Here is a 56,554-nt window from a genome sequence, read left to right as displayed (position 1 = left end):
GATAGAGCGCCTTGTCTGCGCGGTCGAGCATCGCGCTGATGACGAGCGGCTCGCCCGGCTGCCACGACGCAATGCCCACGCTGATCGTGATGGCCTCGCCTTCGTCGCGCGCCGCTTGAGGCAGCAGATCCGAACTGGCGTGCTTGACCGATTCGCGAATGCGGTCGGCCACACGAAGCGCGGCGTGCTGATCGATCTCCGGCAGTACCACTGCGAACTCCTCTCCGCCCAGGCGCACCGCAAAGTCGCTCGGCAACCGAATGCAATGCTGAATCGTGGTGGCGATGCGTTGCAGCACGGCGTCGCCGAACGGATGTCCGTAGCGATCGTTCACCTGCTTGAAGAAGTCGATGTCGATCAGCAGCACCGACAGCGGAATCGCGCGTTGTTGCACGCGCTCGGCAACCAGGCGAATGCGGTTGTCGAAGTAACGGCGGTTGTAGATGTGCGTGAGCGGATCGATGAAGACCTTCTCCACCAGATCCGTGTTCGTGAGCGCGAGCGACTGATATTGGCGGGTGATTTCCCAAACGAGGGCGAGTGTCGCCACGCCGGGTGACGCCAGCGCGAGCAGACGCGCGGCATACCATTGATAAGACGCTTCGCTCGGCGCGGTCAGCGAAAGCAGCAACTGGCACAGCGAGATGGTGACGACGACCCACACGAGCAGGAACAGCTTGTGCGACAAGCGCGTAACCGCCGCGACGCGCCACCACAGCGCCAGATAGGCGACGAACAGCGCACCGAGCGCAAGCGTTTCGACGTCGATGCCACCGGCCAGATGGGGCGTGACCAGCGTACGTCCTGCGCCAACCACCGACAGCGAAACCGTCGCCCAGATGATGAGCACCGTGGCGCCGTAGCGTGCGGCTTCCGGATAGCCGGGGCGCGTATGCGGATCGCTACGCGTGCGCGAATAGCTGCGCACGCTCAACATCACATACGCGGCGAAGCTCGCCTCCGCAACGAGCCAGAGCCAGAACGGCGCGCGAGTGATGTGGGTCGAGATGCCCGCGAGCTGATTCGCGAGCAGCACGCCCTCGGTGAACATGAACAGCCCGCGCAGTAAAAATGCACAGCCGAATTGCGCGAAATAACGTTTGCCGTTGTAGAGGTACTGAACGCCGAGCAGACACGCTGTCGACAGATTGAGAATGCCGCCAGCCGAGACGAGAAAGAAGGTGAGTAACGGATTCACCGCGCCTTCGAGCGTGCGTGCAAGAAATCCCGCGAGTGTGAGCGCGGCGCACGCAGTCAGGATCGTGGTCGCGGCAACGCGATTGCCCTGTTCGGTACGGCTGATGGTACTTTTCATAGTTGTTATTCGCCATTCAACGACCTCGTGCCGGCGCACGATCGCTTTTCCTACCGTTCAATCATCGCACCCGCAAATGGCCGTCAGGTCATGGCCTGACGTTACCGTCGCGTTTCCCCGATTCTGCGCTAAATGATTGAAAACTAAGATAAACCTCGGAGAATACACGAGTTTCCCCGGGTTGGCACCCGTTTACGGGGCGGCCCTCTAAATTCGCGTTTGACCCCAGTGAACATGCGGATTTCGGACGGGTGACGCGCGGCACCGGCGGTCTCGAAACGCGTTTCGCGTGTCCCGGAAAATAATTCGGTGCGGCACATCGGTCCGCTATGCGGAACATCGGGATGACGGATTTCGGGACGCGGTAAATCTCTCGGTCTTGCCTCGTGGGCTTTCCTTCCGTCACCCCAGTAATGACGGGGGATTACAGCGCGCGCAATTAATTCGTTATCCGATTCATATGAAAAATATGCCGTGTAATTGCGTGTAAATATGCAGGATTCATCACTAAAAACATGCTACGGGTTGGCATCGACGCACTATCTGTACTAGAATAAAAAAAGCCAATCGCTGCGGTTGGCCCATAGAATCAGAAGCGTTGCCGGTGTTCCTCGTTGCGCCGGCGTTCGTTCCATCAAGCAATGAGTTCGTGCAGTAAAACATTCGCGCGCTTTCAATAAGCGTGCACCGAGAGGCCCAGGCGCCCACGGCGTCGAAAGCTCGTCTCTCATGTCGCATTCCGCGACGCCTTGTTCGTGACCGTCGTCTTCCACAGACCTTCGGATCGAACACATCACAATTCGCAAGGCAGCTAACAGTTGTCATGCTTGTTTGACCGCGTTGTCACGCGGGGTGATTGCTATTGCCTCGCGCGCAGCGCTGCCAACCCATTCAAAGGGAGCATGAACGTGGCGAAGCAGTATCGCATTCTCTATCTGGCCGGCTTCGGACTGCTCGGTGTTGCCGCCGCAGTCACTGGTCTGGTGTATTGGCTGGGCGTGGACTCGCTCGTCAAGTACCGGGGCGACCTGGTGTATTACACCCAACAGCACCTCAAGCTCGTGGCGATATCGATGGCACTGGCTATCGTGGTCGGCGTGCCCGCAGGCGTGCTGATCTCGCGGCCGATGTTCGAGAAACACGCCGAACGCGCCGTGCAGGTGTTCAACATCGGCAACACACTGCCGTCGCTCGCCGTGTTGGCGTTGTCGATGGCCGTGCTCGGTATTGGCGACCGCCCGGCGATTCTGGCGCTGTGGCTCGCGTCGCTGCTGCCCATCGTGCGTAATGCGTACGAAGGGTTGCGGCAGGTACCGCCCGCCTTGCGGGAATCGGCGCGCGGCATGGGCATGACGCCCGCGCAGGTGTTGTTTCGCGTCGACCTGCCCAACGCCATGCCGGTCATCATCGGCGGCGTTCGCACCGCGCTCGCGATCAACGTCGGCACTGCGCCGCTCGCATTCCTGATCGGCGCGGACAGTCTGGGACAACTGATTTTCCCGGGCATCTATCTGAACGACCAGACCAAGCTGCTTCTCGGCGCTGCCGGGACTGCGCTGCTCGCGCTCGTGCTCGACGGCATCGTCGCATTCACAAGCGGGCTCTGGTTCGCACGTCACGGCGCCACGACGCGCTAAGACAAAGGAGACCCACACGTATGCAAGTTTCATTATTCCGTACGCTGGCCGCCGTCATGCCGCGCTGGATGCGTCTGCTCGGTGCTGCCGCACTCGTGCTGGGCGTGATGGCGACGAGCATGGCGTCGCAAGCCGCCACGCTCACCATTGGCGGCAAGAACTTCACCGAGCAACTGATTCTCTCCGAGATGACGGCGCAGTACCTGCGCAGCAAAGGGTACGACGTCGAACTCAAGAATGGCCTGGGCAGCGTGGTCATGCGTCAGGGCATGCAGAGCAATCAGCTCGACATCGTCTGGGAGTACACGGGCACGGCGCTGATCGTCTACAACAAGATCACCGAGAAGCTCGACCCGCAGCAGACCTACGAGCGCGTGAAGGATCTCGATAGCAAGATCGGTCTCGTCTGGCTCAATCCGGCTGCGCTCAACAACACGTATGCGTTTGCCATGCCGGGCAAGCTGGCGCGCGAAGAAGGCATCGAGACCGTCTCGCAGCTCATCGAAAAATTCCGCTCGAATCCGAAGATGCAGTTCGCATTCGACATGGAGTTCGTTGGCCGCTCGGACGGCCTCGAGCCGATGGAGCAGCTCTATGACTTCCATCTCGAGCGTCGCAACATCAAGCAGATGGACCCGGGCCTCGTCTATACGGCGCTCAGGAACGAGCAGATCGACGCCGGTCTCGTCTACACGAGCGATGGCCGCAACAAAGGCTTCGACCTGAAGGTGCTGGCCGACGACAAGGGTTTCTTCCCGGCTTACGCGGCCACGCCCGTGGTGCGCAAGGAAATCCTCGACGCCAATCCCAAGCTCGCCGACGAACTCAACACGCTGTCCGCGAAGATCAACGACGAAAACATGCGCGACATGAACGCGAAGGTCGACATCGATCATCGTGCCGTATCGCGTGTGGCGAGCGACTTCCTCAAGCAGGAAGGGCTGGTGCAGTGACGGCGAAAGCACGTCATTGCTCCTGATGGTTACTGACTGAGGAGTCCCATGATTGAATTTCTGACGCATAACTGGCACCGCATTCTGGTCCTCACGGGACAGCATGCGTGGCTGGTGGCCGCTTCGGTCGGGGCGGCCATTGTGGTCGGCGTGCCGCTGGGCGTGCTGGTCACGCGTTTTCGCTGGCTCTCGGGCGCGGTGCTTGGCCTGGCCACCGTCGTGCTCACGATCCCGTCGATTGCACTGTTCGGCCTGATGATCCCGGCCCTGTCCGTCTACGGCATAGGCATCGGGCCTGCGCCGGCGGTTGCCGCCGTCTTCCTGTACTCGTTGCTGCCAATCATGCGCAACACGAGTCTCGCATTGCGACAGATCGACCCGAGCATTCGCGAAGCGGGCATCGGCATCGGTATGACGTTCTGGCAGCGCCTGCGCCTGGTGGAATTGCCGCTGGCCGTGCCGGTGGTGCTGGGCGGCGTGCGCACGGCCGTTGTGATGAATATTGGCGTGATGGCCATTGGTGCCATCGTCGGGGCCGGCGGTCTCGGGGTGTTGATTACCCAGGGGATCAGCCAGAGCGATACCCGGCAGCTTGTCGTGGGTGCGGTCATGGTGAGTCTGCTCGCCATCGTTGCCGACACCCTGTTGCACCGCCTTCAGCGCGTGCTGACACCGAAAGGAATCCGAACCGTATGATCAAACTCGACAATCTCACCAAAAGCTTCGTCCAGAAGGACGGCACGCGCGTGACCGCAGTGAACTCGGTCAGCCTCGAGGTGCCGCCGGGCGAAATCTGCGTCTTCCTCGGCCCGTCGGGGTGCGGCAAGACGACCACGCTCAAGATGATCAACCGTCTGATCAAGCCGACGTCCGGGCACATTCTGCTCAACGGCGAAGACACCGGCAAGATCAACGAAATCGAATTGCGCCGCCACATCGGCTATGTGATCCAGCAGATCGGTCTGTTCCCGAACATGACCATCGAGGAGAACATTACCGTGGTGCCGCGTCTGCTCGGCTGGGACAGGAAGCGCTGCCGCGAGCGCGCGACCGAACTCATGGGCATGGTGGCGCTCGATCCGAAGCGCTATCTGTCGCGTTACCCGCGCGAGCTCTCGGGGGGGCAGCAGCAGCGTATCGGCGTGATCCGTGCGCTGGCCGCCGATCCGCCCGTGTTGCTGATGGACGAGCCGTTCGGCGCCGTCGATCCGATCAACCGCGAGTCGATCCAGAACGAATTCCTGCAAATGCAGCGTCAGTTGGGCAAGACCGTCATCATGGTCAGCCACGATATCGACGAGGCGATCAAACTGGCGGATCGCATCGCGATCTTCCGTCAGGGCAGTCTGGTGCAGTACGCGCAGCCGGATGCCTTGCTGGCGCGCCCCGTCGACGAATTCGTGGCGAGCTTCGTGGGACATGACCGAATTCTGAAGCGTCTGCTGCTGGTGCGCGCCGAGGACGCCGCGACGCCGCAGCCGACCGTCAAGCCGCAGACCACGCTGGCCGAGGCGTACGGCATGATGGACGAACTCGACACGCGCTCGCTGGTGGTCGTCGACGAGAATGCCCGCGCGCTGGGGTACATTGCGCGGCGCGATACGCGTCACGCGCAGGGCACGTGCGGCGAGCGGGTGCGCGACTTCAAGGCATCGGCCGGTGCGAGCGACAACCTGCGCGTGCTGCTCTCGCGCATGTACGAGCACAACCTGGCGTCGCTGCCGGTGCTGGGCGACGACAATCAGTATCTCGGCGAGGTAACGCAGGACTCCATCGCGGACTATCTGAGTTCGGGCAAGTCGCGCGGCAATGGCGGTGGTACGATCATTGCCCCGTCGTTGCCGGGCGCGCCGAGCGTGGTGGCGAGTGTGCCGTTCGGGGCGTCGGTATAAGCGGTGTAGCTCGTTCGATGTACTGATGCGTTTCAGGGGCGTGAGCGCCTATGGATGCGCATGAAAGTGCATGAGTTCGCATGAATTCCGGAAGACGGCGGTGAACGACGTCCGTCTGGCGAATCCAAGGATGACGGCCCGAGGTGGCCGTCATTTTTGCGTTTGTCTATCCTCGGTCTGTCCTGAGTCTGCCCGGCGGGGCGGCCAGAGTAATCAAGCAGAGCAATCGGTAAGTCAAGGAGTTGCGGGATGACGTGGGATGCGGTGATAGCGTGGTTCGACAATGCGGCCTGGGCGCGGATGGCGGTCGGGCTGGCGATACTGATCGTGACGGCACTGCTGGTGCAGGCGGTGGCGCAATTCGTCATCGTGCGCGTGGTGCGCATCGTTGTGCAGCGCACGGCGAATCGCTGGGACGATGCGTTGCTCGCGCATCGCGTGTTTCACCGTGCGGCACGCATACTGCCGTATCTCGTGATCCAGTTCGGCATCGCGCTGGTGCCGGACTTGCCGCCCAAAGCGGTGATGGTCATCAGCAACGTGGCGCTGGCCACGACACTGCTCTACGCCACGCTGGCCATCGCTGGCGTTCTGGACGCCGCCCAAACCGTCTACGCCATGTCGGAGCACGCACGCACGCGTTCTATCAAGGGATACGTTCAGCTCGGCAAGATCGCGCTTTACGTGGTGGCGGCGATTGCGATCGTGGCCACGGTCATCGACCGTTCGCCATGGCTGCTGCTCTCCGGGCTGGGGGCGATGTCGGCGGTGCTGTTGCTGGTGTTCAAGGACACGATCATGTCGTTCGTGGCGAGCGTGCAACTGACGTCGAACGACATGCTGCGCGTGGGTGACTGGATCGAGATGCCGCAGGTCGGAGCCGATGGCGACGTAGTGGATATCGCGTTGCATACGGTCAAGGTGCAGAACTGGGACAAGACGATCACGACGATTCCGACGTGGCGACTGATTTCCGAGAGCTTCCGTAACTGGCGCGGTATGCAGCAATCGGGCGGGCGTCGCATCAAGCGCACGTTGTGCATCGATGCGGGGAGCGTCGGGTTTCTGGACGACGCCGAGATGGCGCGTCTGTCGAAGCTGCATTTGCTTGGCGACTATCTGTCCGAGAAGCAGCGCTCGTTGGCTGACGCGAATGCAGCGTTGGGGAGCGCGGCGGGGGTGCCGGCGAACACGCGGCGTCTGACGAACATCGGCACCTTCCGCGCGTATGCGCTTGCGTATCTGAAGGCGCATCCGAACATTCACGAAGGCATGACATGCATGGTGCGCTCGCTCCAGCCGTCGGCAACGGGCATTCCGGTCGAGGTGTATTGCTTCACGAACACGATCGTGTGGGCGGAATACGAACGCGTGCAGGGCGATGTGTTCGATCACCTGCTGGCTATCCTGCCGGAGTTCGACCTGCGCATGTACCAGAACCCGGCGGGCGCCGATCTGATGCGCTGGCAGGGGCAGCGCGCGGCCTAAGCAAGTTGTCGGTGTTTCGCTTCAGGAATATTCCGGAATACTTTCGCCTCTGTTTACTTTGACGAGTCGCGCTGCGACGATAACCCTCAATCCACGCGAGAGGGAGCAGGGGGTATCAAATCGGAGAGCAGGATGTACGAAAGAGAAGAGGCGCGCGCGGCGACGGATGCCGTCGGTGGAACTTCGGTTCTGGACCTGTGCGACATGGACACCGAAAAGGACACGCTTCAGTTGTGGAGCTTCGCCAACGCGGCTGACGAAGAGGCGTGGACGTGGTGAAGCGAGGAGAGGTCTGGGTCACATCCCTTGACCCCTACTGTCGGGCGCGAGATCAGAAAGACGCGGACTTGCGTCGTGGTGTCGCCTTCGGTGATGCATAAACACATGCAGACGGTGATCGTTGCACCGCTGACCTCTTCGTTGCAAGCCTCTCGCTATCGCATCCCCACAACGTTTGCCTGACGGCCGGGCACAGCGAACCTGGATCATCTCAGATCGATTGACCGGCTGAGACTGGTGCGGCGTTCGGGCACGTTGGACCGCGTGTCGTTGAGCGAGACGATGGCGCGGCTTCGCGAAACTTTCTCTGATGAACTCGGCAGCGAGGGCGACTGACCACGCAAAAGCGAAAGGGCTCCCGAAGGCGCCCTTTTCGTGACTGCTTAGTTGCCAATCGATCTATCTATCCATCGGCAACGTCAATCGTCGTTACGCTGCCGACTCGTCCAGCACCGGATAGTCGACGTAGCCGCGGGCGTCGCCGCCGTACAGCGTGTCGCGATCCAGCGCGTTGAACGGGCCGCCGCGCTTGAGACGCTCCACCAGATCGGGGTTGGCGATGAACGGCTTGCCGAACGCGATCAGATCGGCCAGGTTTTCCTTACGGGCCTTGAGCGCGAGCGCCAGGTCGTAACCGTTGTTGGCCATGAACGTGCCGTCGAAGTGGCGACGCAGCTTTTGCAGATCGAAGCCGTTTTCCACTTCACGCGGGCCGCCCGTCGCGCCTTCGACCACATGCAGATACACGAGGCCGAAACGGTTGAGCTGCTCGACGGCGTAGGTGAACACCGGCTCGGGATTGCTGTCGCCACAGTCGTTCGCCGGGCTGATCGGCGAGAGACGAATGCCCACGCGCTCGGCGCCCCATACGTCGACGACCGCTTGCGTGACTTCCAGCGTCAGACGCACACGGTTTTCGATGCTGCCGCCGTACTGATCGGTGCGATGGTTCGTCTTGTCGCGCATGAACTGGTCGAGCAGATAGCCGTTCGCCGCATGGATTTCCACGCCGTCGAAACCGGCACGCTTCGCGCACTGCGCGGCATGACGATACTGCTCGACGATGCCCGGGATTTCGGACGTTTCCAGTGCGCGCGGCACCGGATGCGGCTCGAATCCATGTTCGGTGAAGGCCTGACCGGCCGGCTGAATCGCCGACGGCGCCACCGGCAATGCGCCGCCGGGTTGCAGCGACGGATGCGAGATGCGGCCTACGTGCCACAACTGGCAGAAGATCTTGCCGCCCTTGGCGTGCAGGGTGTCAGTCACCTGCTTCCAGCCGGCGATCTGCTCTTCGGTGTAGATGCCCGGCGTGTAGGCGTAACCCTTGCCCTGCTGCGAGATGTTGGTGGCTTCACTGATGATGAGCCCGGCCGATGCCCGTTGCGCGTAGTATTCGGCGACCAGCGGGCCAGGAACGTCGCCCGCGCTGGCGCGGCTGCGCGTGAGCGGTGCCATCACGATGCGGTTGCTCAGTTCGAGCGGGCCGAGCTGGTACGACGAGAAAAGGTCGGTATCCAGCGCGGCGAGTTGGGAGCGTTGCGAGTCCGTCATTGCTGAAGGTCCTGTGGAAGTGGGGGGGATGCTGTGCTGCACAAAACTCGCACAGATTACGGCAATTTTCGTGGCCGTGCCGACGACCCCAATGTCATGACTGCCACACCGGCGTCGCAGCGGAATTCGCCGGTTTCCCTCTCCGAAATTCGGAAAACACGGCGCGTTGTTCGCCGCCGTGAAGGCCGGCGGCCATGGGTCGTACCGCTCAGGCGCCAGCCGCTACCGGACGCTTCGGTGCATGCGGCGCGATGCGCAGCACCAGGATCGCGCCGAGAATGCACACGCCACCCGAGAGCATTGACGCCATCGTGTAGTTGCCCAGCGTGGCACGCAGCGAACCGGCCACGAGCGCCGCCGTCGCGGCACCGAGCTGGTGGCCGGCCACGATCCAGCCGAACACGATCGGGGCCATCGTCTTGCCGAACACATCGGTCGTCAGACGCACCGTCGGCGGCACCGTCGCGATCCAGTCCAGACCGTAGAACAGCGCGAAGAGCGGAATGCCGAAGAAGTCGAAACCGAAGGCGTACGGCAGATAAATGAGCGACAGACCGCGCAGGCCGTAATACCAGAACAGCAGCACGCGACTGTTGTAGCGATCCGAGAGCCAGCCGGACGCCGTGGTGCCCACGAGATCGAGGATGCCCATCGCGGCCAGAATGCCCGCCCCCTTCACCTCGGAGATGCCGTAATCGCCGCACATCGCGATGAAGTGGGTGCCGATGTAGCCGTTGGTGCTCGCGCCGCAAATGAAAAAACTGAAAAACAGCAGCCAGAAGTCGCGCTTGCCGGCCGCCATGCGCAACGCCGAGAGTGCCGTCGTGAGCGGGTTGCCTTGGGCGAGTTGGACGTCGGGTGCGTCTTCCGGTGCGCCGACCGGGCGCAGGCCGACCGAACCCGGGCGCTCCGGCACGAGCACCGCCACCAGGGGCAAGACCAGCGCGGCGACCGCCGCCACGATCAGCACCACGGGGCGCCAGCCGTAGCTCTCGGTAATCGCGGCCATGATCGGCAGGAACACCATCTGACCGGTGGCCGAACTGGCGGTGAGAATCCCCATCGCCAGACCGCGATGCGTGTGGAACCAGCGGTTCGACACGGTGGCCGCCAGGGTCACGGCCGCCACGCCGGTACCGCCGCCAACCATCACGCCCCAGATCAGCACCATCTGCCAGGGAGCCGTCATCAGCGAGGAGAGTGCTGTGCCCGAAGCGAGCAACAGCAAGGCCACCATGACCGTCGGACGAATGCCGAAACGCTGCATTGCCGCCGCCGCAAACGGGCCGGTCAGGCCGTAAAGCGCCAGATTGACGGAAATCGCCAGCGAGACCGTGGCACGGCTCCAGCCGAAGTCGTGCTCGAGCGGCACCATCATGACGCTGGGCGTCGCGCGAATGCCCGCCGAGGCGAGCAGAACCAGGAAAATAACGCCGACGACGATCCACCCATAGTGGAAGCGCCCGTCGATGCGCCGTGCAAGTGCTGCCCTCATGGCGGAAATCCTTGCTGAGATTCGGTTGTGTATGCCGAACCGGGAACGTTTGCGAGACCCGGGCTGTCTACGTTGATCGTTAGGGTTGTGACAGCTCGGTAACATCAGGTTGCCATGTTATGAACCGATCGGTAACATGTCAAGTATTCCATTGCGATGGCAGGGCTTTAGCGTTCGTCGCGCCGGGCCATCGCAAGCCACAGATCAGGGAGCGTCAGAGCATGGCCAAATCGACCGCAGGACGGCACATCACGCCTGCGCCCATCGCACAGCAGCATTTGCTCGACGCGGCTGTCGCGTTGTTTCATGCCGAAGGGGTGCGCGCCGTGGGTGTGGACGCCGTCGTCAAGCGCGCCGGTGTGAACAAGATGAGTCTGTATCGTCAGTTCGCGTCGAAGGACGAGTTGATTCTGGCGTACCTCGACCATATGCAGACGGCGAGTCTCGCGCGTATCGACGAGAGCATTGCGAAACACCCCGGCGAACCGCGTGCGCAGTTGCTGCAAATCTTTGTGGATCTGTCCGAGCGGGCGAGCAAGCCCGGCTATCGCGGGTGCCCGTTCGTGAATGTGGCGGCCGAATTCCCCGATCCGGCGCACGCTGCGCGTCTGTCGGTGGTGGGCTATAAGGCAGAGGTGGTGCGACGCTTCACGACGCTTGTCACGGCTGCCGGTTTGCGGGAACCGGCGCCGCTGGTCGACGCGCTATCGCTGATTCTCGAAGGCGCCTACGCCGCGAGCCAGACCTTCGGGCCCGGCTCGCCCCCGTTGCGTATTTTGCCGACGGTCGCCCGTCAGATCATCGATGCGGCCATGGCAGGGGCGTTGGGCGAGGCCTGACGGCTTTGCGCCTTCAGGCCGCGCAGTCTCTGCGCGGCAATGAAGCGATAAATTACGCGGCAAGCCGCTGAAGGGCGACGGCTGCTGTACTGTGCGCCGGCGCATGATCCGCCGCCGCACCATTCATACGGAAAGCCGCCACCGCCTGATCGAGCGAGTGCGCCTGATCTTGCATCGAGGCGGCCGCGGCGGCGGCCTGCTCCACGAGCGCGGCGTTCTGCTGCGTGACTTCATCCATTTGCGTCACGGCGCGTCCCACCTGCTCGATGCCGTTGCTTTGCTCGGCAGACGCCGCCGAAATCTCGCCCATGATGTCGGTGACACGTCGCACCGCCTGCACGACATCGTGCATCGTCTGACCGGCCTGGGCGACGAGCACCGAGCCGTCCTGCACCCGGCCGTTCGACGATTCGATCAGTTCCTTGATTTCCTTGGCTGCGGCGGCACTGCGCTGGGCAAGCGTGCGCACTTCACCGGCGACGACGGCAAAACCGCGACCTTGCTCGCCGGCCCGCGCGGCTTCCACCGCAGCGTTGAGCGCGAGAATGTTCGTCTGGAAGGCGATGCCGTCGATCACGCTGATGATATCGACCACCTTGCCCGAGCTCTGCGAGATGCGCTCCATGGTGTCGACCACTTGATCCACCACTTGTCCGCCGCGCACGGCGATGGCCGACGCATTCTCCGCCAGTTGGCTCGCCTGACGCGCATTGTCTGCGTTCTGACGCACGGTCGACGTGAGCTGCTCCATGGACGACGCCGTTTCCTCCAGCGCCGCCGCCTGCTGCTCGGTGCGCGCCGACAGATCGGTGTTGCCTTCGGCGATTTCACGTGCGGCGAGCGTGATGGCGCGGGTGCCACTGCGAATGCGTCCGATCATTTGCTGGAGATTGCCTTGCATGCGCTGCATCGCGAAGAGCAGGCTGGCGCCGTCGCCCTCGCGCAGACGCACCTGCGTGAGCAGATCGCCGTCGGCGATGCGCGTGGCGATATCGGTGGCGTACTCGGGCTCGCCGCCCAGACTTTGCTGAACGTTACGGATGATGAGCAGCATGACGCCCGACACCGCGAGGCCGACCACGGCGAGCATCGCGCCCCAGCGCAACAGGGCGCCGATGAAGGCCGCGTTGATATCGTCGACGTAGACGCCGGTCGTCAGATACCAGTCCCAGGGCGAATAGGCGCCCACGCGGCTGATTTTCTCGACGGGTTTGTCCGAGCCCGGCTTCGGCCAGAGATAGGTGACGAACGGATCGTTGGTGCGCGCGGCGGCGACGATGTCCGAAAACATGAGCTTGCCCGACGGATCGCGGAACTGACTCATGTCGCGGCCTTCGAGCTTCGGATTGACCGAGTTCAGCACGATCACGCGCTGCGAGTTCAAGATACCGAAATAGTTTTCGCCGTCGTAGCGGATCGCACCGATCTGCTCGCGTGCGAGTTTCTGGGCGTCGGCCAGACTGATTTCGCCGCGCTCGGCCCGGGTGGCGTAGTGCTTGACCAGACTCAGACCGGAGTCGACGACGTGCGTGAGCCCCGCCCGGCGCTCGGCCAGCATGGTGTCGCGCTGGGCCCATGCGCCCCAGAGGGCCATGGCCAGCAGGCTGACCCACATCAGCGCGACGGCCGACCATAACTTCGCTTTCAAACTCAATTGCTGCATCACTTCGTCATCCCCACTCATTGCGCGCCGGTGTCGTTTGCGGCGGCCGCGCGTGACGTGTTGGCACGTCCGAGCGGTCCGGTTGTCGATTTAGTGTCAGTGCCCCTGATGAAGACACGGACCGAACGTGTGCTAACGGCAGTCTGGGAGAGGACTTGAGCGACGCATGACGCCGCGCGCACCGCCGCCGGCAGGGCGGGCGGTGCGGGGGAGGTAGGGGTAGGGAGCGGGAGGCTCCAATTACCCGTGAATCACCACCATCAGGCCACGCGCGACCGACTTGCCGACGTTGCGGATGGCGTGGGCCCGGTCGGCCGGATAGCGGGCCGTCTCGCCCGGTTTGGCGCGGCGGGCGAAGTGTTCGACCTCGATGTCCACCTGACCGTCGAACACGGTGAAGTGCTCGCGCGTGCCCGGATCGTGCGGCTCGGAGACGAGCGCCGCACCCGGTTGCAGCGTCAGTTCATACCACTCGAACTTCCCGGCCAGCTCCATCGGCCCGAGGATCTTCAACTGGTAAGCATGCTCGGCCCCGGCCAGTGTCGGCGTTTCGTGCTTGCCGAAGATGCGCACCGGCTCCGGATCGCCCGCCGGGGCCCCCAGCAACTGATCGAGCCGCACACCCAACGCGGTGGCCAGCCGCCAGGCCACGGCGATGGTCGGGTTGGCCTTGTCGCGCTCGATCTGCGAGAGCATCGACTTCGACACGCCGGACGCGCGCGAGAGCGTCTCCAGCGTCATGCCGCGCTCTTTGCGCAACTGCTGAATCATGTCGCCGACGGGCGGCGGGGCGATCGGGGACACCGCGGACGCAGCGGGAGTACTTGCCATATGAATTCCGGGATATTAGAATTTTCCAATATATTGAAACTAGTTCAATATAAAGTATAGTTTCCGATAAGCTGTATGTGAGGATGGCTGCATGGTAGCAGAGCACCTAAAGGAGATGCGCACGATGACCGCACAAACCCCGGAGGCTCGCGAGGGCTTCTACCGCCAACTGACCGAACGACTCGAAGACACGCGCCGCCAGGGCCTTTTCAAGCAGGAACGCGTGCTCATGTCGCGGCAGGGGCCGGAGGTCATGTGCGACGACGGCCGCACGCGCATCAATCTCTGCGCCAACAACTATCTGGGGCTCTCCGGCAGCGAATCGCTCGTCAAGGCGGGGCAGAAGGCGCTGGAAGACTACGGTTTCGGCCTGTCGTCGGTGCGCTTCATCTGTGGCACCCAGGGCCCGCATAAGGAACTCGAAGCCCGCATCGCGGCCTTCCTCGGCACGGAAGACGCCATCCTGTACGCCGCCGCGTTCGACGCCAATGGTGGCGTGTTCGAGCCGCTGTTCGACGAGCAGGACGCCATCATCTCCGACGCCCTGAACCACGCCTCGATCATCGACGGCGTGCGTCTTTGTAAAGCGCAACGCCTGCGCTACGCCCACAACGACATGGCCGACCTCGAACGCCAGTTGCAGGCGGCCGCTGGCGCGCGTCATCGCATCGTCGTCACCGACGGTGTGTTTTCGATGGACGGCACGATTGCGCAACTCGACCGTATCGTGGCGCTGGCCGAGCAATACGGCGCCCTCATCATGATCGACGAGTGTCACGCGAGCGGCTTCATGGGACCGACCGGGCGCGGCACGCACGAGCATCACGGCGTGCTCGGCAAGATCGACATCATCACTGGCACGCTGGGCAAGGCGCTCGGCGGCGCGATGGGCGGCTTCACGGCGGGCCGCAAGGAAGTCATCGAGACGCTGCGCCAGCGCTCGCGTCCGTATCTCTTCTCCAACAGCCTTGCACCGGCCATCGTCGGCACGTCGCTTGCCGTGTTCGACGAACTCGAACACTCGTCGGCGCGACGCGAGCAATTGCACGAGAACACCGCATTTTTCCGTCAGGAAGTGGCGGCGCTGGGCTTCACGATCAAGCCGGGCACCCATCCGATCGTCCCGGTGATGCTTTTCGACGCCATGCTCGCCCAGCGTTTCGCGCAGCGGCTCTATGAGCTGGGCGTGATCGCGACCGGCTTCTTCTACCCGGTGGTGCCGCAAGGCGAGGCGCGCGTGCGCGTGCAACTCTCCGCGGCACATACCCGCGACCATCTCACCCGCGCGCTGGCGGCGTTTGCCCAGGCCGGTAACGAACTCGGCATTCTCAAGCAAGGTTGACCATGGAACGTATCCTCATCATTGGCGCCAACGGGCAGATCGGCAGCGAACTCGTCGAAGCGCTGGCAGCGCAATACGGCCATGAGAACGTGATTGCGACGGATATCGCGCCGGGACCGTCGCGTCATCCGGTGCATTACGAGACGCTCGACGTGCTCGACGCGGCGCGTCTGGCCGCGCTGGTCGAGCGTTTCGGCATCACGCAGATCTTCCATCTGGCGGCGCTGCTCTCGGCGACGGGCGAGACCCGTCCGCTGCAAGCCTGGACGCTGAACATGAACGGTCTGCTCAACGTGCTGGAGTTGGCACGCGAGCATCAAGGCAAAGGAAAAGGCCTGCGCGTGTTCTGGCCGTCGTCGATTGCCGCCTTCGGTCCGCATACGCCGGCCGTCGAGACGCCGCAACTCGCGATCATGGACCCGACCACGATGTACGGCATCAGCAAGCAGGCCGGCGAGCGCCTGTGCGAGTACTACTTCACGAAGTTCGGGGTGGACGTGCGCAGCCTGCGCTATCCGGGCGTCATCAGCTGCAAGACGCCTCCCGGTGGCGGCACGACCGATTACGCTATCGAGATCTTTCAGGCAGCGCGTCGCGGCGAGACCTACACCTGTTTCCTGAAGGAAGACGCCACGCTGCCGATGATCCATATGCCGGATGCCGTGCGCGCCACGCTCGAACTGATGAATGCGGACGCCTCGCGACTGCGCGTGCGCTCGTCGTATAACGTGGCCGGCGTGAGCTTCGATCCGGCGACGCTGGCCGCAGCGATTGCGCACCGGGTGCCCGGCTTCAAGGTGACATACGCGCCGGACTTCCGTCAGGCAATCGCCGAGACGTGGCCGCACACGCTTGACGATACGCATGCGCGTTACGACTGGGGCTGGAAGCCGGCCTTCGGTCTGGACGCCATGGTCGACGACATGCTCGCCAACGTGCCGCTCGACTGGCACGCTCCCGCACTGGGAAACGCCGCCTGAAGGGCCGATCGAAGCAAGGGCGCAAGGTGAGACGGCCGCGGACGTCGTGAAGGCAATCCGAGCAAGGCGCGTGCGATGCGAGTCGTACGCGCCTTGTGCCATTTGGCACCGGGGTGGGCGTCCGGCTTACTTCGGGTGATGTATCGCGTAGTAAGCGAGTGCGGCGATGACCGCACAGGTGACGGCGAGGGCGCGACGGCGCCAGCGGTGGGCGGGGGTGAAGTTGATGGCGCGTTCGCGGCCTTCTTCTTTCGAATGGTAGTAGCTCATGTTGCACCTTCTCGGATCTGATGCACGGTCTTCGCCGCGGAAAGAACCCGCTTGTGCCTTTGCTGGCGCGCCCCCCGGCGCTCGACAAGCAGGTTCCCGATCGATTATGCGACCGCACAAAAACGACGGCTAATCGGTATCTATACCGATAGGTGTGGCCTTTTTGACACGGTCTGCCAACGCTCGGATCGTTTCGACGATGGCCTCGAACGGGCTCTCAAAGGGTGCCTCGCACCCCGTCGTCCCCGTGCTGGCCGCTCGCCGGGGCCTGTCGCCCGGCATTGCTCATCGAGGTGCTTCGACACGCGTGAATCTCGATTGACGAAGCGTGTCGAGATTCCACATTTCTCCGCTTGCGCGTCGCCGAACGCGCTGAAACAATGCCTGAAAACGGTGGCCACGCCGATGGCCGCTGCCATGTCGTCGTTGAGATCACGCCTGGGGAGGGTCGTGCCATGACGTCGAACACGCGCCGCACCATCGCTTGCGGCCAGCGCGGAGCCGCCATCAGGCGCACCGCATGCATTGCTGCCGCCGTCTCGCTCGTCGCGGGATTCTCCGCAGCCAATGTCCATGCGCAGGAAGCCATGCTGCGCGCCAACAATCAGGTCTGGCTCGACGTCGGTGCCCAGCAGTTGCACTACTGGGAGAACATCGCGTCCGGCAAGAGCGACGCCGAACGAGGCACGACCGCGGCGTTTTCGCTGAGCGCGTCGACCCAGCGGCAGTTGTTCGGCGTCTCCAATCTGTACTTCAGCGGTTCCGTGCGCGTGGCGCATGGCAACGTGAATTACGGCGGCTATCTCCAGGACGTCACGGGCGGCGTGATTCAGCCGGACTACCAGATGACGACGCGCTCCACCACCACGGACGTCACGCTTAAGGCCGGTAAGGCCATCCCGTTCCATCTGGGCACGTGGAATGCGCAGGTGATTCCGTACGTGAGCTACAGCTACCGGGACTGGATTCGCGATAGCAGCCGCGATCCGTACGGTTTCTACGAGCGCTATCGCCACCACGTGATCGGCGGTGGTCTGATGGGGCAGATGGAGTTGACGTCGAGGCTCGTGGCAACGGCGGATGTTCGTGCAGGCGCTATGGTTGGCGCGTCGATGACGCTGGCGGGTTCGCAGAACACGTTCGGTCTCGGCAACAAGCCAGTCGTCGTGGCGGGCTTCGGGCTCGACTACGCGGTGGCGCGCAACTTCCACGTGAACGCCACTTACGAGTGGTCGCGCTTCCAGTACGGCCGCTCCGGCGTCACGCAGGTCGGCCCCGGTGTCAGCGCGTATGAACCCGATTCGAAGACGATCAATCAGACGTGGATGATCGGCGCGGGTTACGCGTTCTGACTTGCGTCATCGCGCAAAAACGACAACGCCGCACGGCCGAATGGCTCGCGCGGCGTTGAATTCCCCGGCTGACGCGGGATGGATGACGCTCAGGTCGCGCCTTCCACGTCCTCGAGACTGAACGTCTCCGTGTGGTCGTTGTACGAGAAGATTTCGGCGTAACGTCCCCAGTTGATCGCGGTCTCGAGCGTTTCCTGCGCCAGATCGTCCGACATTGAGTCTTCCAGCTCCTGCTCGAAACGCACGCGCGGCGCGCGTTGTCCACGACGCTCCTGAAGCACCGCACGAATCTTGGCGGCGAGCGGCACGTGACGCAGCAGATGCTCGGCGAACAGCACCTTGCGCTCCTGCGTGCTCACGTCCACGAAGCGCTTGCCTGCGGCGGTGAGCAGAATGTCGCCCTCCTTGAGTTCCGCGAAGCCCAACTGGTCGAGAATTTCGGCTACCGGGAAGAGGTCGTCGACCTCCAGCAGCAGCGTTTGCGCGATGTCCGGCAAGTCGGCGCGTCCGTTGTACGGCGGCACCGCCAGCGCTTCGAGCAGACCGGCCATCAGGTTGGTCGACACTTCGTGCAGCGGGCTGGAGAGCTCCAGCGGCATCTTCTGCGTAGTGTGCGCGTTTCGGCGCGAGGTCATCAGCGCGTAAATGTCGTCCACCATCTTGCGGAACGCCGGGTCGAGACGGTTGCGACGGTGCGCGAACGGCACCTTGATCTCGGCGACCACGCGGCCCGGATTCGACGACAGCACCAGAATCCGGTCGCACATGAACACGGCTTCTTCGATGTTGTGCGTGACGATCAGGATCGACTTGATCGGCAACTGGCGCTGGCTCCACAGATCGAGCAGGTCGGTACGCAGGGTCTCGGCCGTGAGCACGTCGAGCGCGGAGAACGGCTCGTCCATGAGCAGCAGCGTGGGATTGACCACGAGCGCACGGGCGAAGCCCACGCGCTGACGCATGCCGCCCGAGAGCTCGCGCGGGTAAGCGTTCTCGAAGCCGTCCAGACCGATCAGGTCGATGGCCGCGAGCGCGCGGCGGCGGCGCTCCTTGGGCTCCACGCCGAGCGCTTCGAGCCCGGCTTCCACGTTCTGCATCACGGTCAGCCACGGGAACAGCGCGAAGGTCTGGAACACCATCGCCACGCCTTCGGGCGGGCCTTCGAGCGGCTCGCCAAGGTAGCGGATGTCACCCGAGCTGGGCTGGATCAGACCGGCGATGATGCGCAGCAGCGTCGACTTGCCCGAGCCGGAGCGGCCCAGCAGCCCGACGATCTCGCCTTCGTGCAGTTGCAGGTTCACGCCATCGAGCACCTGACGCTCGTCGCTGCCCTTGCGGAAACCGCGGCTGACGTTGGCAAGCGAGAAGATCTCTTTTCCGGCGATCGTTTGGGTATCGTTCGGCATCACGGTCCCTTCAATTCAGACGAAGCTTGTTTTCAGCAATGGCGTACATCGGGCGCCACAGCAAACGGTTGAACAGTACGACGAACAGCGCCATGACCGCGATGCCGAGCAGAATGCGCGGGTAATCGCCGGCGGCGGTCGTCTGCGCAATGTAGGCGCCCAGGCCGTGAGCGGCGACCTTGTCGTCGCCCCATTGCACGTATTCCGAGACGATCGAGGCGTTCCATGCGCCGCCCGACGCCGTGATCGCCCCCGTCACGTAATAGGGGAAGATGCCCGGCAGCATGACCTGACGCCACCATTGCCAGCCGCGAATGCGGAAGTTGGTCGCGGCTTCCTTGAAGTCGTTCGGGAAGGCGGTGGCGCCGGCGATCACGTTAAACAGGATGTACCACTGCGTGCCCAGCACAATCAGCGGCGAGAGCCAGATATCCGCGTTCAGACGGAAGTGCACGATCATCACCACGAAGATCGGGAACAGCAGGTTCGCCGGGAACGCCGCGAGGAACTGGGCGAGCGGCTGAATACGTTCGGCAAGTTTCGGACGCAACCCGATCAGCACGCCCAGCGGCACCCAGATGACCGACGCAATGGCGATGAGCACGATCACGCGAACCAGCGTGATCAGGCCGAGGCCGAACACGCGCAGGATCTCGGGTCCGCCCACTTCGGCCAGTACGAACGTGCAGATCTTCCAGGCGGCGGACACGCCCAGCACCACGAGCAGCGCGGCCCACAGCCAGTCGATCACCCGCGAGAGCGGGGACTTCGACTCGGAGTGGATCGCCGCGGGCAGCGAGATCGGCATGCGCATGAGGGCAATCGTGCGCAGCAGCTTGCCCAGCGGACGCAGCAGAAGCTGAATGGCGCGGGTGCGCTGGATCACGTTGAGCACCCACGATTCGGGCGCAGCCTGCGAGACGGTGTCTTCCAGACGGAATTTGTCCGACCACGCGACCATCGGCCGGAACAGGAACTGGTCGTAAATGACGATGACGACGACCATCGCCAGAATCACCCAGCCCACGGCGCCCAGATCGCGCTGGAGGATGGCGGTGGCGAGGTAAGCCCCGATGCCCGGCAGCGTGACGGTCTTGTCCCCCACGGTGATCGCCTCGGAGGCCACCACGAAGAACCAGCCGCCCGACATGCTCATCATCATGTTCCAGATGAGGCCCGGCATCGAGTAGGGCACGTCGAGCTTCCAGAAGCGCTGCCACGGCGAGAGGCGCAGATTGACCGCGACCTCGGCCAGATCGCGCGGCTGGGTGCGCATCGACTGGTAGAACGAAAACGTCATGTTCCACGCCTGGCTCGTGAAGATCGCGAAGATGGCGGCGCACTCGGCGCCCAGCACGCGTCCCGGGAACAGGGCGAGGAAGAAGGTGACGGTAAACGAGATATAGCCAAGCACCGGCACCGACTGGAGGATGTCGAGCATCGGCACGAGCAGCTTCTCGGCCCGACGGCTCTTGGCCGCGAGCGTGCCGTAGACCAGCGTGAAGATCAGCGAGGCGACCATCGCCGCGAGCATGCGCAGCGTGGTGCGCAGGGCATATTCGGGCAGGTTCGCCGGGTCGAGCGAGATGACTTCAGTGTGCAGATCGGCCAACGGGGCCCAGGTCTGACGAATGCCCGAGGAGCTGACCATCAGGAAACCGATGATGATCGGAAACGCAATGAAATCCCAGCGATTGGGCAGCAGGCGTCGCGCAGTGGCGGGGATGAACGGACGGGCAACGCGCGTCATCAAGACCTCGTTTGGATGAGGGTTCGGACGGATAACAGGGCTGAAGTGTCGGCATGCGGCACGGCAGCGACGGTGCGCGTGTGCATGGACGGCAGCGGATGCTACCAGATTGACCTGCAAAATGATGTTAAAGCGCGTGTCATAGATTGGCAAACCGGAGCGTTCGATAAGCGAGTGTGGTTTTTCTGCTGCACTGCGGCAGTGCGTCGTTTTATTGGGCGATACAAAGGTGAGGCCATGTCCGCGCCTGCATGAAGAGACAACGCGATCGTGCCTCGTGCGGATGACAAATCGACGGTCGGCAGCGCAGAGAACGATACGTCGATGGTGTGAACTTTACGGGCGTTGCCAAGACCAATTCCCGCGGCTTGCTTCGCGCCGTGCGGTCGTGTAGTGTGCACCGCTTGCTCGGGCCACGGCGCCTGTCGCTGCGGGCGGTTCATGCCCCCAGTGTTCGTGTTGCTTGCCGGCCCGTCTCCCTCCATTCCAAGACAAGCAAGGATGCGCCGCATGACGACGCCATTAGACGCGCGTTGCGAGCGTGCACGACAACTCAGTGCCGCCGGTCGGCTCGACGAGGCGATCGCCGAGTTGCGTCAAGTTCTCAAGCAATCCCCCGAATTTCTGCCCGCGCTCGAAGGGCTCGCTTATGTCTCGCTGCGTACCCACGCGTTCGAGTCGGCGGCCGACGCCTTCGATCGTTTGCTCGCCCTCGTGCCCAAGCCCGGCGCGCAGGCGAGCTTCGATGCCGCCATGGCCAGCCTGCAAGCGGGCCGCCCGATGCGTGCCGACGCGCTGTTCGAGGCGACGGTACAGCAATCGCCGGACGTCCTCGGCACGTTGCATACCATCGGTCTGACGTGGGCGCAGGCGGGCGATAACGCCCGTGCGCTCGCGTGGTTCGAGCGTACGGCGGCCAAGGCCCCGGCGCTGTGGCAGGCGCATTTCAACCGCGGGCGTGCCCTCGGCGCGCTCGGCCGCTTCGACGAAGAGATCGACGCTTACCGGCTCGCCAACGCCATCGCGCCCGCGCAACCCGACCCGCTCGTGAACCTTGGCGTGGCGCTGCGCGAGCGGCACGCGTTCACCGATGCCCTGCAATGCCTGCGCGAAGCCGTGAAGCTCTCGCCGGACCATGCGGGCGCGCGCACCAACCGGGCGCAGACCAATTTGCTGCTGGGCGACTTCGAGCACGGTTGGCACGACTATGAGTGGCGCTGGCAGGACGGCGGTCAGCAACGGCGCTTCCACGACCGGCTCTGGGACGGCAAGGCGCCGCTCGCGGGCAAGACGGTGTTCGTCTATAGCGAACAGGGCTTTGGCGATACGTTGCAGTTCGTGCGTTTCGTGCCGCGTCTGGTCGAGATGGGCGCGAATGTCGTACTGTCGGTGCAGGCCCCGCTCGTCACGTTGCTGGGCGGATTTGCGCGCGGCGTGACGGTGCTCGGCGAGCATATGCCGGTGCCGTCGTTCGACTGGCAACTGCCGCTGCTCAGCCTGCCGCATCTGCTGAAGATCGGGGGCAATGTGGCCGTCCATTCGCCGTATCTGCGCTCCAGCGCCGGGCGGGAGATGATCTGGCGTTCGATGCTGGGCGCGAAGCCGCAAGGGGCGTTGCGTGTGGGCTTCGTGTGGCGCACGCGTCCGTTCCCGCCGCACCGCGATGTGGCGCTCAAGCATTGGGCGCCGCTGTTCGCGACGAACGCACAGTTCTATTCGTTGCAGGTCGACGCGACCGACGACGAGCGCGCGGAACTGGCCCGCTATCGGGCCGCGCATGGCAACGTGCATGACATTGGCGCGAAGCTCAGCGATTTCGCCGAGACGGCGGCCGTCATTGCGCAGATGGATCTGGTGATTGCCGCCGATACGGCGGTGGTGCATCTGGCCGGGGCGCTGGGCAAGCCGGTCTGGGTGCTGCTGGGCTACACGCCCGACTGGCGCTGGCAGTTGACGCGCCGCGACAGCCCCTGGTATCCGTCGGTGTCGCTTTATCGTCAGCCGCAACGGGGCGATTGGGACGCCGTCATGACGCAGGCCGGGGCCGATCTCGACGCTATCGGGCAGCGCGAAACCAACGAAGCGCTCGAAGCCGGCAACGCCGGTAGGGTGGGTATGGCGCGCGCGCAGTAGTCGTCGGCGTCAAGGTCAGCGCCAACGTCAACATCGGGCATGACGTACGACGCCGTTCTGTAGAGCGCGGCGTCGATCACCTCGGTTTGCCTCAACCGGCATCGTACGGTTCGTCGTCGTCGCGCAAACGCGTGTAGATGTTCCAGCTCGCGATGAACAGCGCGGCGATGAGGGGGCCGATCACGAAGCCGGTCAGGCCGAACAGCGACATACCGCCGAGGGTGGAGATCAGCACCACCCAGTCGGGCAGTTTGGTGTCCTTGCCTACGAGAATCGGGCGCAGCACGTTGTCGACCAGACTCACGATGGTGCCGCAGAAGGCGAATAGCACCACGCCTCGCCAGATTTCCCCGGAAAGTAGCAGCCACGTGCCCACCGGCACCCACACCACGGCCGCGCCGACGGCCGGCAGCAGCGACAGGAACGCCATCACCACGGCCGCGAGCACGTAGCCCTGAATCCCCAGCACGGCGAAGATGAAGCCGCCGAGCACGCCCTGCGCCACCGCCACGGCGATGTTGCCTTTGACCGTGGCGCGCACGACCGTGGTGAATTGCAGGATCAGTTGGCTCTTGTGACGTTCGTCGAGCGGCAGGGCGCGGCGCACGATGGTGCCGAGCACGGTGCCGTCGCGCAGCAGGAAGAACAGCAGATAGAGCATCACGCCGAAGCTCACCAGCAGTTGCGCCGTGTTCTGGCCGATGCTCACCAGATAAACCGCCACCAGACGCCCGATCTGCGCGGCGCCGTCGCCGAGCTTTTGCTGGATGGCGTTGACGTCCTGCACCCCGGCCAGATCCATCACCCGGTGAACGCTTGCGGGCAGCCGGTCGAGCAGTTGCTGGAAGGCGATGGTGAGCTGCGGCAAGTCGGTGCGAAAGCGCACGAGTCCCGTGCTGATTTCCTGCGTCAGCATGCCCACCACCAGGGTGAGCGGCAAGATCACGATGAGCAGAATCAGCGTCAGTGTGGTGAGGGCGGCGAGATTTCGCCGTCCCCGCATGCGGGCGAGCACGCGACGCTGCACAGGCTGGAACAGCACGGCCAGGATCGTCCCCCAGAACAGGGCGCCGAACAGCGGCAACAGAATCCACCCGAATACGACCGTCACCACGAACAGCATGAGATGGAAGAACTTGCGCTGGTCGCTACGACTCGGCATGAGGTTTCCTCGCGAATGACGACGGCGCGGGCGGCGCGTCCCCCGTTCTTATAACAGAATCGGACGTCGCATCGGTTGCGATGTCCCTGACGTTCTTGACGTTGCCCACGCTCTCCATGATGCGCGCGACGAGTGGGTGGCCCTCGCCGCGTCGCGAGCGAATGGCGTGGATGTCTTCGTGGACGTCGTTCGGCCGCCCAAGCCAGCGCAGACCGCGCAGCAGCGAGACGTCGCCCGCCCCGGCTTCGCTCAGCGCAAACACACCCATGCCGCGCGTGGCGAACACCGCCATCAATGCGCTGTCCTCGAACTCGCCCACGACATTCGGGCGAATGCCCTGCGCCTCGAACCACTGATCGAGCCGGGCGCGCAGGGCCGAGTGGCCGGTCGGCAGCAGCACGGGCAGTTCGGTCAGGCATTGGGGGAAGGCGTCGCGCGAGACGTTGCGCACGAGCGATGCCGGCCCGTACCAGTCGACCGGCGACTCGACCAGACACTCGCTCGTCAGGCGCAAGGTCGGGTTATAGGGCGCGGGCTGGCTGGCGAGCACCAGGTCGAGCTTGTGCAGGGCGAGTTCGGCGAGCAGTTGCTCGTGCTCGCCTTCATGGCAAACGAGCCGCAACGACGGCGTGTCGAGCACCGGGGCGAGAATGGCATGCGCCGCCAGCTTGGAGATGCCGTCGGCAAGCCCGACAGCCAGCCGCGCGACGCGCCCGCTCGCCGCCTCACGGACTTCGTCGGGAATTGACTGCCCCAGGCGGAAGATTTCCTCCGCGCGACGAAAGGCCGCTTGTCCCGGTTCGGTCATGGTGACGCCGCGCCCGGCCGGTTTGAGCAACTGGTGCCCCAGCGACTTCTCCAGCTCGCGTACCTGAGCACTGATCGTCTGCACGGCCACATCGAGCCGCTGCGCGGCGCGCGCAAAGCCGCCTTCCTTGACGACCACCCAAAAATAGTAAAGATGACGGTAGTTCAACATGTTGGCGTAACTTCGGAAAAACCGAACTGAAGTGAAGTATATAGCTGGTTTTTGCGAATCATAAGTTCGACGATGATGCAGTCCTGAGCCCGCACCTCCGTTGTGTGCGGGATAACGAAATGGGGTGTCCGCCGTTCAAGGGCGGCGAACATCGCGATAACGCTACGGAAACTCTGGCGCACAAATGGACTATCTACTTGCTTTGGCGGTTGACCCGGCGGTGTGGGCGGCGCTCGTCACGCTGGTGGTCATGGAGGTCGTGCTTGGCATCGACAACCTGATCTTCATCTCGATCCTGACCAATAAATTGCCGTTGTCGATGCGCGCGCGCACGCAGCGCATGGGGATTGCGTTGGCATTGGTCATGCGTTTGGCGTTGCTCGGGACGGTCGCGTGGATCGCCAAGCTCACGACCCCGCTGTTCGAAGGGTTCGGCCACGGCTTTTCGTGGCGCGACCTGATCCTGATCGCCGGTGGACTCTTCCTCGTGTGGAAGGCGACGAAGGAGATGCATCACCATGTGGCGTCGGGCACGGACGACGAGCCGCATGGCGATGACGTTTCGGGATCGGGCACGCTCGCGACGATCACGGCGCGCGCGGCTGTCATGCAGATCCTGGTGCTCGATCTGGTGTTCTCCATCGACAGCATCGTCACGGCGGTGGGCATGACCGAACACATCCCCATCATGTTCGTTGCCGTGATTGCGGCGGTGACAGCGATGTTGTTCATGGCAGGGCCGCTCTCGCGCTTCATTGCGGCCAATCCGACGGTGGTCATGCTGGCGCTGGGCTTCCTGCTCGTGATCGGTATGACGCTGATTGCGGAAGGCTTCGGGTCGCATATCCCGAAGGGCTACATCTACGCAGCCATGGCATTCTCGGCGTTCGTCGAGGGGTTGAATATGCTCACGAGACGTGCGAAGGCGCGGCGTCAGGCAGAGAAGGCGCGCGTGCTGCACTGATCGGCGGCGTTGATGCGGGTGATGTGAGAGAAGCGGTGCCGGTGAACATCGGCGCCGCTTTTTTGTTTATCGCGGAATTTCCCGCAGAAGCTCTCATCGGCGTCTTTCTATCAAGGCTTACCTTGATGGGTGCACGCTGCATGTGTCTATGTGTCTTCAGGCACTTGAGTGTCTATTCGCGAGTCATTGAGCGCCATACGGAAGCTCTGAGGAAATATTCTAATAGGAGTCCGATTTTTCTTCCTGGATTGCCTAACCTTTATGACGGTGGACTTGCCCCTGTATCAACGCAGACCTCCCCGAACTTGAGTCGATGAGACAGTCCGTTGCCGGAACTTGCGTGGGGAGCGATATTTCAGCTCACTGTCAGGGCGTCGCCGTTTTTCCACACGGAAAATTGTCGGTTCGTCGAGTTCCATTTAATTAATTTTCATATTAATTATTTGTGAATGAATCGATGGTTGAGTCTGTCATTGATCAACGGGATCCATTCCGAGATGCTGTTTGAAGCAGGCGGCTGGTGCGCGATACGCCACATTTTGTCGATATTTCAGATTTCTTACTTCATCAATGGAGTCGTACCATGCAACTCATATTCGATACGCCACGCATTGAGGATAATGCCTGGTACCCGAGCGCAGAACTGACGGGTTTCAAGAGCGCGTCGGGCGGTGGTGTTGAAATTCAAAATGCGCTGGTGATTTCGTTTACTGCGCCCGGAAAGCCGACCAAAGGCGATGTCAACGTCGAGTCCACGCCCTGGAGAGCGTTTGACGTAACGATCGAGGAGGACGAAGTAGGTCGCGGCATTTTCGACATCAAACTCACGCTTTCCCTCGCCGACGGTGAGCCCATCAATACGAGTGCAATCACCAAGGTGCGTATTGGGGTGAACAAGTCGTCTGAAGAGGCGCCAGCGTGGTCGACCTTTGTGGGCACATTCGCTGCCGCTGTGGATGAGGACCCGCGGGTGATCGGTAAGCTGGTCATCGACTGTGCCTCGGCGCCGCGGGGTTTTGAAAATGCGCAGCCGGAAGTTCGCCTCACGCGAGGCGAGAAGAGCGAGCGCCTCCAACCGTCGTTCGGTCAGCAATCGTCGTTTGACGTGAAGGCCGGCACGTATCGCGTCAGTGCTGCGGAACTGCGCAATGCGGAGGGTACCTTGCGTGCCTCCGTTGCCCTGCAACCCGACGAAGTCGCTATCAGACGTGGCGAATCTACTGACCTGTCGGTCAGATTTGGGGACGTCGTGCGCAGCACGACGGTCGATGTGTCACTCGACTTTGCCGACATCCCGGAATTGCGTGACGAAGACATTCAACTGAGCTACCTGGAAGGCAGCACGGAAAAGCACCGTTTTGTGTTGCGCTCCGGTCAGACTCGCCGGCTGGAGATGTTGCCACTCTCGGGTTCGTTCACCTTGCGTGCGACCGATGTTCGATTGAACAACATCCATTACCGGTTCGACGACTACGTGAATACACTGGACGGACAGTATCATTCGGTGAAATTCACGCGCGATCAGGTTCGTCAGATGGATGATTCGCGTCCCGATGCAGCCAGATTCACCATCGATGTGAGCGCTGTGACACCGGTGGCCCAATGCTTTACGCTTCGCCTGGTCGATCACTCAAATCCGCCCCGACAATACCGGTTCGACGATATCCGTGTGGATAACTACAGCGCGGGACCGGCGGTGCTTGTGGCGCCAGGGGCTTACGACGTTGTTGTCGAGTCGTTTATTTTCAATAGCGTTGTTCACTACATTGACGTCCTGCCGAATCCATTGACGGTCGTGGGCAACGTGCCGGCACGCGTGGAGGCCTCCGTTGTCGCTGGCGCTAATCTGCATGTGCCGGGCTTCCCAAACTTCCTCAGCTTCGGTGGGTGCGCAAACATGTCGCCAAGCAATGTGGACGACTTTGTTGCGGCCCGGGTTTCGTCGCTGTTCAAATATTCGGGTGACGACGGCATGGGCGACGCGGGTCACTATTTACCGCCAGAGAAGGAGCCGACACCGAAGATTATTCAAATGGCGCGCGACGTGTCTGCGAAGCAGAATGATGCGCTTCCGGTGCTGCCGGTGATGATCTCGTATACGTGCAATCTGTCATTGGGTAACGTCGAGGTCATCATCAAGGACCCGGAGCGCCACAAGTTCAGCTTTGCCAACTATATTCAGGCATTACAAATGGCTCAGGCGACTCAGGATCCGGAGCATCCCGTGCCAGCGGGTTTTATCGTGAACCCGGATTATCTTGGCGAATGCCAGAAATATGGCTTTGGGCCTACCTACGCGATTCCCGTTCGGCAACCGCTTGCTTCGGCACTTGAATATCACGGTGTCGCCTTTGAGATCCCCAGCGATATCACAGATACGCTCAAAGGTTACATCAAGGCGGTGAACTGGCTTACTCGCGTCATCGCGCCGAGCGTGGTACTTGGCTGGCAGGTTAACCTCTGGGGCGTGGCGGGGTCGCAGTGGATATACAGGGACTTTGAGTACGCGGAAGTGTTTGACCCCGTTGATGGCCAGATGAAGAAAATGACGATTACGCCGGAGCGCGCCGGGGAATTGATGGCGCAGTATGCCTTGCTCGTCGGGGTGTTCGACGACATTGCGTTCACGCGGCGCGATGGAACGAGAGCCGTTGCCAAGGGTGCGGACTTCATGGCGGTCGACCGCTACGAAGCCGACGACTTCACGATTCGTTCGTACGCGAACGGCTATTGTTATTCGCCATATGAGTGGGAGCGGACCTTCGATTTCTGCGCGGTCCTCAGTCGTCATCTGCGCAAACCGGTGATGCCGTGGCAAATCCCGGCCAGCCATTTGGCCACGACGGCTGATCAGGTGGATGAGCCGCCGCGCGTGAGCGCTTCGGGCAATATTTGTGCCCAGCGTATTCGGGCACGGATCAACGGTCGCCGATATTCGAATGCCGAGCGCTCGGGGGGGCTCGGTTTCGACGAGCAACATTGGGGCAGTGGCGGCAGCTACCTGCTTGGACATCCGGAAATAGGCTCTGCTGTTGATGCGATTCATCCGCATCTGCTGAGTGTCGAGTTCAATCCCGTCTACGAGCCAACGATGGGTTCGAACGCGCGCGAACTATTCTCCCGCCACGCATGGAACTTGTCGGCACCGAAGTATCTCGACTTCCCGCGACGTGGCATTTTTTCGGTGCTGTTGGGCGGAGGCGCGACGACGGGCGTGGTCAGTGCCGTCGGGGATCCGAGCAACTGGGTTCGCACACGCCTTGCTGCGTATCGTGAGAATCCCGTGACTTTCGAGCAGGGCAAACGCCAGCCGACCGGTGTTGCTGCGCAGGCCCACGAGAATGGCTGGCGGCCCAAACCGGTCAAGGTCGGACATCGGGCCACGGTGCTGCCACACGGCAGTCGGGATGTACCCGTCGCACCGGATTTGCCGGCTGTGCAAGTGCCGCAGGCGCATCGTGCCGAGGGATTTTCCCGGCGGGCAAAACCGAACGGGCCGGCCATTGACCCCCTGAACCCTTGATCGGCAAAAAGGAAGCGGCGCCGGGTGTGAGCTGACCCCGTAACGTTGGACGATTAAGCTAAACAGCCCAGGGCTGAGTTCTGTACGGCACAGGACTCGGCCCTTTTTGCTTGCGCTTGATCCGAACAGTCTTGTGCGCTGCTCCAGACTGTCGAAGCGGGTAGACGAAAGCACTCAGACTTTAACGTTCCGAAAAAAGCTTTTCATCGACGAGGAGCGATGAGTTCGGTTTTTTCGAAGCTGGATGAATGTAAATGCAGGTTTTTTCGTTGCGTCGTGCCCGATACATTGAAGACGTTGTCTTTTACGTGACGGAGCGAAACGATGAAATGTCCTGTGTGCGGTACCCCGGATTTGCTGATGACGGAGCGTCAGGGAGTGGAGATCGATTACTGTCCGAAGTGCCGGGGCGTGTGGCTCGATCGTGGCGAGCTGGACAAGCTGATCGAGCGTACGGAGGGTGGGGCGAACGAGTCTGCACAGGCGATGCAATGGGTGCGAGGCGATGACGACTCGCGCGCGCGCCGTGATGACCGCGACGATTACGAGCATCGCAACAGACATGACGGCCACGATGACCGTCGACGTCATGACGAACGTCCGCGCAAGAAAAAATCGCTATTCGAAATGTTCGATTTCGATTGATCCGGACGCGGGCGTCTTCTCTTCTCTAGGAGAGATGCGCGTTGACCAAGGGGGCGAGCGCTGCTGCGTGCGCGAATGCCAGATCGTGATGGCCATCGGCGACCACGTGCAACGTGGCGTTCGGTAGCGCGGCCAGCAGCTTTGCCCCGACGGCGACCGGGCTGTACGGGTCGGCATCTCCCCAGAGCGGCAGTGTTGGCTGCGTCACTTTGGAAATCTCGGCTTCGAGATTCGAGTGATGCGAGGCGAACCAGTCCGGCACGTTCGGATAGGCTTTCAGGAAATCGTCGCGCCACTCGGCCGCCCCCAGGCTGACCATGTCCAGCCCGCCGGAGGTCACTGACAACACCAGATGGGTGACGAGATCCGGCTTTGCCAGCGCGGCGCGGATCGCGATGATCCCGCCCATCGATTGCGCAAGGATCTCGGTCGGCTGGTCAATGCGATTCACGACGTGCTGAACGAGCGCCTCGAAATCGGGGAGGTCAAACGAGGGCGGGACGTTCCCGAAGCCGGGATACCCCACGACCGATTTTGTTGCGTCGCCGGTGATGAGGCCGGCCAGCGGCTCCCAGAATGCGAGACTGCCGGACGCACCGGGCAGGAAGAGGCGTTGCGACGGGCGATTCATCGGGCACCAAAGCGTCGGGACATAAAAAAACGGCTTCCATTGCTGGAAGCCGTTCTCAAATATGGTGGCGAATCAGGGACTCGAACCCCGGACCTGCGGATTATGATTCTCCAGAAAATTTCACAGATATCAGATGCTTACGTGAAATTCCGTTCCGTAATCGAGACCGGATTGCGGTCCGCAAACGCTTGTCCCGTTTGGGTGCTTAGGGCTTTGCGGAACGAAAGCCAGGGTATCAGCAAGGTTTGCCAAGCAGCACTTCGGCGGGGATACGTAGCCCGTAATGTAGCCGCCGAATCATGTTCAAGCTCAAGCCGCGTGTCCCGTTAAGCACTTCGTATACGCGGTTCGCGCCGCCGATATAAGCCCCCATGTCCTGCACAGACAGTTCACCTTGCTCCATGCGGAATTTGATCGCCTCAACCGGATCAGGGAGTTCCATGGGGAAGTGCTTGGCCTCGTAGTTCTCGACCAGCGCCGACAGAATTTCAAGGCGGTCGCCGTCCGGTGTGTCTGGCGCGGGGTCGGCGTCAACCAGCGCCGCAATCGTCTTTAGTGCGATGGCGTAGTCCTGCTCAGTGTGAATCGGTCGAATATCCATCTCGTTACTCCAGTTCTACCGTTGCGGCGTCGATTTTGTCGTACTCGGCGTGAGTGTCGACAAACTTGATGTAAACCACCCCCAGCCGGTACGCGATCGCAACGATCAGCCGATAGGCGTTTCCCTTGATGTTAAACACCACCCGGTTGTGTCCCACGAAGCTGGCCGAAGCATAGCGATCTTTGATGTTCTGCGGCGACGCCCATTCGGCAGTGCGAGCTTCTTCATGCCATGCCAGCAGGGCTTGTTTGGCTGCCGGGTGCTTCTCGCAGAAGGTGGTCAGGTTTTTCTTCGCAACGATACGCATGAGCGAATCATAGTCCCATTATGGGACTTTTGCAAGCCTGCCGAAGGTCGGGGGCGTGAGCGGTCAATTCACCACTGTTATCGGCAATCGTGAAATTGCGTATCTCCCGATATCTGGAAAGAGTTCTGGTCTATCGAAACTCGGCGTAGACGTCGCGAAATCGCGGAAAAACGCGGAAGTTACTGAAACGCGAGTGCCGTGGGCGCTGACATGATGAATTCGGCCCCCAGTGAACGACTTCGAAACGGAGACGCAGTGAGAAAGACAGACGATAGCGGCACCGCGCCGCATAGTATTGGAACTACAGGAGAGGCGAACAGGCAAGGTGGCAAGAAGCACCCCGCATCGCTGCCGCCGTCATTCCCACGCACGGGCTATGTCATATGGTTTTACGCGCACGACCGGTACCTCGGTTATGCCTGGAATGAGGAGGAAGGGGACATCAGGCGAGCGCATGTGTCCGACCCTGAGCATGCGATTTACTTTCCGACGTTCGCGGAGGCGATGGTGGCGACGGAGTTCTTGTTTAGTCCGTACTACATTCTCCACTCGCCGAAGCCGGGGGAGAAGCCGCGATTGATTAGGTAATTTGATTCATGGCCCACCCGGCGCGGTGGGCCGTTCCATCGCGACATTGGCTGAGGAGTATCGCCTGTGCTTTTCGAGCTATTTATGATGACGAAACTGCTTGGGATCGTAGTAGGTCTTCGCGCGGTCCAAGCGTCCTGGCGTTCGTCCTCGCCAGCGCCTCTTCCGCGAGAGCGTCCTGAGCAGACGAGCAATGAGTGAGCGTCTCTTGAATTGAATAACGGGCATAAGTGAGGAGAAAAAAAGAGACCAAGCTCGGCGTTAGCTAATTCCGTATTCACCCTCGCATTTCACTACACGGCCGCCGACTGCCTTTCTGCGTACTCCTTTTCGCCAAGCAATTGCTTCCGAACGTCGATTTCAGACGGATAGCGTCTGACGTCGAACCGCACGAGACGCACGTCGATAGCTTTCATCACGGCGTTCTTCTTCTCGTCGCGAGTTTTCTGTCGTTGTCGGTCATGCGATGGATCGTCTAGCTCGACCGCCGCGACAACAGAAAAATCACGGCGACATATCACGTAGTCCAGCGAGAGCTGTGCCACTCGATTGAAATGCAGATGGCTCTTACCTCGCTTCGTTCTTACGATCCTCTTGAAGTCCACCTGAGCCAAGATCACGTAGCCAGGCAAGCTGTTTTCGAGGAGCCGAAAAAATGCTTGTTCGGTAGTGGTTAGCGGCTTTACTGCGTAGTACGCAGATGCATCAATTGCGCGACCAGTGCCACGGACTTTGCGTTCAGCGTGGATCGACAGTGTCGCGGCAACGATGGCTAGAAAAAATAGAGCGAGCGTCCCCCAGACCATATGAATGTCTCCATCATTAAAACTGAAGTGGGGGGAACTTTTGTAAAACTGGATAACGACGGGACACCGTCGCAGAATCTTTGCGCGTTTGATCGCTGTTGGTGGGCAACAGAACTGCTATACCCTCTTCTTGAAGGGAATGATTTCGGCGGTACTCCTAATCTCCATCGGTTGTGCCGCTTCGCTTCCTGCCTGTGGGCTGTTTCGAGAGCGCAAGTCCCATCCTCCGTAATGCTGCTTGGTCTTCGCGAGAGCTATGCCTGTAGTTGTCTAGCAGGGCAAGCTCCTCGTTAGTTAGCGTCGATTGCACAGGGACAGCGCGCTTGCCTGTCAGCACGTACAAAACGTCAATGCCGGCTTCGGCTACCGCCGAAAAGTACGTCGAACTCGCACTTGCGCACGGCGCAATGCGCGCTCTGGCAATCGACAAGCGACGGTGAACGGGCCGTTGTTGGCACTGTCCCGCTGCCGGACGTCGCCAAAGACATTGCCAAAGGCGAGTACTTCGCGGAAATGGCGATGGCGCAATCGATGGATGGTGCCCTTGTTCCGCGCATTGTATCGCTGCATCCCTACGTAAGTAATACACGTCCCACGGCCACGCCTAAAGCGACAGCCGCGGTTGCCAGCACTGCGTAATTCCGTTTCGTTCTACGTCGCTCCTCGAAGAAGCGACAACCTGTAGTCAAATCCGGCCCCCCGCCAGATTCTTTGTACCGACACCGCGTAAAGGCCGTGCTCGGATTGGGGGTTGCGATGCTTCATCAACTGTCTCTCGACCTATTCGGCGGTTTCTGTCCCGCTCGAATCAAACACCGGCGCGCGCCGCGTCCTCGCCCAATTCCGCTCCGTCCGTGGCGTCAACTGCGCCTGAAGCTGCCCCTGCGTCGCCTCATCAAAGCTGGCAAGGGCTTCATCTGGACGCGCCCCTGACGGCATCCAATTTGTTTGCAAAACCATGCGCTCGCTTATCTCGCGAATCATGGATTACGACGGCCACCTGCTCCCGGCTTGCATCCGCGCCGCGTTGGGAAAATCGCGTACGTGCAAGTGAGTTCCACAACCGCATAGGTCCCGATATGACAGCCCCCGCGACCGAACTCTTTAATCGCACCGTGACCGCGACAGACGGAACCTGCATGTGCATTGCACGCGTCGGCGGCGTCAATGCAGCCGACACCGAACGCTTCGCCCGCATGGTCGAAGCTGCTGCGCTGCTCTACGAAACGGTGCAGGTGCTTGGGGGTGCGCTTGATCTTGCTTACGAGGCGCACGAACTGGCACAACCGGCTTGCTCCAAGTTCGCGTGGCAGATCCTGAAGAACATCAACCGTGGGGGCTAACGGTGGCGAATCAATCGATGCAGATGCTGACCTGCAAGCCCGTTCGCAACGCGATGACGACCACACCGATGGGACCGTCAGCTATGCCCACCTAAGAACGGCCAGCAATTCGCCATCGCACGCATTACCCAGGTCGCACCGAGTACCGCCGACACGCCGCTAGACGTCCCACAAATGGCGGGTTTCTGGACTTTGGCATTCACGATGGTTGTCGGGCTGTACGTCGTGAGTGCACATGTGGGTGCAGTTCTCGGCTTCATACGCCGGGGACAAGCCAGCGCGCCGGACGCATTCCGGCATCACTCGTAGGAGAAAACCATGAAGGAATCGCTTGAACGTCTGAAGGCAGTCGGTGCCCGTGCAGGTATTGCCACCGCAATGATTTTCGCGCCCTTTGCAGCACATGCGGAAGGTGGTGGCGGTAACGGCGCCGTCGATCTGAGCGCGATGACCAACGCCATTAGCTTCACTAACGTAGGTTTGGCCGTCGTGGCCGTCGTGGCCGTCGGGGCAAGCTTGGCGCTTGTTTACGTAGGCGTGAAAGGCGCAAAGATCGTACTCGGGTTCATTCGCGGTTGATGGGCGGTAAGTGAGGTAGGGAAGCGATCCGGACGCTTCCCGGTAACGAACTCCGAGCCGCTCGTCTTAGTCTGCGACGCAACGGCAATGCTGATCAACGCAAACACTACAGCGGCCATCGGCAGAAACCAGCTACCCGGACGGTAGAACCATCCGATTAAGCATGTCACGCAGCAAATGGCGGCCATCACCGCGAAGAACGCAATGCGAGCGTTATCTGCGATTGGAGAAAGATCAATCATTTCTGGAGAGGCTCCTATGCAGGTGGAATTTGCAAACCTTAGCCAATTGATATTGGCATTCGGTGTGTTGTGCTTGGCTGGCTCGATCGGCGGCGCAATGGTCGGAGCCCTGCTTGTCGACGTACTCAAGAGCTATTCCGACAAACAGAGAAAGCAACCTACAAGAGAAGACGTCAGCTAGTTTTCGATTCGATCTTCAGCTTATCGAATTAGCCCAATTTCTCGTGTGAAAAGGACACGTCATGCCATCTCAAGAACTCTGGAACCTGACGTTTTTTGCGTGGGGATTGGTGTGCGGGTGGGCGGTCGTTACGGGCTTGCGAGGGTAACGATGAAAAAGGCACTGCTCGTCGTCCTAATGCTCGCGTTGCTGTCGCAGCAAACCGCGAGTTCATTCGTTCCGCCAGCGGCCGGGAACTGGCTGTTCAATCGATCCATTGCCAGCATCATGCGAGAGGTCGCGAAACGACGTGGCATTTCCGCCGCAGATCCGAGAATCGCCGCCACGGAAGCGGCAATGTCCTCGCGACTAACGGCACTAAACGTTGCGTCGACGGGAGCGGCCGTTGGATTGACCATGCTGGGTGGGCCAGTTTGGCTTACGGTGTTGGCGGGCTTGGGCATCGTCGCCGGAGGAGCGGCTTTGTCTGCGTATTTGGGCAATCAGAGTATCGAAATCGATAGTAATGGCAATGGACGCGTATCTATCAAAATACCAAAGGAAAAGGTTCATCGTGAATTACCGGGGAAAGCGGCGCGGATTTTTAGGAAGAAGTATTCCTCGTCGCGGTATCCATAGGCTCGTCGCTTGATGACCTTAATGGTGTTGTTGATTCCCTCAACGATGCTGGTGTTTAGGGGATGCCGGCAGCGAGCCAGGATGCCGTGCCAGTAGCCTTGCAGACGTTGCGCAAACAATTTGAGTGCAGCGATGCCACTGTCGCTGGCTTGGGCTATCCACTGCTCCCAAGCCTTTTGTACCCAAGCCGGTTTTCGGTAGAACCATAGTCGCTTGAGTTCGTCACGCAGCAAATAGACGCAAAGCAACGGTTGATTAGCTTGCAGTAACTCACTCAGATGCACGGATTGTTCCTGCCGAAGATTCTTCCGATTGCGCAACAGCAGCCAGCGACTTGATTTGAGGACTTTGCGTGCAGGTCGATCATCCCGGAGCCGGTTAGCCTGATCGACTCGCACCCGGTCGATCACTTCGCGTCCGTATTTGGCAACGACGTGGAATAAGTCGTAGACGATTTCTGCTTGCGGGCAGTGTGCTTTGATTTCCAGCTCGTAGGCCGTTGTCATGTCAATCGCTACGGCCTCGATACGCCCGGCAACCCCTTCGGGGAGTTGCTCAAAGAAAGCCCGAGCGGTTTCACGCGAGCGGCCGTTTCCAATCCATAGCACCTGACGACTGAGCGGCTCGACGACTACTGTGGCATAGCGATGACCTTTGTGCAGAGCAAATTCATCCATCGCCAGATACCGGATCTGCGTCCAATCCGGCTCGACAATGCTCGCTTGTAGACGCGTCTTGTCGATGGATTTAACGGTATGCCAATCCAAACCATAGAACGCCGCGACGGCTTGCACATTGGTGGACTTGAGCAGAATTTCACAGGCTTTGGCGAAACGCTCTGTGACCCGTTGGTAGCGTCTAAGCCAGTCCAACTTCTCCAGCCTCGGGCCACCACAGTGTTCGCACCAGAGCCGACGACGCGGCACATGCAGTACCACTCGGTACTCGAACAGGGGAAGATCCCGAACCCGGCGCACCGTGGTCTCGTGAATCTGTGAGCAGCGCTTGCCGCACTGCTCGCAGAGCATTACACGGCTCGATGGCCTTAAATGCAGCGACAGCGTTCGGCTGTCCTGCGAAGGCCACTCCACCCGCTCGACTCGGTAGCCCGTCCAGCAACCCAGTGCCTCCAGCGCTTTTCGATCTAGCAATTTGTCCTCCGAACACCGTCTTTATCGATGCCAGATTATCAATTGCCACGAAAACCTCCACGGTTTTCCACGATGAACCAAAAAAAACGGCCCCCATTGCTGGGAGCCGCTTTAAATATGGTGGCGAATCAGGGACTCGAACCCCGGACCTGCGGATTATGATTCCGTCGCTCTAACCGACTGAGCTAATTCGCCGTAGAAGAAAGATTATAGGTAGGCCCCTATAGACTGTCAACAGGTATTTTGCGAAACCCTCAAAATAGTGGCGTCGGCGTCGCTCATGCCGGGGCGTGCGCTTTCCCGGACGACACCACAAATAACAACGCCGGGACCCGAAGGCCCCGGCGTTGTCGTTCCATCGAACTATTTCAACGTGTCCGGCAGGTCAGCCCGTCAGTCGTTGGCGTAGATGTCGACGTCCTTCGTCTCCTTGATGAAGAGCATGCCGATCACGAAGGTAATCAGGGCAATCACGATCGGGTACCAGAGGCCGGAGTAGATATCGCCCTTGGCTGCCACGATGGCGAAGGCCGTTGCCGGGAGGAAGCCCCCGAACCAGCCGTTACCGATGTGATACGGCAGCGACATCGACGTGTAGCGAATGCGCGTTGGGAACATTTCCACCAGCATCGCCGCAATCGGCCCGTACACCATCGTCACGAAGATCACGAGAATGGCCAGCAGGATCACGACCATCGGCTTGTTCATCTGCGCCGGGTCGGCCTTCGGCGGATAACCGTCTGCCTTGAGCGTGGCCGACATATCCGTCTCGAACGCCTTGGTCTTGTCCTTCGCGTCCGCCGCCTTGCCGTCCACCGACTGAATCACCTTGTCGCCAATCTTCACCGACGCCATGGTGCCCGCCGGCGCCGCTTCGTTGTGATAGTTCAGGCCGGCACGCGACAGGTAGCTCTTCGCGATATCGCACGAACTGGTGAACTTCGAGGTGCCCACCGGGTTGAACTGGAACGAGCACTCGTTCGGATCGGCGATGACCGTGATCGGCGAACGGGCCGTTGCCGCTTCGAGCGCCGGGTTGGCGTAGTGCGTGAGCGCCTTGAAGATCGGGAAGTACAGCAGCGCCGCGAGCAGACAGCCGGCCATGATGATCGGCTTGCGACCGATCTTGTCCGACAGTGCACCGAAGAAGACGAAGAATGGGCTGCCGATCAACAGGCCCAACGCGACCATGATGTTCGCGGTATTGCCGTCGACCTTGAGCACCTGTGTCATGAAGAACAGCGAGTAGAACTGGCCCGTGTACCACACGACTGCCTGACCCGCCGTGAGGCCGACCAGCGCCAGAATCACGATCTTCAGGTTCTTCCATTCGCCGAACGATTCCTTGAGCGGCGCCTTCGAACCCTTGCCCTCAGCCTTCATGCGCTGGAACGCCGGCGATTCGCTCAGTTGCATACGAATCCACAGCGAGATCAGCAGCAGAACGATCGACAGCACGAACGGAATGCGCCAGCCCCATTCGCCGAACGCCTCTTCACCCAGCACCATGCGGGTGCCGAGAATCACGAGCAGCGAGAGGAAGAGACCCAGCGTGGCGGTCGTCTGAATCCACGACGTGTAGAAGCCACGACGACCTTGCGGCGCGTGCTCGGCAACGTATGTGGCAGCACCGCCGTATTCGCCGCCGAGGGCCAGACCCTGCAGCAAACGCATGGCGATGAAGATCACCGGTGCGGCAATCCCCCAGGACGTATAGCCCGGCAGCAGACCGACGACCAGCGTGGACAGACCCATCAGTGTGATGGTGACGAGGAACGTGTACTTGCGACCGACCAGGTCGCCAATGCGGCCGAACACGATGGCGCCGAACGGACGCACCGCGAAGCCGGCAGCAAACGACAGCAGCGTGAAGATGAAGGCTGCCGTCGGATTGATCCCGGAGAAGAAGTGACGGCTGATGAAAGCGGCCAACGAACCGGCCAGGTAAAAGTCGTACCACTCGAACACCGTGCCCAGCGACGATGCAAAGATGACCTTTCTTTCTTCTTTGGTCATCGGCGCATGGGAGGTGGCTGTCGTTGCAGTAGCCATGCGGTTGTCTCCTGTAATGTAAGCACGCCCCTGGGACGTGCCCGGGTCGTTGCAACTGATTATTGGAGGGCAACCTTACCGTCGTCTGACGCCAAACTGACTCGAACCTTACGTTATTAGGGACTTACCCTCGTTTTTGGGCCGAAATGTGCCGCATTTTGCGTATTTCCCTTACGCATGAGGGTTTTCGATAGGCACCTCGGCGAGCGGTAACGTGACGCGAATGAGGGTGCCGGTTGCTTCGGGGTGCTGCGCGTCGACGTGATCGAGCACACTTACCTCGCCACGATGAATCTGCACGATCTCGCGCACGATGGCGAGCCCCAGGCCGCTGCCGTCGCTGTCGCTGCCGAGAATGCGGTAGAAGCGCTCGAATACGCGCGGACGCTCCGACACGGGAATGCCCTGGCCGGTGTCCTCGACTTCGAGATGCACGAAGCCGTCGGAGGGTTCATGACGCAGGCGCACCGTAACCTTGCCGCCCGCCGGCGTATAACGGATCGCGTTATCGATCAGGTTGTTGAGCAACTCGCGCAGCATGACCGGCTGGCCGGACAGATGCACCGGGAAAGGCGGCTCCTCGAAGCCGAGATCGATTCGTTTGGCGAACGCGGCCTGGAACCAGTCCTGCATGGCGCTGCGCGCGAGCAGGCTGAGATTGAGCGGCGTGAAAGCGGCGGCGTCGTTCGCGCTGTTCTCGGCGCGCGCCAGCGCCAGCAACTGATTGACGAGGCGCGCCGCCTGCTCGGAGCTCACCGCGATTTGCGAGAGCGAGCGGCGCAATTCGTCGGGAGACGTTTGACGCAAGGCGAGCTCGGCCTGCATACGCAATCCGGCGAGCGGCGTCTTGAGCTGGTGGGCAGCGTCTGCAATAAAGCGTTGCTGGAGTTTCATGTTCTGCTCCAGACGTCCGAGCAGATCGTTCAACGAATTGACGAGCGGGGCGATCTCCGGCGGCGCCTGACGCGCTTCGAGGGGCGACAGATCGTCGGGGCGCCGGGCGCGAATGTGTTCCTGCAATGCATGCAGCGGTGCGAGGCCGCGCGACAGGCCGAACCATACGAGCACGATGGCCAGCGGCAGGATCACGAACTGCGGCAGGATCACGCCCTTGATGATTTCGTTGGCCAGTTGGCTGCGTTTGTCGAGCGTCTCCGCGACCTGGACGAGGGCCATGCTGCCGGGCGGCGTCATGCGTGGCAGGTCGACGTAGGTGAACGCTACGCGAATGTCGTTGCCGTTGACGGTTTCGTCGCGAAACTGCACGACCCCTGGCTGCGGCCGGTCGTCTTCATGCGGCAGTGGCAGTTCTGCGGTGCCACCCACGAGCTCGCCCTTCGCGCCGAGCACCTGATAGTAGATGTTGTCGGTCGCGTCGGCGCGCAGCAGATCGCGCGCGGGCATCGGCAGTGTGAGCGTGACTTGTCCGCGATCCGAATGCACTTGCTGGGCGAGGACGTACGTATTGGTTTCCAGCGCCCGGTCGAACGGACCGTTGGCGATCGATTTCGCGACGAGATACGTCACGGCGATACTCATCGGCCAGAGGAGCAGCAACGGCGCGAGCATCCAATCGAGAATCTCGCCGAAGAGCGAGCGCGGCGGCGGCTCCGCTTCGTGTTCCAGCGGTGCACCGAAGCCGGGCCGTACAAAGGGATCGGCGAAAGGATCGAACGGGTCGCTGGGGTCGGACGGTTCGGACGGGCCGGTGGACCGGGGCGAAGCGTCCGGATCCGAAGGCGTGGCGCGATGGGGGTGACGAAAGCTCAGACGCATCGGGCGAGAGGTCCAAAGAGGCTGGGACGGCCGGGTGTCGGCGGTGGGCGCGGTTGCGTTGCGCCTCGCGTGCGTCGTCCCGCGCCGCTTGGCGAGACAGCGTCACGCTGCGTCGGCTGCATCAGGCCGCGTTGGCAGGCGTCGCAGCCGGCTTCTCCAGACAATACCCCAGCCCGCGGATCGTGGCGATGCGTACGCCACTCGGCTCGATTTTCTTGCGCAGCCGGTGCATGTACACCTCGATGGCGTTGTTGCTGACTTCTTCGCCCCAACCACACAGATGATCGACGAGTTGCTCCTTGGAGACGAGCCGGCCGGTGCGCAGCAACAGCACTTCGAGCAGTTCGAGCTCGCGGGCGGACAGGTCGAGCATCTGCTCATTGATATAGGCGGTGCGTCCGACCTGATCAAAGCTGAGCGGGCCGTGACGGATGACCGTGGAGCCGCCGCCCGCGCCGCGCCGGGTCAGGGCGCGCACGCGCGCTTCGAGCTCGGCCAGCGCGAAAGGCTTGGCCATGTAATCGTCGGCGCCGAGGTCGAGGCCCTTCACGCGGGCGTCGACGCTGTCGGATGCCGTCAGAATCAGGACGGGCAGGTGGGAGTTGCGAGCGCGGAGCCGGCGCAGCACTTCATGACCGGGCAGGCGAGGCAGACCAAGGTCGAGAATCAGCAGGTCGAACGTTTGCGCGGAGAGGGCGGAATCGGCTTCGAGCCCTGTCTTGACGTGATCGACGGCGTAGCCCCCCTGGCGCAGCGAGCGGGTCAGGGCGTCGGCCAGAATGCTGTCATCCTCTGCGATGAGAATTCGCATGGGCGTGATAGGCTTGTGTAGGCACCGTTGCCTGACGGCAGCGGTGTGTCTCCTGTGATGTTGCGGCGCGTGGTTCGCGGCTTTTTTTGTCGTTTCGGCGCTTTCGGACAACAGGCACTTGCAAAGAGCACTGGTTTTTTATACAGTACCGGCAGTCACGCCTCACTCGAGCCGTCTCGCTCATCATATCAAAGGACGATTCATGGAAGAAAGCAAGAAAGGGTCTGCCAATCTGTCGGCCGAGAAAGGCAAGGCGCTCGCCGCCGCCCTCGCGCAGATCGAGAAGCAATTCGGCAAGGGCTCGATCATGCGTCTGGGCGACGGCGAGGTCGAAGCGGATATCCAGGTCGTCTCGACGGGCTCTCTGGGGCTGGACATCGCACTTGGCGTCGGCGGCCTGCCGCGCGGCCGTGTGATCGAAATCTACGGTCCGGAATCGTCGGGTAAGACCACGCTCACGCTGCAAGTCGTGGCGGAAATGCAGAAGATCGGCGGCACCTGCGCGTTCATCGACGCGGAACACGCGCTCGACGTCGGCTATGCCAACAAGCTGGGCGTCTCGGTGCCGGAACTGCTGATCTCGCAGCCGGACACGGGCGAGCAGGCACTGGAAATCGCCGATGCGCTGGTGCGCTCGGGTTCGATCGACCTCATCGTCATCGACTCGGTAGCGGCACTCGTGCCGAAGGCCGAAATCGAAGGTGAAATGGGTGACTCGCTGCCGGGCCTCCAAGCGCGTCTGATGTCGCAGGCGCTGCGCAAGCTGACCGGCACGATCAAGCGCACGAACTGCACGGTGATCTTCATCAACCAGATTCGTATGAAGATCGGTGTGATGTTCGGTAACCCGGAAACGACGACGGGCGGTAACGCACTGAAGTTCTACTCGTCGGTGCGCCTGGACATCCGCCGTATCGGCTCGATCAAGAAGGGCGACGAAGTGGTCGGTAACGAAACCCGCGTCAAGGTCGTGAAGAACAAGGTATCGCCGCCGTTCCGCGAAGCGATTTTCGACATCCTCTACGGTCAGGGTATTTCGCGCGAAGGCGAAATCATCGATCTGGGCGTGAACGCGAAGATCGTGGAGAAGGCCGGCGCCTGGTACAGCTACAACGGCGAGAAGATCGGTCAGGGCAAGGACAATGCGCGTGAATTCCTGCGCGAAAATCCGGACATCGCCCACGAGATCGAGAACAAGGTGCGTGCATCGCTCGGCGTCACGGCGATCAACGAAACCGGCGAGATCGAAGCCAACGACGAGGCGTAATACGCCTGTGTTGCCAGAACGGCGGCGCGAAGCCACACAAGGCCTCGCGTTGCCGTTTTTGCTTTTCGGGTCGAGGTTGTCGGTGTCCGTCTGACGTCTGTCTCTGGTCCCCATTGGGTTTCGATGGGGGGAGCTTCAATTCGGGACTGCTGTTTCTGACCCTGGGCTCCGATGCCAACCTTCGACCTTCGACCCTAGCCGCCGAAGTCAGTCGCCTTCTCCACCGATTGCCTTTGATGGCGTTACGATGAGGTCATGATCAATCGCCGTCCTCCCCGAGATCCGAACGCTGTGCCGCCCCCTCCGGGCGACGAGGCCGTTGCGGCCAAGCGATCGCGCAAGCCCGTGCTGAGTCTGAAGGGCCGTGCGTTGTCCTATCTGGCGCGTCGCGAGTACAGCCGCGCCGAACTGCGCCGCAAGCTCGTGCCCCATACAGATGCCGAGGATCCCGAAGCACTCGATCGCGTGCTCGACGCCCTCGAGCAGGAGCGCTGGCTGTCGAACGAACGGTTCGCGCAGAGTGTGGTGAACCGTCGTGCATCTCGCATGGGCACGACGCGGATCGTCGGTGAGCTCAAGCAGCACAAGGTTGATGCCGAGACCGTCGCCGCGATCTCCGAGCAATTGCGCGAAACCGAACTCGCTCGTGCTCGCGCGGTATGGCAGAAGAAGTTCGGTGAAGTGGCCACAACGCCCGAGGCGCGGGCAAAGCAAATGCGCTTTCTCGCCGCACGCGGCTTCTCGCGTACCGTTATCAGCAAAATCGTGCGAGGCGCAGACGAATTTTCGGACGATATCTAGCGAACGTTCAGTCGCTATCGTCATGGATGTACGCCCATTCATCGACGAATCGCAAATGACGTCGACCATCGTGCCACTCGCTTCAATGCTCGCGTGACATGACGTTGAATCTCGCGTGACGCGTCATCCTTCGGTTATCGCCATATGGCGTCGCACCATGCGCACGCCGCGTTCGCAGTTTTCGATAATCCGACCGGTGGGTCGGGTAATTCCCCCTTATACGACGGGCTTCTGCTGCACTGCGGTAGGCGGGGCTGCCGCCTATGCTAGAATCAAGATCTTTCTGCGTTCATGCATTGCACACTTCCGCATGCCGCTCTCTGCGCCTGCCTCTCGTACCCTGCGTCATCGCCGCACGATCGCTGTTGAAGCGTTCTCGCGCGACGACGGTCTATGGGACATCGAAGCCTGTCTGACCGATCACAAGGATCGGGATTTTGCATTGGCGACAGGCCTTCGCAAGGAGGGCACGCCGATTCACGAGCTATGGCTGCGGCTGACGATCGATGAAGATTTCGAGGTGCATGACGCCGAGGCCGTCTCCGACTGGGTGCCATATCCCGGTATTTGCGATCAGATCGGTCCGGAATACCGACAATTGATCGGACTTAACCTGCGACGGGGCTTCCGGCGCGGGGTTCGCGAGCGCCTCGGCGGCGCGGCGGGCTGTACCCATCTGACAGAGCTTTGCAACGTCCTGCCCACGGCAGCGATTCAGGCCTTCGCCGGCGTGGTGATCCACACCCCCGACACGGCGCTCAAGGCCGCCAACGATGCCGAAGACTCGGCACCTCCTTTCCAACTCGGACATTGTCACGCCCTGCGGTTTGATGGCGAGGCGGTGCGCCGGTTTTACCCGCGCTGGTTCAACGGCCGCGCAAACGATCGAGCGAACGAGCCCACGACGCCCGTCACAACAGAAGCGGTGCGCGATGGTGCCTCGACTCGCAAGCTCGAACCCAAACTTCCAACTCAGCAAGAAGGGAATCACGCATGAAGATTCATGAGTATCAAGGCAAGGAAATCCTCCGGAAATTCGGAGTCGCGGTGCCCCGCGGCATTCCGGCGTTTTCCGTGGACGAGGCCGTGAAGGCAGCCGAAGAACTCGGCGGTCCGGTTTGGGTGGTCAAGGCCCAGATTCACGCAGGCGGTCGCGGTAAGGGCGGCGGCGTGAAGGTTGCCAAGTCGATCGAGCAAGTGCGCGAATACGCCAGCCAGATCCTCGGCATGCAACTGGTCACGCACCAGACCGGCCCGGAAGGTCAAAAGGTCAACCGCCTGCTGATCGAAGAAGGCGCCGACATCAAGAACGAACTGTATGTCAGCCTCGTGGTTGACCGCGTCACGCAGAAGATCGTGATGATGGGTTCGAGCGAAGGCGGCATGGACATCGAAGAAGTCGCCGAAAAGCACCCGGAACTGATCCACCATGTCGTCATCGATCCGTCGGTCGGCCTGACCGATGCGCAAGCCGACGACCTGGCCAAGAAGATCAGCGTCCCCGACGCTTCGATCCCGCAAGCCCGCACGATCCTGCAAGGTCTGTACAAGGCTTTCTGGGAAACGGACGCTTCGCTGGCCGAAATCAACCCGCTGAACGTGAGCAGCAACGGCACGGTCACGGCTCTGGACGCCAAGTTCAACTTCGATTCGAACGCCCTGTTCCGTCACCCGGAAATCGTCGCTTACCGCGATCTGGACGAAGAAGATCCGGCTGAAGTCGAAGCCTCGAAGTTCGATCTGGCCTACATTTCGCTCGACGGCAACATCGGCTGTCTGGTCAACGGTGCCGGTCTGGCCATGGCCACGATGGACACCATCAAGCTGTTCGGCGGCGAACCGGCGAACTTCCTGGACGTGGGCGGTGGCGCCACGGCAGAGAAGGTCACGGAAGCGTTCAAGATCATGCTGAAGAACCCGAACCTGACGGCCATTCTGGTCAACATCTTCGGTGGCATCATGCGCTGCGACGTGATCGCCGAAGGCGTGATCACGGCCTCGAAGGCTGTCTCGCTCAAGGTGCCGCTGGTCGTGCGCATGAAGGGCACGAACGAAGACCTGGGCAAGAAGATGCTCGCCGAATCCGGTCTGCCGATCATCTCTGCGGACAGCATGGAAGAAGCTGCCCAGAAGGTTGTCGCGGCTGCCGCAGGCAAGTAACCAGAACAGTCGAAGCCGCCGCGGCGCGCCGCCCCGAACGGGTGAGCGAACGCCGCCAGGCAACAGGACGAAGGAAATCAAGCAATGTCGATTCTGATTAACAAAGACACCAAGGTCATCACCCAAGGTATTACGGGCAAGACCGGTCAGTTCCACACCCGCATGTGCCGCGAATACGCGAACGGCAAGAACGCGTTCGTCGCGGGCGTGAACCCGAAGAAGGCTGGCGAAGACTTCGAAGGGATTCCCATTTTCGGTTCGGTGAAGGACGCCAAGGAACAGACCGGCGCAACCGTGTCCGTGATCTACGTTCCGCCCGCAGGCGCTGCTGCCGCCATCTGGGAAGCCGTCGAGGCCGATCTGGACCTGGCGATCTGTATCACGGAAGGCATCCCCGTTCGTGACATGATCGAAGTGAAGGACCGTATGCGTCGCGAAGGTCGCAAGACCCTGCTGCTCGGACCGAACTGCCCGGGCGTGATCACGCCGGACGAGCTGAAGATCGGTATCATGCCGGGTCACATCCACAAGAAGGGTCGCATCGGCGTCGTGTCGCGCTCGGGTACCCTGACGTACGAAGCCGTGGGCCAACTGACCGCATTGGGTCTGGGCCAGTCGAGCGCCGTCGGTATTGGTGGCGACCCGATCAACGGTCTGAAGCACATCGACGTCATGCAGATGTTCAACGACGATCCGGATACGGACGCCGTGATCATGATCGGTGAAATCGGTGGTCCGGACGAAGCTACGGCTGCCGAATGGATCAAGGGCAACATGAAGAAGCCGGTCGTCGGCTTCATCGCAGGCGTGACGGCGCCTCCGGGCAAGCGCATGGGCCACGCCGGCGCGCTGATCTCGGGCGGTGCCGATACGGCCGAAGCCAAGCTGGAAATCATGGACGCCTGCGGTATCAAGGTGACCCGTAATCCGTCGGAAATGGGCCGCCTGCTCAAGGCTGCGCTGTAATTCCCGCCGGATGACCGCATGACGGCCGCCAGAACCGGCGGCTGTGCAAGAAGGTCATGAAAAAGGGAGCCCAGGGCAACGGGCTCCCTTTTTTGCTATTGCGGCTGCGGTTGCGTGTTAGCCGTCTTATCCGTTTGCCCTCGTTGGCGTTGTCGCGCCTGCCTGCGCTGTCTCACTTGTCTCAATCGATCCATTTGTCCCCGAGGATATTCCCGCCATGCTTGCGTTTTTTGCCGAGCTGAACTGGGCCGCCGTCCTGCAAATCATCATGATCGACATCCTGCTGGGTGGCGACAATGCTGTGGTGATCGCGCTCGCCTGCCGCAATCTGCCGGCCAGGCAACGGTTGCAGGGCATTGTCTGGGGCACGATGGGGGCGATCGTGTTGCGCGTGATTCTGATCGCGTTCGCCGTGACGTTGCTCGCCGTGCCTTATCTCAAGGCCGTCGGCGGGTTGCTGCTGCTCGGGATCGGTATCAAGCTGCTGGTGCCCGACCATGATGCGCACGACAGCGTCAAGCCGGCCGACAAGCTCTGGACGGCGGTGAATACCATCATCGTCGCCGATCTGGTGATGAGCATCGACAACGTGATCGCCATTGCCGGCGCGGCGGAAGGTGCGGCCGATCACCATCAGTTGCCGCTCGTGATCTTCGGCCTGCTCGTGAGCATTCCGCTTATCGTCTGGGGTTCGCAACTGGTGCTCAAGGCCATCGATCGGTTCCCGCTGATCGTGACGGCAGGGGCCGCGTTGCTCGGATGGATCGCTGGCGGCCTGATCGTCACGGACCCGGGCATTGGTTATCTGCTGCATTTGCCGGGCGATGCGGCGCAATACACACATTACGTGGCGTCCGCGATCGGTGCGGTGCTGGTGCTGGCGATGGGGCTTTTGCTCAAGCGCCGCAGCGAAGCACGTCAGGCACGTGCAACCTCTTCGAAATAATCGAGTCCATTGCCGGGACTGCGCGTCTCGCGCCCGGGTGTTTTTTCGGGATATTGCGCGCTCGTTCGGCACTTCGTCAGATGAATCGTCCGGCAACGAATAGGACGATTCTCTCTACCCATACGGCGCCGACCGATTTTGATCTGCGGCAGGGTGTTCGCCGTTGGGGGTATGGCATACTCCGCCCACTTCCCCCCGATGTCCCTTTTGTTTTCATTGCTTTTGCAGGGAGTTACACAATGCGTCGTTTCGGCCGCCGGACTACCGGTATCGCCAAATCCCGGGGTTTCACCCTGATCGAGTTGATGATCGTGTTGGCGATCATCGGCGTGCTGGTCACGGCAGGGGTGCCGTATTTGCAGAATTATCTGGTGCGTGCACGTGTCGTCGAAGGGCTGGGCGCTGCGGCGTCGGCAAAGGCGCTCGTGAGCGAAAACGCCATGCATGGTGTGCCGTTCAACAGCGGCTGGCAAGCACCGAGTGCCACCGACAACGTGAGTGCGGTGACCATCGAATCGGTGAGCGGCAACGTCACGATTGCTTACACGCAGCGTGCTGGTGACGGCGCGATCGTTCTGGTGCCGACGAGCACTGGTGCCAATGGCAAATCGGAGGCGCTCGCGGTCGGCAAGGCGCCTGAAGGACAGATCATCTGGACGTGCTACGCCCAGGGCCGCGAAGGGGCGCCGGGCGGCGCAACGCTGCCGGCCAAGCTGGCCCCGCCGGAGTGCCGGGGCACGGCGACGAACGCGAGGTCCTGAGTCTGATTGGCTGGCGGCCGCACGGCACGGTGTTGCATTACGCGATACCACGTCCGGCCCGGCGGCCACCGCGGAACCTCCCCGGATTTACCGACGGCAACTTCACGCGCGTCAGGCATGAAATGGCTGCCCCTCGGGCGGCCATTTTTCGTTATGCTTGCGCATCTTCCAACCGGTGCACTGCACGGCGGCGACCTTGTTTCCTCCTTTGCTTCTCTCGATGATCGGGCTCACGCTGGCCCTGATCTGGGCCTTGCCCTATAACCTCGTCAAGCACACATATCCGATCTCCACGTTCTATTCGGAAGCGCTGACTTTTTCGCTTTTTGCGCTGCTCGGCGTGCTGTCGATGATTGCCGTGTGGCAGCGCGACGCGCGAGCGCTGCGCATGCCGCGCGTCACCTGGATGCCGCTGGCCTTTGTGGCCGTGATCCTCGTGCAGCGCGCCACAATGCCTACCGAGCTGCCGCAGTTGCTGATGACGGCGCTGCTTTATGGCGTTGCGATGATCGTCTCCGTCAACGCGGGCTTCTGGCTCGCGCAACTGGGCTGGCGTGGCGTGCTCATGCGATGGAGTGCCGTGGCACTCGTGCTGGGCGGCCTGTACGCCGTGGGCGCGCAGATCGTGCAGGCATTTCATCTCGAAGCGAATGTGCCGTGGCTGGTCGCCAAGTACACCGTGACGGCGGCGCGACGCCTGTTCGGCAATATGTACCAGCCGAATCATCTGGCGACGTATTTGTCGCTGGCGAGCGCCGGGGCGTTCTATCTTTGGTATCAGCGCAAGTTGCCGGCATGGCTGCTGCTCCCCGCCTGTGCCGCGTTCGACATCGGTATTTGTCTGACGGGCTCGCGCACGCCGTGGCTGCAACTGGGACTGCTCTCGGTCTTCGGCTTGTGGCTCGTGTGGATGGAGCGCGACGCGCAGACGCGCAACATGCGCCGTTCGATGCGCTGGTTCGTGCCCGTTGCGCTGCTGCCGGTGCTCGCATTGATGACCCTGTTCGTGGGCTGGGCCAACGTAGCGTGGGGGCTGCAACTCGACGGCAGTGCCGTGGCACGTATGCACCAGGCCGGGCAGGTGACGGGGCGTCTGAACCTTTGGGAATATGGCCTCGCGATCTTCCGCGAGCACTGGTTCTTCGGTGCGGGCTGGTCGAACTACATCGACGCACAGTTCGCGCTGGTCGACAAACTCGGCCCGGTGGAAATGGCGGACAACGCACATAACGTGTTGCTCGACCTGCTCGCGAAGACCGGCATCGTCGGCGCACTGGTCGTACTGCTGCCGTTGGCGTTCTGGTTCGTGCGCGCCGTGCGCGGTATCAAGACGGCGCCGATCGCATTCGCTTTCATTCTGCTCGGCATGCTTGCGATACACGCGTTGCTGGAGTATCCGCAGCACTATGCATTCTTCCTGCTGCCGGCGTTGTTCCTGCTCGGCTTGTGCGAGACCAAGGCCATCGATAGCGTGTCGCCGGCGGCTACCGGTGCCATCAACGGCGTGATCGTGCTGTTCGCATGCGTGGCGATTCCCTGGCTGTACCAGGACTATCAACGGGTCGAGGTGGCCTATCGCGCGGGCAAGATCGAGACGTATCGCACCGATCCGGCGCTGTTCTTCGCGCCGTACGGCGACTATGCGGTGACTGGCGCGTTGTACCTCAATCGCGATCAGCTCGACGAGAAACTGGCGGCGCATCGCGAAGCGCTGGCGCTGGGTGCCGGGCCGACCATGATCAAGCGCTATATCGTGTTGCTGGCGCTCGCCGGACGCGACGACGAAGCGCTTGAGGACATTCAGCGGCTGAAGAACTACAACATGCGGCTTTTCGAGGGGCAGTACGCTGCGCTGGTGCGCATGTTGCGTGCCCAGGGGGATGAACTGAAACCCTTCGTCAAACGCGTGATCGACACATGGGGACGGCCGACGGGCGAGTCTGACGAGGACGCGATGCTCGCACCGCAGCGTGAGACAGGCCGTCTATCGTGAGCCTGTCCCGATTCCCATGACACCAACACAAACGCCCGCGACATTCGCGGGCGTTTTGCATTTGGCGTCCGGCAGGCAGGGACTGCGTCGCTGCCGCTGGTGCGGCTATTTCTGGCGGAAGACTCAGGCCTCGGGAGCGTCGCTCTCCGGTTCGGTTTCTTCGGTGCGCGCCCAGAAGAAGCGGTCGGGGAAATGACGCCCCATGCCCGGGCGGAACGCGTTTTCCAGCACCTGTTGCAGATACTCCTGTGCTTCCCGTACCGCTTCGGGGACGGCGAGGCCGTTGGCCAGCATTGCCGTGACGGCTGCCGCCAGCGTGTCGATGGCGCCGGCCACGTTGTGGGGCGGACGGTCCCACGCGTCTTCCCGCACGATACCGCCGTCGCCGTACAGCGTGTGCGTGAACTGCGGCGCGTTGCTGTCGCTCACCAGCACGAACTCGCAGCCGTTCTCCAGCAGGATCGAGACGGCTTCGTCGAGCGAGAGGTTTTCGTTTTCGGTGATTGTCTGGGCGAGCGCGACGGCGCTCGTCGGGCTCACGACCAGCACGCTTGCCTGTGGCACGAGCAGGCTGGCCGTGGCTTCGCGCAAATCGTCCGCCGAGAGCAGGTGCTCGCCCGCCAGCCCGAAGTCGGGAGAGACCACGAGCGGTGTCTCGTCGTAGTCGGCCACGATCTCGGCGATGGCTGCGACGTTCTCCGCATTCACCGCGCTACCGACCTTGAACGCGGCCACGGGCATGTCTTCGAGCAGCATGCGCGCCTGATCGCCGATCCAATCGGGGTCGATGGGCTGCACGTCGTCGCACGAGCGAGAGTCCTGCGCGGAGTAACCGGTGAGTACCGAAACGCCGTAGCCGCCCATGCTCGCGAAGGTGAGCAGGTCGGCCTGAACGCCGGTTGCCGAAGTGGGGTCGGAGAGCCCGAAGGTCAGGAGAATGGGTGGGGATTCAGTTTGCATGGAGGCAGGATAGACGGCGATCTGGTCAGGCTTTGGGTTCGTTGGTACCATCACGCCTTAAATGCCCGTTTCGGAGCGCTTGAAAGCGCCGTGGGCAGCGCCCGCCGGACAATGCCCCGGCAGGGTTCCCACAAGACCGCCCGGCATGTCTGCCAGCGGACCCCGAAGCGGTTGACAAGCCATTGTAACGGAACGCTCGTCGCTGAAGAAAGAATGGAATACAAGAGCTGGATGTGCCTGATTTGCGGCTGGATTTACGACGAAGAGGCCGGTTTGCCCGACGAGGGCATCGCGCCCGGTACGCGCTGGGAAGACGTGCCCATCAACTGGACCTGTCCCGAGTGCGGTGCGCGCAAGGAAGACTTCGAGATGGTGCAGATCTGAGGCCGCGCGGCCAGGAGATGGCCTATGGTGATGCCTGAATTGCCCAGAGCGCCGCAATCGTCCCAATCATCCCAATCGCCGGAAGCGTCGGAGTTGCCGGAATTGCCCGAATCGCCGGAATCATCGGAAGCGTCACTCAACTCGTCCGTCAACACCGCAGGCGCTGCCGCGCGTGAGACGCGTGACGCTCCGTTGTGGCGGTTGCCAGAGGTGGCCGAGGCGCTCACCGAAGCGTCCGACGCCTGGTCCAACGGCCCGGCGGCGGCACTTGGTCCGCTGCGGCGTGCGAATCGTCTGCTTCAGTCGAGCGGTCACGCCGACTGGGCGTTGCATGGCGAGCGTCTGGTGCAGGCGATTGCCGAGGCGGCGTATGGCGAGCGAGGCAGTCAGGATGCTCAGCGCAACGCGCTGCGCCAGTTCGAGCGCGATATCTGGCAAGCGGGTGCTGCATCCGCTGCTCCAGCCTTCCCGGCCTTCCCGGCCTCCCCGGCCTCTCCTGCATCGAATCACTGGCCCGGCGCGCCAACGCCGGGTGAGCTTCGCATGGCAGGATGGGTGATTGCGCAGCCGCGTCTGCACGGCCTGCCCGCGGGAACGGCACCGCTGCGTGCCGACGTCGAGCGGGTGCTCCTGCGCTTGCTGCGCCCCGATGCCGACGCGACCGACACCACGGCAGCGCTGGGCCAATTGGCCGATCTGGCTGCCGATCTGCATCGCGCGGGCGCGTCCGCGCCGCTTGATTACTGGCGTCTGGCCGCTGCCTGGCTGCGCTTTGCCCGTGCGCCGTTGCGTCTGGCCGACAAGCGTCAGATCGGGCGGATGAACATGGCGCTGCGCAAACAATTGACCCGTCCGGTTGGCCTGGACGATGCTGGGGCGACCCCGGCATCCCCGGCATCCCCGGCCGCCGCTACGGCGTCCACGGCGTCGGCAGCGTCGACAACGTCCACGGCGGCAGCGAAAGCCCCGGCCGAGGCCGTGCCGGGTCACGATCTGATCGAGGCGCTGGCGACGTGGAACGCGCAAGCCCCCGACAGCTGGCTGGGGACATTGCTGGCCGATTTCGGCGTGTTGCGCCGTCCCAGCCATCTCCCCGAGCCGTTGGCCGACGCCGCACAGGCCGCCCAGAAGCAGGGAGCGGGCACGAGTTCGCGCGACTGGCTGCGCATCGGTCCACTGGCAGTGCGGCAAGACGTTTGTCAGACGTTCCTGAGCCTCGCGGATGAGGCCCTTCCGAATTTGAACGATCCGGCGGTGGCCGCGCAGATGGCGCAATATTCGGCGGCCATCGGGCTGGCACCGGTCGCGCGGCTTGCCGCTGCCGTGGCCGTCACCGGCGAACGGCTGGCCGCATCGCCCCCCGCGGAGCCGGGCGGACCGGCGGCGCTGGCGATGACGGTCAAGGCGCTGCGCGGCATGCTGCATCAGTTCGCCGCAGACACCTATCCCGAGTCGCGGCCCGACCTGATCGCCGAGATGGCGATGTGGCGTGAGCGTGCGCTGGATGCCAGCGTGTTCGGACAGCGGCTCGTCACCGGGCGCGACGTTCCGTGATAAAGTCGGCGCAAAGGCTGCCTTTGGCGGCCGATGGCCGTATCACGATGCGGAAAAAGTTCGTCCGCCGACCGGCCGACGGCAGGTGACATAGGGCCCCAGCGGGTGCCGATGCGTCTGCCGCGGAGCGCGATACCGGGCGGCAGACCGTCAAACAGGTTCCGATAAACTCTGGCCCTATGCCGAACGACCGTATCAATCTCACGAATCAGTTCCTCATCGCCATGCCCGGCATGGCGGATCCCACCTTTTCGGGCACCGTCGTCTATCTGTGCGAGCACAGTGAAAAAGGCGCGATCGGGCTCGTGATCAACCGTCCTACCGACATCGATCTCGCGTCGCTCTTCGAGCGGCTCGATCTCAAGCTCGAAATCGATCCTCTGGCGCATCAACCGGTCTTCTTCGGTGGCCCGGTGCAGACCGAGCGCGGCTTCGTGCTGCACGAGGCGACGGGCACGTCGTACAGCTCGTCGCTGTCGGTGCCGGGCGGTCTGGAGATGACGACATCGAAGGACGTACTCGAAGCCGTTGCCAACGGTGAGGGACCGAACCGCTTTCTGCTCACGCTGGGCCATTCGGGCTGGAGCGCCGGGCAACTGGAAGACGAGATCAGCCGCAATGGCTGGCTGACGGTGGCGGCCGATCCGGGCATCGTGTTCGATGTGCCGCCGGCCGAGCGTTTCGACGCTGCGCTCGGGCTGCTCGGTGTCACGTCGTCGATGCTATCCGCCGACGCGGGGCATGCATGACCGCTGGCAGTCGCACGGTGCTCGCTTTCGATTACGGCGAGCGCCGCATCGGCGTGGCAATCGGTAATCTGTTCCTGCGCGAGGCTCGCGCGCTCACTGTCCTCGCGAATCTCAACCGCGAAGTCCGCTTCGCCGAGACCGGCAAGCTCATTGCCGAGTGGGAGCCCGAGCTCATCGTCGTTGGCCTGCCGTTGCATCCCGACGGCACGCCGCACGAAATGACACAACTGGCCAAGCGCTTCGGCAATCAACTCAACGGGCGATTCAATGTGCCGGTGATCTGGGTGGACGAACGCTATTCGTCGGTCGCCGCTGCGGCGGCGCTGGCCGAAGCGGGCACCAAGGTCTCGCGAAAGACTTCCCTCGACGCCGAATCTGCCCGCATCATCCTCCAGCAGTATTTCGACGAGCATGTGCCTGCCTGACACCCCCCCGTTCCACGTCACGCTGGCGGCGTACTGCCGCGCCGTCACGGAGACGCTGCATGGCTAACGGAATTCTCGGCCGTCGCGGCCACCCCCAACTCAACCGCAACGGCGAGCTGAAGCATTTGCTGACGGTCGAAGGGTTGCCGCGGGCCGTGCTCACTCACATTCTCGATACGGCCACGCAGTTCGTCAGCGTGAACGATGCCGACGTCAAGAAAGTGCCGTTGCTGAGCGGCAAGTCGGTCTTCAATCTGTTCTTCGAGAATTCAACGCGTACGCGCACAACGTTCGAGATTGCCGCTGCGCGCTTGTCGGCCGATGTGCTCAATCTGAATATCAACGCGTCGTCGACAAGCAAGGGCGAAACGCTGCTCGACACCATCGGCAATCTATCGGCGATGCACGCGGATCTGTTCGTCGTGCGTCATGCGCAGGCGGGCGCACCGTACCTGATTGCCGAGCATTGCGCGCCGCACGTGCACGTCATCAACGCGGGCGACGGACGTCATGCGCATCCCACACAGGGCTTGCTCGACATGTACACGATTCGCCATCACAAGGGCGAATTCCAGAATCTGACGGTCGCGATCGTTGGCGACATTCTGCACTCGCGCGTGGCGCGCTCCGACATCCACGCACTCACCACGCTCGGCGTGCCGGAAGTGCGCGCCATCGGCCCGCGCACGCTCTTGCCCACTGGGCTTGAGCAACTCGGCGTGCGTGTGTTCCACGATATGAACGAAGGGATGCGCGATGTCGACGTTGTCATCATGCTGCGTCTGCAAAACGAGCGGATGAACGGGGCGCTGCTGCCGTCGGCGGCCGAATACTTCGAGTCCTACGGTCTGACGCCAGCGCGTCTGGCGCTCGCCAGGCCCGACGCCATCGTCATGCATCCCGGCCCGATGAACCGGGGCGTGGAGATCGACTCGGCTGTCGCGGACGGCCCACAGTCGGTCATTCTCGAACAAGTGTCGTTCGGTATTGCCGTGCGGATGGCGGTGATGAGCATCGTCGCCGCGAACAACGGGTAAGCGCCCCATGAAACTGCATCTGAAGGGCGGCCGCGTCGTCGATCCCGCCACCCGAACCGATCGTGTGCAGGACGTCTTCATCGCCTCGGGCGAAATCGCTGCACTCGACACGCCGCCGGCCGACTTCACCGCCGATCGCGCAGTCGATGCGACGGGACTGGTGGTCATGCCGGGGCTGGTCGATCTCTCGGCGCGCCGCGCCACCGCCGCGAGCGAAGCGGCCGCAGCGCTCGCCGGGGGGGTTACGCGCATCGTCTGTCCCCCCGATACCGAGCCGGTCCTCGACGAGCCGGACCTCGTCGAGATGCTGCAACTGCGCGCCCGCGCCACGCATCCCGCCCAGGTTCACCCGTTAGGTGCCCTGACGGTCGGTCTCGCGGGACGCGAGCTCACCGAAATGGCGAAACTGACGC

General features: G+C 62.0%; 50 protein-coding genes and 1 tRNA gene (2 of these 51 running past the window's edge). 31 read left to right on the top strand and 20 right to left on the bottom strand.

Translation table 11 applies throughout. The features are described from left to right. Positions 1-1,315: the 5' portion of a diguanylate cyclase domain-containing protein gene (locus tag ACIPHM_RS18370; protein ID WP_400331175.1), read on the bottom strand. The gene continues 53 nt to the left of window position 1, outside the view; the window shows 1,315 of its 1,368 coding nt (coding positions 1-1,315); it begins with the start codon at positions 1,313-1,315; its stop codon lies off the left edge, out of view. Positions 1,316-2,217: 902 nt separating this feature from the next. Here ACIPHM_RS18370 and ACIPHM_RS18365 point away from each other — a divergent pair. The 7 genes from ACIPHM_RS18365 to ACIPHM_RS18335 all read left to right on the top strand — a co-directional run bounded on the left by ACIPHM_RS18365 (position 2,218) and on the right by ACIPHM_RS18335 (position 7,747). After that, entirely contained in the window at positions 2,218-2,952 is a 735-nt protein-coding gene (locus ACIPHM_RS18365) for an ABC transporter permease (protein WP_400331172.1), read from the top strand. Positions 2,953-2,972: 20 nt separating this feature from the next. Next, a complete protein-coding gene (locus tag ACIPHM_RS18360) occupies positions 2,973-3,905 on the top strand; it encodes a glycine betaine ABC transporter substrate-binding protein (protein WP_400331169.1) in 933 nt (310 codons plus the stop codon). A 48-nt stretch (positions 3,906-3,953) separates the two neighbouring features. Next, positions 3,954-4,601 (top strand): ABC transporter permease, encoded by a 648-nt coding sequence (locus tag ACIPHM_RS18355; protein ID WP_400331166.1) that lies wholly within the window; start codon positions 3,954-3,956, stop codon positions 4,599-4,601. Beyond that, on the top strand, positions 4,598-5,797 hold the full coding sequence (locus ACIPHM_RS18350; RefSeq protein ID WP_400331163.1) for a betaine/proline/choline family ABC transporter ATP-binding protein: 1,200 nt from the start codon (positions 4,598-4,600) through the stop codon (positions 5,795-5,797). The genes ACIPHM_RS18355 and ACIPHM_RS18350 overlap by 4 nt, the downstream gene beginning before the upstream one ends. Positions 5,798-6,046: 249 nt before the next feature. Continuing rightward, complete coding sequence (locus ACIPHM_RS18345; RefSeq protein WP_400331160.1) at positions 6,047-7,285, top strand: mechanosensitive ion channel family protein; 1,239 nt, start codon at positions 6,047-6,049, stop codon at positions 7,283-7,285. Between the two features lie 132 nt (positions 7,286-7,417). Further along, on the top strand, positions 7,418-7,564 hold the full coding sequence (locus ACIPHM_RS18340) for a hypothetical protein (protein WP_400331158.1): 147 nt from the start codon (positions 7,418-7,420) through the stop codon (positions 7,562-7,564). Between the two features lie 27 nt (positions 7,565-7,591). Continuing rightward, positions 7,592-7,747 carry a type II toxin-antitoxin system PemK/MazF family toxin gene (locus ACIPHM_RS18335; RefSeq protein WP_400331155.1) on the top strand — a complete coding sequence of 52 codons (156 nt, stop codon included), beginning with the start codon at positions 7,592-7,594 and terminating at the stop codon, positions 7,745-7,747. 246 nt (positions 7,748-7,993) lie between these two features. Here ACIPHM_RS18335 and ACIPHM_RS18330 read toward each other — a convergent pair whose 3' ends face one another. Both ACIPHM_RS18330 and ACIPHM_RS18325 read right to left on the bottom strand, forming a co-directional pair. Further along, positions 7,994-9,118, bottom strand: coding sequence for an alkene reductase (locus tag ACIPHM_RS18330; RefSeq protein WP_400331152.1), 1,125 nt, complete (start codon positions 9,116-9,118; stop codon positions 7,994-7,996). A 208-nt stretch (positions 9,119-9,326) separates the two neighbouring features. Then, a complete protein-coding gene (locus ACIPHM_RS18325; RefSeq protein WP_400331150.1) occupies positions 9,327-10,613 on the bottom strand; it encodes an MFS transporter in 1,287 nt (428 codons plus the stop codon). A 221-nt stretch (positions 10,614-10,834) separates the two neighbouring features. Here ACIPHM_RS18325 and ACIPHM_RS18320 point away from each other — a divergent pair, with 221 nt between their 5' ends. Further along, complete coding sequence (locus tag ACIPHM_RS18320) at positions 10,835-11,452, top strand: TetR/AcrR family transcriptional regulator (RefSeq protein ID WP_400331147.1); 618 nt, start codon at positions 10,835-10,837, stop codon at positions 11,450-11,452. Positions 11,453-11,504: 52 nt separating this feature from the next. Here ACIPHM_RS18320 and ACIPHM_RS18315 read toward each other — a convergent pair whose 3' ends face one another. Together ACIPHM_RS18315 and ACIPHM_RS18310 are read right to left on the bottom strand one after the other, a co-directional pair. Then, complete coding sequence (locus ACIPHM_RS18315) at positions 11,505-13,136, bottom strand: methyl-accepting chemotaxis protein (RefSeq protein ID WP_400331145.1); 1,632 nt, start codon at positions 13,134-13,136, stop codon at positions 11,505-11,507. 219 nt (positions 13,137-13,355) lie between these two features. Next, positions 13,356-13,946 (bottom strand): helix-turn-helix domain-containing protein, encoded by a 591-nt coding sequence (locus ACIPHM_RS18310; protein WP_400331142.1) that lies wholly within the window; start codon positions 13,944-13,946, stop codon positions 13,356-13,358. A 124-nt stretch (positions 13,947-14,070) separates the two neighbouring features. Here ACIPHM_RS18310 and kbl point away from each other — a divergent pair, with 124 nt between their 5' ends. Together kbl and ACIPHM_RS18300 are read left to right on the top strand one after the other, a co-directional pair. Then, positions 14,071-15,288: a glycine C-acetyltransferase gene (gene kbl / locus ACIPHM_RS18305; protein WP_400331139.1), complete on the top strand. Its 1,218-nt coding sequence runs from the start codon at positions 14,071-14,073 to the stop codon at positions 15,286-15,288. A 2-nt stretch (positions 15,289-15,290) separates the two neighbouring features. Then, positions 15,291-16,268 carry an NAD-dependent epimerase/dehydratase family protein gene (locus ACIPHM_RS18300; protein ID WP_400331136.1) on the top strand — a complete coding sequence of 326 codons (978 nt, stop codon included), beginning with the start codon at positions 15,291-15,293 and terminating at the stop codon, positions 16,266-16,268. A gap of 126 nt (positions 16,269-16,394) precedes the next feature. Here the strand turns inward: ACIPHM_RS18300 and ACIPHM_RS18295 are convergent, their stop codons facing one another. Further along, a complete protein-coding gene (locus tag ACIPHM_RS18295; protein WP_400331133.1) occupies positions 16,395-16,538 on the bottom strand; it encodes a hypothetical protein in 144 nt (47 codons plus the stop codon). A gap of 455 nt (positions 16,539-16,993) precedes the next feature. Here ACIPHM_RS18295 and ACIPHM_RS18290 point away from each other — a divergent pair, with 455 nt between their 5' ends. Next, positions 16,994-17,890: a hypothetical protein gene (locus tag ACIPHM_RS18290; RefSeq protein WP_400331130.1), complete on the top strand. Its 897-nt coding sequence runs from the start codon at positions 16,994-16,996 to the stop codon at positions 17,888-17,890. 89 nt (positions 17,891-17,979) lie between these two features. Here the strand turns inward: ACIPHM_RS18290 and ACIPHM_RS18285 are convergent, their stop codons facing one another. Together ACIPHM_RS18285 and ACIPHM_RS18280 are read right to left on the bottom strand one after the other, a co-directional pair. Then, positions 17,980-19,296 (bottom strand): AAA-associated domain-containing protein, encoded by a 1,317-nt coding sequence (locus ACIPHM_RS18285; RefSeq protein WP_400331127.1) that lies wholly within the window; start codon positions 19,294-19,296, stop codon positions 17,980-17,982. Positions 19,297-19,306: 10 nt separating this feature from the next. Continuing rightward, complete coding sequence (locus ACIPHM_RS18280; protein ID WP_400331124.1) at positions 19,307-21,046, bottom strand: ABC transporter permease; 1,740 nt, start codon at positions 21,044-21,046, stop codon at positions 19,307-19,309. 510 nt (positions 21,047-21,556) lie between these two features. Here ACIPHM_RS18280 and ACIPHM_RS18275 point away from each other — a divergent pair. Beyond that, positions 21,557-23,179 carry a tetratricopeptide repeat protein gene (locus tag ACIPHM_RS18275; protein ID WP_400331121.1) on the top strand — a complete coding sequence of 541 codons (1,623 nt, stop codon included), beginning with the start codon at positions 21,557-21,559 and terminating at the stop codon, positions 23,177-23,179. A 91-nt stretch (positions 23,180-23,270) separates the two neighbouring features. On the opposite strand, the gene ACIPHM_RS18270 is transcribed toward ACIPHM_RS18275, so the two are convergent. Beyond that, positions 23,271-24,341 carry an AI-2E family transporter gene (locus ACIPHM_RS18270; RefSeq protein ID WP_400331118.1) on the bottom strand — a complete coding sequence of 357 codons (1,071 nt, stop codon included), beginning with the start codon at positions 24,339-24,341 and terminating at the stop codon, positions 23,271-23,273. Beyond that, on the bottom strand, positions 24,328-25,320 hold the full coding sequence (locus tag ACIPHM_RS18265) for a LysR substrate-binding domain-containing protein (protein ID WP_400331115.1): 993 nt from the start codon (positions 25,318-25,320) through the stop codon (positions 24,328-24,330). The genes ACIPHM_RS18270 and ACIPHM_RS18265 overlap by 14 nt, the downstream gene beginning before the upstream one ends. A gap of 184 nt (positions 25,321-25,504) precedes the next feature. Here ACIPHM_RS18265 and ACIPHM_RS18260 point away from each other — a divergent pair, with 184 nt between their 5' ends. From ACIPHM_RS18260 to ACIPHM_RS18250, 3 genes are all read left to right on the top strand, one after another. After that, positions 25,505-26,284, top strand: a complete 780-nt coding sequence (locus tag ACIPHM_RS18260; protein ID WP_400331113.1) for a TerC family protein — start codon at positions 25,505-25,507, stop codon at positions 26,282-26,284. Between the two features lie 583 nt (positions 26,285-26,867). Beyond that, positions 26,868-29,807 carry a hypothetical protein gene (locus ACIPHM_RS18255; protein WP_400331111.1) on the top strand — a complete coding sequence of 980 codons (2,940 nt, stop codon included), beginning with the start codon at positions 26,868-26,870 and terminating at the stop codon, positions 29,805-29,807. Between the two features lie 324 nt (positions 29,808-30,131). After that, on the top strand, positions 30,132-30,452 hold the full coding sequence (locus ACIPHM_RS18250; protein ID WP_400331108.1) for a zf-TFIIB domain-containing protein: 321 nt from the start codon (positions 30,132-30,134) through the stop codon (positions 30,450-30,452). Between the two features lie 25 nt (positions 30,453-30,477). Here the strand turns inward: ACIPHM_RS18250 and ACIPHM_RS18245 are convergent, their stop codons facing one another. From ACIPHM_RS18245 to ACIPHM_RS18230, 4 genes are all read right to left on the bottom strand, one after another. Then, positions 30,478-31,083 (bottom strand): alpha/beta fold hydrolase, encoded by a 606-nt coding sequence (locus tag ACIPHM_RS18245; RefSeq protein ID WP_400331105.1) that lies wholly within the window; start codon positions 31,081-31,083, stop codon positions 30,478-30,480. A gap of 235 nt (positions 31,084-31,318) precedes the next feature. Further along, on the bottom strand, positions 31,319-31,684 hold the full coding sequence (locus tag ACIPHM_RS18240) for a type II toxin-antitoxin system HigA family antitoxin (RefSeq protein WP_400331102.1): 366 nt from the start codon (positions 31,682-31,684) through the stop codon (positions 31,319-31,321). Between the two features lie 4 nt (positions 31,685-31,688). Continuing rightward, positions 31,689-31,991: a type II toxin-antitoxin system HigB family toxin gene (locus tag ACIPHM_RS18235; RefSeq protein ID WP_400331100.1), complete on the bottom strand. Its 303-nt coding sequence runs from the start codon at positions 31,989-31,991 to the stop codon at positions 31,689-31,691. Between the two features lie 881 nt (positions 31,992-32,872). Then, positions 32,873-33,385: a DUF2726 domain-containing protein gene (locus tag ACIPHM_RS18230; protein WP_400331097.1), complete on the bottom strand. Its 513-nt coding sequence runs from the start codon at positions 33,383-33,385 to the stop codon at positions 32,873-32,875. Positions 33,386-34,524: 1,139 nt separating this feature from the next. Between ACIPHM_RS18230 and ACIPHM_RS18225 the strand changes: the two genes are divergently transcribed. Together ACIPHM_RS18225 and ACIPHM_RS18220 are read left to right on the top strand one after the other, a co-directional pair. Continuing rightward, positions 34,525-34,728: a hypothetical protein gene (locus tag ACIPHM_RS18225; RefSeq protein WP_400331094.1), complete on the top strand. Its 204-nt coding sequence runs from the start codon at positions 34,525-34,527 to the stop codon at positions 34,726-34,728. A gap of 318 nt (positions 34,729-35,046) precedes the next feature. Further along, a complete protein-coding gene (locus ACIPHM_RS18220; RefSeq protein ID WP_400331091.1) occupies positions 35,047-35,307 on the top strand; it encodes a hypothetical protein in 261 nt (86 codons plus the stop codon). A 971-nt stretch (positions 35,308-36,278) separates the two neighbouring features. Here ACIPHM_RS18220 and ACIPHM_RS18215 read toward each other — a convergent pair. The 5 genes from ACIPHM_RS18215 to ACIPHM_RS18195 form a co-directional block, all read right to left on the bottom strand. Next, complete coding sequence (locus ACIPHM_RS18215) at positions 36,279-37,499, bottom strand: ISL3 family transposase (RefSeq protein ID WP_400331088.1); 1,221 nt, start codon at positions 37,497-37,499, stop codon at positions 36,279-36,281. Positions 37,500-37,617: 118 nt separating this feature from the next. Next, positions 37,618-37,694: transfer RNA gene (locus ACIPHM_RS18210), tRNA-Met, on the bottom strand. Positions 37,695-37,892: 198 nt separating this feature from the next. After that, positions 37,893-39,551, bottom strand: a complete 1,659-nt coding sequence (locus ACIPHM_RS18205; RefSeq protein ID WP_400331085.1) for an MFS transporter — start codon at positions 39,549-39,551, stop codon at positions 37,893-37,895. 171 nt (positions 39,552-39,722) lie between these two features. Continuing rightward, positions 39,723-41,327: a sensor histidine kinase N-terminal domain-containing protein gene (locus ACIPHM_RS18200; protein ID WP_400331083.1), complete on the bottom strand. Its 1,605-nt coding sequence runs from the start codon at positions 41,325-41,327 to the stop codon at positions 39,723-39,725. Between the two features lie 121 nt (positions 41,328-41,448). Further along, positions 41,449-42,138 (bottom strand): response regulator transcription factor, encoded by a 690-nt coding sequence (locus ACIPHM_RS18195; protein WP_400331080.1) that lies wholly within the window; start codon positions 42,136-42,138, stop codon positions 41,449-41,451. A 202-nt stretch (positions 42,139-42,340) separates the two neighbouring features. Here ACIPHM_RS18195 and recA point away from each other — a divergent pair, with 202 nt between their 5' ends. From recA to ACIPHM_RS18155, 8 genes are all read left to right on the top strand, one after another. Then, positions 42,341-43,405 (top strand): recombinase RecA, encoded by a 1,065-nt coding sequence (gene recA, locus ACIPHM_RS18190; RefSeq protein WP_400331077.1) that lies wholly within the window; start codon positions 42,341-42,343, stop codon positions 43,403-43,405. A 255-nt stretch (positions 43,406-43,660) separates the two neighbouring features. Further along, positions 43,661-44,206 (top strand): recombination regulator RecX, encoded by a 546-nt coding sequence (recX, locus tag ACIPHM_RS18185; RefSeq protein ID WP_400331074.1) that lies wholly within the window; start codon positions 43,661-43,663, stop codon positions 44,204-44,206. Between the two features lie 310 nt (positions 44,207-44,516). Beyond that, complete coding sequence (locus ACIPHM_RS18180) at positions 44,517-45,203, top strand: DUF2889 domain-containing protein (protein ID WP_400331071.1); 687 nt, start codon at positions 44,517-44,519, stop codon at positions 45,201-45,203. Next, complete coding sequence (sucC, locus tag ACIPHM_RS18175) at positions 45,200-46,366, top strand: ADP-forming succinate--CoA ligase subunit beta (protein ID WP_400331068.1); 1,167 nt, start codon at positions 45,200-45,202, stop codon at positions 46,364-46,366. Before ACIPHM_RS18180 ends, sucC begins: the two co-directional genes overlap by 4 nt. Before the next feature lie 84 nt (positions 46,367-46,450). Then, positions 46,451-47,332 (top strand): succinate--CoA ligase subunit alpha, encoded by an 882-nt coding sequence (gene sucD, locus ACIPHM_RS18170; RefSeq protein ID WP_400331065.1) that lies wholly within the window; start codon positions 46,451-46,453, stop codon positions 47,330-47,332. A 217-nt stretch (positions 47,333-47,549) separates the two neighbouring features. Next, positions 47,550-48,278 (top strand): TerC family protein, encoded by a 729-nt coding sequence (locus tag ACIPHM_RS18165; RefSeq protein ID WP_400331062.1) that lies wholly within the window; start codon positions 47,550-47,552, stop codon positions 48,276-48,278. A 239-nt stretch (positions 48,279-48,517) separates the two neighbouring features. After that, the gene (locus ACIPHM_RS18160; protein WP_400331059.1) at positions 48,518-49,039 is read left to right on the top strand and encodes a pilin; all 522 of its coding nucleotides are present in this window, start codon (positions 48,518-48,520) and stop codon (positions 49,037-49,039) included. Between the two features lie 196 nt (positions 49,040-49,235). Continuing rightward, on the top strand, positions 49,236-51,032 hold the full coding sequence (locus tag ACIPHM_RS18155) for a Wzy polymerase domain-containing protein (protein ID WP_400331056.1): 1,797 nt from the start codon (positions 49,236-49,238) through the stop codon (positions 51,030-51,032). Positions 51,033-51,155: 123 nt separating this feature from the next. Here the strand turns inward: ACIPHM_RS18155 and ACIPHM_RS18150 are convergent, their stop codons facing one another. Further along, the gene (locus ACIPHM_RS18150; protein ID WP_400331053.1) at positions 51,156-51,992 is read right to left on the bottom strand and encodes a hydroxymethylpyrimidine/phosphomethylpyrimidine kinase; all 837 of its coding nucleotides are present in this window, start codon (positions 51,990-51,992) and stop codon (positions 51,156-51,158) included. Between the two features lie 213 nt (positions 51,993-52,205). On the opposite strand from ACIPHM_RS18150, the gene ACIPHM_RS18145 reads away from it, so the two are divergent. From ACIPHM_RS18145 to ACIPHM_RS18120, 6 genes are all read left to right on the top strand, one after another. Further along, on the top strand, positions 52,206-52,376 hold the full coding sequence (locus tag ACIPHM_RS18145) for a rubredoxin (RefSeq protein WP_006400971.1): 171 nt from the start codon (positions 52,206-52,208) through the stop codon (positions 52,374-52,376). Positions 52,377-52,400: 24 nt separating this feature from the next. After that, entirely contained in the window at positions 52,401-53,930 is a 1,530-nt protein-coding gene (locus ACIPHM_RS18140) for a hypothetical protein (protein ID WP_400331036.1), read from the top strand. A 179-nt stretch (positions 53,931-54,109) separates the two neighbouring features. Next, entirely contained in the window at positions 54,110-54,679 is a 570-nt protein-coding gene (locus ACIPHM_RS18135; RefSeq protein ID WP_400331033.1) for a YqgE/AlgH family protein, read from the top strand. Further along, the gene (ruvX, locus tag ACIPHM_RS18130; protein ID WP_400331030.1) at positions 54,676-55,104 is read left to right on the top strand and encodes a Holliday junction resolvase RuvX; all 429 of its coding nucleotides are present in this window, start codon (positions 54,676-54,678) and stop codon (positions 55,102-55,104) included. The genes ACIPHM_RS18135 and ruvX overlap by 4 nt, the downstream gene beginning before the upstream one ends. A gap of 59 nt (positions 55,105-55,163) precedes the next feature. Beyond that, positions 55,164-56,141 (top strand): aspartate carbamoyltransferase catalytic subunit, encoded by a 978-nt coding sequence (locus tag ACIPHM_RS18125; RefSeq protein WP_400331027.1) that lies wholly within the window; start codon positions 55,164-55,166, stop codon positions 56,139-56,141. 7 nt (positions 56,142-56,148) lie between these two features. Further along, on the top strand, positions 56,149-56,554 hold the start of the coding sequence (locus ACIPHM_RS18120; RefSeq protein WP_400331024.1) for a dihydroorotase. The gene runs 863 nt beyond the window's last position; the window shows 406 of its 1,269 coding nt (coding positions 1-406); it begins with the start codon at positions 56,149-56,151; the stop codon falls past the right edge of the window.

This window comes from Pandoraea sp. NPDC087047, assembly GCF_044745225.1.
Taxonomy (GTDB): domain Bacteria; phylum Pseudomonadota; class Gammaproteobacteria; order Burkholderiales; family Burkholderiaceae; genus Pandoraea.
Note: the sequence above shows the minus strand (reverse complement) of the source record. Positions and strands in the feature narration are given on the sequence as shown.

Excerpts from the sequence above, each read along its gene's own strand:
- ACIPHM_RS18165 (WP_400331062.1), top strand. The coding sequence starts at position 47,550 with ATGCTTGCGTTTTTTGCCGAGCTGAACTGGGCCGCCGTCCTGCAAATC.
- ACIPHM_RS18195 (WP_400331080.1), bottom strand. The coding sequence starts at position 42,138 with ATGCGAATTCTCATCGCAGAGGATGACAGCATTCTGGCCGACGCCCTG.
- ACIPHM_RS18255 (WP_400331111.1), top strand. The coding sequence starts at position 26,868 with ATGCAACTCATATTCGATACGCCACGCATTGAGGATAATGCCTGGTAC.
- ACIPHM_RS18275 (WP_400331121.1), top strand. The coding sequence starts at position 21,557 with ATGACGACGCCATTAGACGCGCGTTGCGAGCGTGCACGACAACTCAGT.
- sucC (WP_400331068.1), top strand. The coding sequence starts at position 45,200 with ATGAAGATTCATGAGTATCAAGGCAAGGAAATCCTCCGGAAATTCGGA.
- recX (WP_400331074.1), top strand. The coding sequence starts at position 43,661 with ATGATCAATCGCCGTCCTCCCCGAGATCCGAACGCTGTGCCGCCCCCT.
- ACIPHM_RS18205 (WP_400331085.1), bottom strand. The coding sequence starts at position 39,551 with ATGGCTACTGCAACGACAGCCACCTCCCATGCGCCGATGACCAAAGAA.
- ACIPHM_RS18295 (WP_400331133.1), bottom strand. The coding sequence starts at position 16,538 with ATGAGCTACTACCATTCGAAAGAAGAAGGCCGCGAACGCGCCATCAAC.
- ACIPHM_RS18310 (WP_400331142.1), bottom strand. The coding sequence starts at position 13,946 with ATGGCAAGTACTCCCGCTGCGTCCGCGGTGTCCCCGATCGCCCCGCCG.
- ACIPHM_RS18285 (WP_400331127.1), bottom strand. The coding sequence starts at position 19,296 with ATGCCGAACGATACCCAAACGATCGCCGGAAAAGAGATCTTCTCGCTT.
- ACIPHM_RS18325 (WP_400331150.1), bottom strand. The coding sequence starts at position 10,613 with ATGAGGGCAGCACTTGCACGGCGCATCGACGGGCGCTTCCACTATGGG.
- ACIPHM_RS18220 (WP_400331091.1), top strand. The coding sequence starts at position 35,047 with ATGAAGGAATCGCTTGAACGTCTGAAGGCAGTCGGTGCCCGTGCAGGT.
- ACIPHM_RS18135 (WP_400331033.1), top strand. The coding sequence starts at position 54,110 with ATGCCGAACGACCGTATCAATCTCACGAATCAGTTCCTCATCGCCATG.
- ACIPHM_RS18125 (WP_400331027.1), top strand. The coding sequence starts at position 55,164 with ATGGCTAACGGAATTCTCGGCCGTCGCGGCCACCCCCAACTCAACCGC.
- ACIPHM_RS18245 (WP_400331105.1), bottom strand. The coding sequence starts at position 31,083 with ATGAATCGCCCGTCGCAACGCCTCTTCCTGCCCGGTGCGTCCGGCAGT.
- ACIPHM_RS18265 (WP_400331115.1), bottom strand. The coding sequence starts at position 25,320 with ATGTTGAACTACCGTCATCTTTACTATTTTTGGGTGGTCGTCAAGGAA.
- ACIPHM_RS18270 (WP_400331118.1), bottom strand. The coding sequence starts at position 24,341 with ATGCCGAGTCGTAGCGACCAGCGCAAGTTCTTCCATCTCATGCTGTTC.
- ACIPHM_RS18360 (WP_400331169.1), top strand. The coding sequence starts at position 2,973 with ATGCAAGTTTCATTATTCCGTACGCTGGCCGCCGTCATGCCGCGCTGG.
- ACIPHM_RS18230 (WP_400331097.1), bottom strand. The coding sequence starts at position 33,385 with ATGGTCTGGGGGACGCTCGCTCTATTTTTTCTAGCCATCGTTGCCGCG.
- ACIPHM_RS18350 (WP_400331163.1), top strand. The coding sequence starts at position 4,598 with ATGATCAAACTCGACAATCTCACCAAAAGCTTCGTCCAGAAGGACGGC.
- ACIPHM_RS18315 (WP_400331145.1), bottom strand. The coding sequence starts at position 13,136 with ATGAGTGGGGATGACGAAGTGATGCAGCAATTGAGTTTGAAAGCGAAG.
- ACIPHM_RS18240 (WP_400331102.1), bottom strand. The coding sequence starts at position 31,684 with ATGGATATTCGACCGATTCACACTGAGCAGGACTACGCCATCGCACTA.
- ACIPHM_RS18200 (WP_400331083.1), bottom strand. The coding sequence starts at position 41,327 with ATGCGTCTGAGCTTTCGTCACCCCCATCGCGCCACGCCTTCGGATCCG.
- ACIPHM_RS18340 (WP_400331158.1), top strand. The coding sequence starts at position 7,418 with ATGTACGAAAGAGAAGAGGCGCGCGCGGCGACGGATGCCGTCGGTGGA.
- ACIPHM_RS18320 (WP_400331147.1), top strand. The coding sequence starts at position 10,835 with ATGGCCAAATCGACCGCAGGACGGCACATCACGCCTGCGCCCATCGCA.
- ACIPHM_RS18250 (WP_400331108.1), top strand. The coding sequence starts at position 30,132 with ATGAAATGTCCTGTGTGCGGTACCCCGGATTTGCTGATGACGGAGCGT.
- ACIPHM_RS18225 (WP_400331094.1), top strand. The coding sequence starts at position 34,525 with ATGTGCATTGCACGCGTCGGCGGCGTCAATGCAGCCGACACCGAACGC.
- recA (WP_400331077.1), top strand. The coding sequence starts at position 42,341 with ATGGAAGAAAGCAAGAAAGGGTCTGCCAATCTGTCGGCCGAGAAAGGC.
- ACIPHM_RS18355 (WP_400331166.1), top strand. The coding sequence starts at position 3,954 with ATGATTGAATTTCTGACGCATAACTGGCACCGCATTCTGGTCCTCACG.
- ACIPHM_RS18280 (WP_400331124.1), bottom strand. The coding sequence starts at position 21,046 with ATGACGCGCGTTGCCCGTCCGTTCATCCCCGCCACTGCGCGACGCCTG.
- ACIPHM_RS18145 (WP_006400971.1), top strand. The coding sequence starts at position 52,206 with ATGGAATACAAGAGCTGGATGTGCCTGATTTGCGGCTGGATTTACGAC.
- sucD (WP_400331065.1), top strand. The coding sequence starts at position 46,451 with ATGTCGATTCTGATTAACAAAGACACCAAGGTCATCACCCAAGGTATT.
- ACIPHM_RS18235 (WP_400331100.1), bottom strand. The coding sequence starts at position 31,991 with ATGCGTATCGTTGCGAAGAAAAACCTGACCACCTTCTGCGAGAAGCAC.
- ACIPHM_RS18365 (WP_400331172.1), top strand. The coding sequence starts at position 2,218 with ATGAACGTGGCGAAGCAGTATCGCATTCTCTATCTGGCCGGCTTCGGA.
- ACIPHM_RS18290 (WP_400331130.1), top strand. The coding sequence starts at position 16,994 with ATGACGTCGAACACGCGCCGCACCATCGCTTGCGGCCAGCGCGGAGCC.
- kbl (WP_400331139.1), top strand. The coding sequence starts at position 14,071 with ATGACCGCACAAACCCCGGAGGCTCGCGAGGGCTTCTACCGCCAACTG.
- ACIPHM_RS18180 (WP_400331071.1), top strand. The coding sequence starts at position 44,517 with ATGCCGCTCTCTGCGCCTGCCTCTCGTACCCTGCGTCATCGCCGCACG.
- ACIPHM_RS18140 (WP_400331036.1), top strand. The coding sequence starts at position 52,401 with ATGGTGATGCCTGAATTGCCCAGAGCGCCGCAATCGTCCCAATCATCC.
- ruvX (WP_400331030.1), top strand. The coding sequence starts at position 54,676 with ATGACCGCTGGCAGTCGCACGGTGCTCGCTTTCGATTACGGCGAGCGC.
- ACIPHM_RS18345 (WP_400331160.1), top strand. The coding sequence starts at position 6,047 with ATGACGTGGGATGCGGTGATAGCGTGGTTCGACAATGCGGCCTGGGCG.
- ACIPHM_RS18150 (WP_400331053.1), bottom strand. The coding sequence starts at position 51,992 with ATGCAAACTGAATCCCCACCCATTCTCCTGACCTTCGGGCTCTCCGAC.
- ACIPHM_RS18330 (WP_400331152.1), bottom strand. The coding sequence starts at position 9,118 with ATGACGGACTCGCAACGCTCCCAACTCGCCGCGCTGGATACCGACCTT.
- ACIPHM_RS18160 (WP_400331059.1), top strand. The coding sequence starts at position 48,518 with ATGCGTCGTTTCGGCCGCCGGACTACCGGTATCGCCAAATCCCGGGGT.
- ACIPHM_RS18300 (WP_400331136.1), top strand. The coding sequence starts at position 15,291 with ATGGAACGTATCCTCATCATTGGCGCCAACGGGCAGATCGGCAGCGAA.
- ACIPHM_RS18260 (WP_400331113.1), top strand. The coding sequence starts at position 25,505 with ATGGACTATCTACTTGCTTTGGCGGTTGACCCGGCGGTGTGGGCGGCG.